Source organism: Kribbella sp. NPDC056861 (assembly GCF_040687575.1).
In the GTDB taxonomy this organism is placed as follows: Bacteria; Actinomycetota; Actinomycetes; order Propionibacteriales; family Kribbellaceae; genus Kribbella.
The window spans coordinates 27663-82776 of record NZ_JBFBNQ010000007.1; the positions used below are offsets into that span (position 1 = coordinate 27663).

Genomic DNA, 55114 nt, shown 5'->3' on the forward strand with positions numbered 1-55114 from the left:
GTGGGTGGTGGCCCGCGGTGGGTGGTGGCCCGCGGTGGGTGGTGGCCCGCGGTGGGTGGTGGCCCGCGGTGGGTGGTGGCCCGCGGTGGGTGGTGGCCCGCGGTGGGTGGTGGGCACACCGTGCTTCCCGCAACCCATCTGATGGCGAGGTGACGCCCAGCGTCACGAGCCCGAAGCGAGAGGGCCGCCCCTTCGGCTTGGGAGCTGAAGGGGCGGCGCGGGTCGATCAACTGCGGGCAGCCGCCAAGATCTTGCGCCAGACCTTGCGATACGACTCCAGGCCGTCTTCGGCCAACGGACCAGTGGGCCCAGCGGTGATGGAGACTCGCTCGGGGATGGTGCCCCAGACCGGGATGCCTTCGTCGGCGTACTGCTGCATGGCTTCCTGGTAGCTGCGCGTGTAGGTGCGCGCCGAGCAGATCACCAGACCGACCGGGATCTCCTTGGGGACCAGTTCCAGGACTGCTTTGACTCGGGGGGTTTCGACGCCGCCGATACGGGTGGGGATGACCACCATCCGGGCTCGTTCGAGGGCCTTGTTGAGGAGGCGTTCGTGGGATGGGGGCATGTCCACCACCCCGATGCCTTCGGGGGGCACTCGGTCCAGCGCCTTCGTCAGGAGCCGCTCGGTCGGCGCCTCGGCGATCTCGATCCTGGCCAGGTGGGCGTCGTCGGAGTCGGCGATCCAGTCGGCCGCGCTGCCTTGTGGATCGGCGTCGATGAGGGTGGCTGTGCGACGGTTGGAAGATGCCAGCGCGGCCAAATACACCGACGTGGTTGTCTTACCTACCCCGCCCTTCAGTGCAGCTGTCACGATGATCATGGGACCGACGCTACCTGCTTCGACCCAATTTCCGGCGTGTCGTCGGCGTTGCTCGCGTGCCGCGTGATATTTGCTGCAGCCCCGAACAAGCTCAACCGCCCTTCAACCTGTACGCCGAGCGCCTACTGACCGGCTTGCAGGTGAGACACCAACCGGGCGGCCTGTTCCGCGTACTGCGCGGCGAAATCGCCCCCCTCGGGATCGAGCCCGAGCGCCCGCGCGAGCTGCGGGAAGACCACCGGCGCCGCGGAGATCCCGAACAGCGCCAGCGCCGCGTACGCCGGATCGAGGTCGCCCGCGAGCTCACCCTCGGACTGCCGCCGACGAAAGTCCGCGAGCACGCCCTGGAACCGCTCGTACTGCGCGTCCGCGTCGCCCCCGGCGGTGTCGCGATCGACCCCCTCGCGGATCAGCAACCGGAGCAGGTCAGGCTGCTCGATCGCCGCGCGAGCGTAGGCGCCGACCACCTCGCCGAGTGTCCCCGCGCCGTCGGTGACGGCCGGTTCGCCGGCTCGCCAGCGATCGGCGACGGCTCGGTACAGACCTTCCTTGCCGCCGAAGTAGTACGAGATCAGCTGCTTGTTCACCCCGGCGCGGTCGGCGATCGCGCTCACCCGGGCACCGCTGAAACCGAGCGCGCCGAACTCGATCACGGCAGCGTCGAGCAACTGTTGCCTGGTCCGCTCCGCGTCGCGCTGCCGCTCATCGGGTCCTGGTGATCTCCGCACGGTCGTCACTCTAACTGAACCATCCGCCGTGCTAACTTAATCATCCAGGCGGATGACTAAGCAAGACAGGTAGATGATTGGAGTACAGGATGAAGGTCGCAATCATCGGAGCCGGGATCGGCGGGCTGGCGCTGGCCCAGGGTCTGCAGCAGGCGGGCGTCGAGGTACGGCTGTACGAGCGGGACCCGTCGCCGGCCTTCCGTCGGCAGGGGTTCCGGATCCATCTCAGCGAGGTCGGCGAGCAGGCACTCGCGGCTGTGCTCCCGGAGAAGGTTCACCGTCGGGTGATCGAGACCTCGACGCATCCGGGTGACCTGGTCGCGGGATTCGACCCGCAACTCAACCAGCAGTTCGCGCAGACCTTCCAGGTCGGCGGTCCGGACTCCATCAGCTCGATCGACCGGTACGCGTTCCGCCGGGCGATGATGACCGGACTGGACGGAGTACTTGCCTTTGGCAAAGAGTTCATGTCGTACCGGGCCGACGAGAAGGTCGAGATCCGGTTCGCCGACGGCACGAGCGAGACCGCCGATGTGCTGGTCGCGGCGGATGGAGTCGGTTCGCGGGTTCGGGCGCAGTTGCTGCCTGAGTTCGAGGTGCACGACAGCGGAGTTCGGTGCATCTACGGGAAGATTCCGCTGACCGATGCTGTCCGGGCGGTGACGCCGCCGGAGTTCCTGCGTGGTTTCTGCTTCGTGAGCGACGGGGTCGGGGCCGGCGCTGCGTTCGCTCCGGTGTTGTTCCGTACGCCGCCGGCGGAGTACGGCGACTACTTGATGGCCGTTCTGACTGGCACTCAGGAGCAGTTGGGTCGGAGCGACGACGAGCTGTTCAGCATGCCGCTGGAGCAGCTGTGGAGTCTGGTGATCAAGCAGGTCGCGGACTGGAGTCCGGCGGTCCGTGAGTTGGTTGATGCTGCGGACGCGTCGGCTGCCTTTCCGATCACTTTGCGGACCTGTACTTCGGTGCTGCCGTGGCCCGACGGGCCGGTCGTCCTGCTGGGTGATGCAGCCCATCCGATGCTCCCCTCAGCCGGCGCCGGGGCCAACACCGCACTGTGGGATGCCGCGCGGCTCACCGAAGCGCTAACCACGCACCGAGAGCTGGCGGCGTACCGGGAGGAAATGCTGACCCACGGAATGGCGGCGGTGACCGAATCGCTGGAGAACGGGAGGCGGATGTTCGACCTCGGTAAGTTCTGAGGATGGTGAATCTCGAGTTCGATCCGGCGGTTCGGGAGTCGGTCTCCGCGGATGCCGGGCGCTACCGCAGGCAGGTCCCGCAGGCCGTTGTCCGGCCGGAGTCGGCGACCGACGTCCAGGAGATCGTCCGGTTCTGCGCGCGGCACGAGATCCCGGTGGCAGCGCGCGGACTCGCCAACACCACGCACGGCCAGGGCCTGGTCGACGGCGTACTGATCGACATGCGCTCGTTGAACACCATCCACGAGATCGGCGCCGATCGGGCCACCGCGGACGCTGGCGTCGACTGGTTGCAGCTGACCAACGCGGCGCACGCGAAAGGCCTGACGCCGCCCGCGTTGACCGGGTTTCTCGGACTCACGCTCGGCGGCACGTTGTCGCTCGGTGGCGTCCCGCCGGCCATCCAGTCCGGGGCTCAGGTCGACAGCGTGATCGAGCTCGAGGTGGTCACCGGGACCGGCGAGATCACAACCTGTTCAGCGGACCGGAACAGCGAGCTGTTCGAGGCGGTACTCGGCGGGCTGGGGCAGTTCGGGATCATCACCAAGGCGACCGTGCGGCTCGGCGCCGCGCCGGAGAAGGTCACGGGGTACGAGCTGGCCTATCCGGAGATCGCCGATTTCTTCCACGACTTCAGGACCCTGCTCCAGCGGGCCGAGATCAGCGAGATCTACGGCGACTGGTGGCGGCCGGGTGAGCAGGGCGAGGTCCAGCACCTCAGCGCGTTCACCTTCCACTCCACCGAGCAGCCACCCGACGACCAGCACGTACTCCGAGGCCTCACGCCGAGTGCCGCAGAGACGAGTGCCGTAGAGATCAGCCACGCCGACTTCCTCCCGCACGTCGCGCGGATCGACGTCGCCGTGGACGAGCTGAACAACTCCCTCGACTGGGGAAACCTGGCAAAGCCCTGGTTCACCGTCTGGCTCCCCGAGGAGACCGTCGAGCACTACGTCACCGAGGTGGTCCGCGAGTTGACCCCGAAGGATGTCGGCACCGGCGGCTTCGTCCTGCTCTACGCCCACCGCAGAACCAAGCTCACCCGGCCGTCGCTCCGCCTGCCCGCCGGCGACGGCGAGTGGGTCTACCTGTTCACCCTGATGACGGCCGGCCCGCCCAGCGCGGAGTTCGCCGACGAGATGCTGGCCCGGAACCGCCGCTTGTACGACCGCGCCCGCGCGGCCGGCGGCACGCGGTACCCGATCGAATCGGTCGCCTTCACCCCGGACGACTGGGCGGACCACTACGGCGACCGCTGGCCGCAGCTCCAGGCCCTGAAACAGAAGATCGACCCGGGCGGCATCCTCACGCCCGGGCCGAACGTCTTCTAGCGGTTACTTACCGAGCCAGGCGTCGACCTTGGACTGGTTGTCCTTGACCCACTTCTCGGCGGCCGCGTCCGGGGTCAGCTTGTCCTCGGCGATGTACTTCGCGACCACGTTCTGGTCGTCGTTGGTCCAGCTGAACTTCTTCACCAGCTCGTACGCCGGGCTGCCCGAGTCGGCGAACTTCTTCGAGACGATCTTGTCCAGGTCGTACGCCGGGTAGTCGCAGGCCACCTTCTCCGGCGCCGCGTCGCAGCCGGCCGCGTAGGCGGGCAGGTCGACCTTGACCAGCTTCAGCTCGTTGAAGAACCACTGCGGCTCGTAGAAGTACCCGATCACCGGCTTCTTGTTCTTCTCCGCGTCCCGGAAGGCCTGGATCAGCGCCGTCTCCGAGCCCGCGTAGACGACCTTGTAGTCCAGCTTCAGGTTCTTCACCAGCGCCTCGTCGTTGGTGACGAACGACGGGTCGCCGTCGAGCAACTGGCCCTTGCCGCCGGACTCCGACGTCTTGAACAAGGCAGCGTTCTTGTTCAGGTTCTTCCAGTCCTTCAGCTCCGGCTTCTCGGCCGCGAGCCACGGCGGCAGGTACCAGCCGATGACGCCCTTGTTGCCGGACGGGCCGACCACCACGGCGACCTTCTGGTCGGTGACGTACTTCTTCTTCAGGTCCTCGTGACCCCAGTTCTCCAGCACCGCGTCGACCTCGCCGGTGCCGAAGCCCTGCCAGGAGATCTCCTCCTTGAGGTTCTTCTTCACCACCTTGCAGCCGAGTTCCTTAGTCGCCACGTACGCGACCACGGCCGCGTTCGCCTCGTACCCGACCCACGGGCTGACGGCCAGGTTGAAGGTGCCGCACTCCTTGCCACTGCTGCTGCCACCGGCCGGCTTCTCGGCGTCGCCGACCTTCGCGCCGCCACAAGCAGTCAGGGCCAGGGCCACAGCGGTCAGAACTCCAGCAGTACGGAGCCTCTTGGTCACCACAGGTTGTCTCCTCTAGATGATCCCTTGTACTTCCGGGTGCGCGCGGCCGCGGCCTGCGTGATCCGGTCCAGCATCACGCCGAGCAGCACGATGGCCAGCCCGGCGGCAAGTCCCTTGCCGTACAGCTCACTCTGCGCGAAGCCCGCGGCGACGTCGTACCCGAGGGCGCCGGCGCCGACGAGTCCGCCGACCACGACCATCGACAGCACGTAGATCAGCCCCTGGTTGATCGCCAGCGTGATGGCCCGCCGGGCGACCGGGAGCTGCACCTTGCTGATCACCTGCCAGGTGCTGGAGCCGACCGAGTTGGCCGCCTCGACGGTCGCGACCGGCACCGCTCTGATGCCGTCGGCAACGATCTTGGTGGTGACCGGTACGGCGAACACCACCGCTGCCGCGATCGCGGTGAACCGGCTGGTCCCGAACAACGCCAGGAACGGCACGAGGTACACGAACGGCGGCATCGTCTGGCCGGCGTCCAGCACCGGCCGGAGCCAGCTGTCGGCGCGATGGTTGCGCCCGGTCCACACGCCGAGCACGAGCCCGACGGCGACGACCACGACAGTCGCCAGCAGCGTCGACGCCAGCGTCACCATGCTGTCGTGCCAGACACCCGTGGCGACCAGCAAACCAAGACAAACAGCAGCCGGTACTGCGCCCCGCCAACTCCCGAGCAGCCCGGCCAGCGCCACGATCACCACGGCGACCAGCCACCACGGCGACTCGGTCAGCAGCGCCTCGAGTGGGTTGAGAACGCCCTTGGTCACCGCATCGCGTACGCCGTACGTGAAGCCGCCGAAGACGTCCTGCACCCAGGTGGTCACGTCGGTCGCCGCGACGGCGATCTTCGAGCCGATGTTCGCGCCGGTCGGGAACTCGGCGGCCCACAGGTAGGTGCGCGAGAACCAGACGGCCACCAACGCGGCCACGGCGCCGGCGCCGAGCAGCACCTTGCGCCGCAGGCTCGCAGTACGCCAGGGACGGTCGCCGGCGGCGGTGGTCACCCGGTCGAGCACGATCGCCAGCACGACGATCGCCAGGCCGGCGTTGAACGCGACCCCGACATCGAGCGTCTGGAGCGCCTTCAGAACGGTCTGGCCGAGACCAGGAGCGTCGATCAGCGCGGCGACGGTGACCATCGAGAGCGCGGCCATGATCGTCTGGTTGATCCCGACCACGACCGTGCTGCGCGACATCGGCAGCAGCACCTTCAGCAACGTCTGGCCGCCGGACGAGCCGAGCGAACGGGCCGCCTCGACACTCTCCCGCGGCACCGAGCGGATCGCGTGCGCGGTCAGCCGGATCACCGGCGGGGAGGCGTAGATCAGGGTCGCGATCGTCGCCGCGGCCGGACCGATCGCGAAGAACAAGGTGAGCGGCGCGAGGTACACGAAGGTCGGCAGCGTCTGCATCAGGTCGAGGATCAGCGTCGCAACCTTGAAGACCCGATTCGACAACCCCGCCCAGATGCCGAGCGGGATGCCGACCAGCAGCGCGAGCAACACGGCCGCGATGGTCAGCGAGAGCGTGTCCATGCTCTGCTGCCACAGCCCCTGCAGACCGAGGAAGGTCAGGCCGGCCGCGGTCAGCACCGCGACCTTCCAGTTACCGAAGGCCCAGGCCAGGTACGCCGCGACGGCGACCACGCCGAGCCAGCCGACCACCGGTACCGGCCGCCCGTACGACGGTTGCGCGATGACCGCCTGCAGCAGGATGACGAGCTGGTCGACGGCGACCCGGATCGCGTCCAGGAAGGCGTTGCCGCCGCCCAGGAAGTCGCGCTGGTCGGTCAGCCAGCGGTGCAGCCCGGTGGTCTCCTGGCCGCCGAGGGCGAGCGTGTTGATGCCCTTCAGCACGAACCAGGCGGCGACCCAGACGACCAGCAGGACGCCGACGATCACCCCACGGCGCGGTTTGCGGACCAGGATCTCGATGTTGCCGGTGATGGACGCCATGTCAGGGACGCACGGGGGAAGGCGAGGCGACCCGGTCCGCGACGACGGCGAGGATCTCCTCGTCGCCGATCACGCCGAGCAACTGACCGTCGGCCACGACCTTCACCGGGTGCGGCGACTCCAGCACCTGCCGGGTCGCCTCCCGGACCAGGACGTCCGGGCCGAGCTCGAGATTGGCCAGCTCTTCGCCGTCCCGCGGCTGCCGGACGATCCAGCGCAGGGTGAGCACGTCGGCCCGCGGGATGTCCCGGACGAAGTCGCGGACGTAGTCGTCCGCCGGCGCTCCGACCAGCTCGTCGCCGGTACCGAGCTGGATCGCCTCGCCGTCGCGCATCAGCAGGATCCGGTCGCCGAGCTTGAGCGCCTCGTTCAGGTCGTGGGTGATGAAGACCATCGTCTTGCCGACCTCTTGGTGCAGCCGGACCACCTCGGTCTGCATCTCGCGCCGGATCAGCGGGTCGAGCGCGGAGAACGGCTCGTCGAAGAGCAGCACGTCCGGGTCGCAGGCGAGCGCGCGGGCCAGGCCGACCCGCTGCTGCATGCCGCCGGAGAGCTGCTCGGGGTACATGTTCTCGTGACCGCGTAGGCCGACCAGGTCGATGACCTCCTGGGCGCGGCGCTTGCGGTCCGGCTTGCTCTCGCCGCGGACCTCGAGGCCGTAGGAGACGTTGTCGATCACCTTGCGGTGCGGGAGCAGGCCGAAGTGCTGGAACACCATCGAGAACTTGCTCCGGCGCAGCGTCCGGAGCCGCTTCTCGTCGGCGGCGCGCAGGTCCTCACCCTCGAAGAAGATGCTGCCCGCGGTCGGCTCGATCAGCCGGGTCAGGCAGCGCACCAGGGTCGACTTGCCGGAGCCCGACAGGCCCATCACCACGAACACCTCGCCCGGAGCGACGTTGAAGCTCAGGTCGCGGACGGCCGCCGTACAGCCGGTCCGGTCGAGCAACTGGGCGCGGCTGAGCGCCGCGAGCTCCGGTCGGCGGGGCACCCGGGCAGCCTTCGGCCCGAACACCTTCCACAAACCCTGGATCGACAGCAGTGCCTCGCTGTCCTGCAAGTCGGGGTACTCGAGCTGAGCGGTCACAATGGTTCACCCTCGCATCCCGGCCACCGGGTTCGTCGTGAACCGCCGACAATATCGAAACGATAGGTCCCGACTTCCCCCGCGGGTGTCTGATGGATCAAGCTTTACCAGGTCTTACCCCGCACCGACCGCCCCGAAAGCCCGCCGCCGCATCGGTTAGGTCACACCTGTCAGGGCTGGTACGGCGGCGCTTCGCCCCACCCCCAGTGCGGGACGGGGGCTTGTGGGGGCGGTGTGGCGCCCGGCTGGGAGTTGGCCAGCGCGAGGCGGGTGCCCCACTCGACGTACGCGACGAAGGCCGAGCGGAACTCCGGGTCGTCGGGCAGCCCGGCCGGGTCGGCACTCGCGGCGATCAGGGCGGCCCAGCGGGAGCGCTGTTCCTCCGTGAGGCCAAGATTCAGGTGGTGGGCGAGCATCGCGGGGTACCCGCCCAGCTCGTCGGTGTAGCGGCTCGGGCCGCCGAACACCTCGCCCAGCCAGAGGGCGACGTGCTCACGGTGCTGGTCGCTCATCTGCGCGAAGACCGGCGCCAGGATCGGGTCCTCCAGCACCTTGTCGTAGAACACCTCGGTCAGCCGGAGAAACGCCTCCGCACCGCCCGCCCACTCATACACCGTCGGGGTCGTCGTCATGTAATCATGTAATCAGACGACTAGGGTCCCTGTCAGCGCCTGGGCGATCTGCAAATGGTCGGGGTCGATCTCGTCTTCTTCGCCGTCTTCCAGGTCCCAGAGGACGTTCTGGAGGATCCGGACCAGGGTCCAGCCGATCGCGCGTTCGCGGTCCAGGCCGGTGACCTCGATCATCAGGTCGAAGCGTTGCCGGATGGCGCGTTGCAGGTCGCCGGTGCCGAGCAGGTCGTCCCAGCGGTTGTGGAGGACTTGGAACACCTCGAAGCCTGGGTGGCCGGCGAGGGGTTTGGGGTCGATCACCAGCCAGGGGGCGCGGCGGCCGGCCATCACGTTGTCGTAGTGCAGGTCCCAGTGGAGGAGGCGGTCGCCTGGCTCTTGGGCCAGCTCGGCGGCCAGCGCGGCGTACCGGCGTACGAAGGACTGCTGGGTGGGGTCGGCAAGCCGCGGGATGAGGGATGGCGCAGCGTCCAGCATCTCGGCCACGACGTCGGACAACCGCCGTACCGTCGGAGGAGCCGGTACTTCGTTGAGCCGGCGCAGCAATCCGGCCAGGATGCGGGTCGCCTCGGTGTCGTCGGCGACATCGCTGAGCGAGCGGGGCTCCAGGCGCTCGAGCAGGATCGTGGCGGTCGCCGGGTCGTCCTCAAGCACCTCCACCACTGCGTCGCGGGGCCAGCTCCGGAGCGCGAGCGCCTCGGCCGCGTTCTCCTCGTTGGTGGGCTGGAGCTTCAGCATCGCCGGGCTGCCGTCGGCGCGGACGACCGGCAGGATCACCGAGGCCATCCCGTGCAACGGTCTGCCGTCCAGGCTCAGCTTCCAGCGATCGAGGTACTGCGCTGCCAGTGCGGGCGCGGCCTGAAGCCAGGGGAGTTCGTCGGAGAGGGTCTTGAAAAGCGGTGCCGGTACTTCGAACAGGGCGGTCATCGCCGGCAACATTAGTTGTCAGCCGGGCGATGTGCTTGGGTTTTGCGGTGAGCTCCCAACTGACCCAGCGGATCCGGCGGACGCGAGTGATCGTGGCGATGCTCTACCTCGGCGTCCCGTTGCTGTTTCTGGCCCTGACGCTCCGGATCAGCGCGCAGGCCGACACCTTCGCGTGGTGGGCCGTGCTGGTGCCGTTGGCGTTGCTGGCGCTGGGGTGGGTGTGGTGGAGGGGCGGCCGGCTCACCCCGGATCGCTGGAGCGGGACCGGGATGATGGTCGGTGGAATCGCCGCGCTGGCCACGGTGCTGCTGGTGAATCAGCTGGACGTGCCAGGTGTGCTCTATCGGGTGGCCGCTGTGGGGTTCGGCGTCGTCGGGTGGCTCGGGGGCCGGTACGGCGCGCACACGCTGCTCCAGCCGCCGATTGCCGAGCTTGCCGATACGCAGTACGAGCTGAGTTACCGGATGCGCGGGCTGACCAGGTTGCGGCTCGTCATCGGGGCGGACTCGGTGAGCTTGCGAGAGAAGGTCCGGGTCAAGGCGGCCCATGGGGAAGACAGTTGGTCGACCGACTCCACGACGTTCCCCTTGGCGGCCGTCACCGGGGTGCACGTGGTGGACCTGTCGGGAGCTGAGCGGCTGCGCTATCCGGTCAGTTTGACGTTGCCGCCGGCTGGCACGCCTGGCCCTGCGCTCATTCTGCAAGCTCAGGGCCAGGACTGGGTGCTGCCGCAGAACCAGGCCGCCGCGGTCGCGGAGATCCTTCAGCGCCGGATCGCTACTGCTCGCACCCGCTAGTCACGCCGGCCGGACCCGCCGACGGCCTGGGCGGCGGCGGACCCGCCGACGGCCTGGGCGGCGGCGGCTGGCCGGCGCCCATGAGTGCGGCTAGCCGCGGAGCTCGGCCGGGCGCTCCGGGCTGGCTGCGGCCAGACCCTTGCGGAGGCCGTCGATGTCGGGGTCGGTGCCGTAGACCGGCGTACCGGGCTGTTGGCGCCAGGACTCGTCGAGGGTGCCTGCGTCGACCGCGTCGAAGCCGAGCTGCTCGACCAGCTGCAGGACCTTGTCCTTCGCCGCCTGGTCGTCGCCCGCGACCGGCAGCGCGATCCGGCCGGGCTGGCCAGCGGGTACGCCGTTCTCGAGCAGGTGCTGGGCCTGGATGTTGTTGAACGCCTTGATGACCGGCCGGCCGAGCTGCTCGGCGACCCAGGAACTCTCGGTCAGGCCGTCGTCCTCGATCGCGCCGATCCGGCCGTCGCGCTGCGGGTAGTAGTTGCCGGTGTCAACAACCACATAGCCGTCGGCGGCGCGGTCGAACAGACCGCTCGGCAGCACCGGCACCGCCTTCTCCGGGATCGTCACGACGACGAGCTCGGCGCCGTCGGCGGCCTGACTCACGTCGACCGGCGTCGCGCCCGTCTCCGCCGCGAGGTCACGCAGCGTCTCCGGTCCGCGGGAGTTCGCCACCGAGACGTCATGACCGAGCGCCGACAGCCGCCGGGTCAGGGTGCCGCCGATGTTGCCACTGCCGATGATGCCGATCTTCACGTCTGCTCCTTTGAAGTTGTCCCCCACAGGCGACAACACCGGAGCAGCCGTGAATCATCCGGCGGGCAACTAGTTGCCTGCGGCCTCGCGCTCCTTGCGGACCGTCTCGGCCTTCTCCGCCTGCCAGCCGTCCTCGTTCTTGCCGAGTCGCCAGTAGCCGGACAGCGAGACCTGGTCGCGCGCGAGGCCACGCTCGCCGAAGAGGTGCTTGCGCAACCGCAGTACGAAGCCTGCTTCGCCGTGCACGAAGACCTGGACGCCGTCGGGGAAGTCCAGCGCCTCGACCGCCTTGACCAGGCCGTCGCCGCGGTCGCCGGTGCCGCCCGCGCGGTGCAGGTAGGTCAGCTCGAGCTCGCCGGCGGTGCTGAACTTCTGCTCCTCGGTCTCGTCCTCGACCTCGACGAACGCCTTGGCCTTCGCTCCGGCCGGGAGGCCCTCGATCGCGGCGCCGATCGCCGGCAGCGCGCTCTCGTCACCGACCAGCAGGTGCCAGGCGGAGGTCTCTTCCGGCTTGTAGGCACCGCCCGGACCGGTGAACCAGACCTTGTCGCCAGGCTGAGCCGATGCGGCCCACGGACCAGCGACGCCCTCGTCGCCGTGGTGAACGAAGTCGATCGTCAGCTCCTTGGCCGCCTCGTCCCAGTTGCGGACGGTGTAGGTCCGCATCGTGGGCCAGTGCTCGGACGGGAACTGCTCGCGGACCTGGCCCATGTCGAGCGGTTCGGGGTACTCCACGCCTGACTTCAGGAAGAGCAGCTTGACGTAGTGGTCGGTGGTGCCGTTGTCGACGAAGTCGTCGGAGCTCAGCACCACCCTGATCATGTGCGGGGTGACGCGCTCGGTCCGGCGGACGACCGCCAGCTTTGCTCGGCGGTTACGGGGTGCGGGGGTGCTCACGCGACCACGGTCCTCTCGACCTCGGGCGGAATGGGTTAGGCATACCTAAGTTAGGCTAACCCACCCCACCCAAATCCGGTCAGTTGCCGCGGATCACGAAGCTCTTGCTGACTCCCGCCTGGTACCGGCCGCAGGTCGGCAGGGCGACGCGGTACCGGAGATTCCCGGCGTACGGCGGCTGGGCCCTGAGCGTGAACCGCCCGCTGGCCCGGACCGAGCCGCTGCTCACCATCCGCCACTGGGTCGCGCCGTAGAGCCGCTGCAGATCGACCTGGCAGCGGTAGCTCCGGCCGGCCACCGAGCCGTTGACCTCGACGACCATGCCGACCTCGACGCTGGTCATTCTCGGCGCGGCCGCGACGATGCCGGGCCGGAGTGGCGTGAAGTGCAGACTCCGGACATCGACGTACCGGCCGCGGATCCGGACGCAGTGGTTCACGTCGCCGCCCACTCCGGCGAAGTTCGTCACCAGGATTCCGGCCGTTGTCGTGTACTTCGAGCCGGCGTCGTACTCGGCGCAGAGGTTGTCCCGCACCACCTGCAACAGAATCCGGGTGCCGTACGGTCTGCCGGTCGCGGAGTCGTAGATCGCCGCCTTGAGCTGGTACGCCGCGCCGAACGGCACCACCCGCGGGATCACCGCGACGCCGAGCTTCGGCAGGTGGACGCCGGTGATCGCGATGCTCGGTCCGTCGAACGGCGTCGGGCTGGGCATACTGCCGTCGGAGTCGTCGTAATTGGTGGTTCTGCCGACACCGGTGACCTTGAAGGTTCCGTTGGCGGTCGAGGGGACGTTCAGGCTGCCCGTCCAGGTGCCGTTGCGGACCGTGCCGGCGGTCCGCGACAGGTCGCCCGCGACGATCAGGTCGATCGGTCCGATGCCGCCGGTGCGCTTCAGCGTCACGAAGAGCGGCATCCTCACGGTCCAGGGGTCGTCGGAGGCGTAGCCGGCCTTGACCGTGATCGGTACGGCGACCGTGTTCATTCCCGAGACTGCGACGGCGGAACGACCCAACGTGACTGCTGTGATCGTCAACCAGGGCTCGGGTTCGGCTGTGGCCGGCAAGGTGATCGTCGTCGAGCCGATTACTGCCAACGCGGCGATCAGCACGCGGAGCTTGCCCATCAGATCCCCCTGATCGCGAAGGTGGCGCTGAGACCTGCCTGGAAGCGGCCGCAGGTTGGGAAGGAGACGCGGTAGGCGAGGTTGCCGACGTACGGGGGCTGGGCTTTGAGGGTGAACCGGCCGCTGGTGCGGACCGAGCTCGCGCTCACGCCGCGCCACTGCGATGCGCCGTACAAGCGCTGGAGGGTGACGCCGCAACCGGCCGGGGCACCCCGTACCGAGCCGTTGACGTCGACGATCGCGCCGACTCGTGCGCTCGTCGCTGCGGGTGTTGCCGCCACGATGCCCGGCCGCGCCGGGGTGAGCGTGAGGGTGAGCTTGTCGAAGGCGCCGTTGCGGAGCCGGACGCAGTTCGGGACGTCGGCCAGGCCGCCTTGGTAGGCCTTCTGGGCGATCCCCGCGGTGTCGGTGAGGTCGAATGCGGTCAGGTCCATCTGGCGGCACCAGGCGGTGGTGGCAACGAACCGGAGCGGGATCTTTGTGCCATAAGGCTTTCCGGTCGCTGAGTCGGTCACGGCTGCCCGGACGGTGAAGCCGGAGCCGAACGGAACGGTGCGGGGAATCACCTGGGCGGTGATTTTCGGCAGGTGTACGCCGGTGACCGCCAGGCTCGGGCCGTCGAACGGGGTCGGGTCGCTCGGGCCCGGTCGCCAGTAGGGGCCGGTGCGTACGCCGGACACCTTGAAGGTGCCGTTGGCGGTGGACGGTACGTCGAGGGTGCCGAGCCATTCGCCGTTCTGCACGGTGCCGGAGGACAGCTCGAGGTCGGTGGTTGCCATCGTGAGGAGCTGGCCGCTGCCGGCTGTGCGCTGCAGGACGACGACCAGCGTCGTACTGGGGGCGGTGGTCGAGTTGTAGGCGGCCTTCACTCGCACCGGTACAGCGACGGTGTTGAGGCCGGAGACGGCTACTGCTGTGCGGCCCAGCGTGACGCTGGTGACGGTCAGGTTGGGGTCCGGAGCCGCCTGGGCCGGGGGCGCCACCATGATCACGGCCAAGGCCGCGACCAGCGCTTTGGCCAGCATCAGACGCCTCTGATGACGAAGCTCTTGCTGACTCCAGCCTGGTATTGGTAGCAGGCCGCGAAGTACACCCGGTAGACCACGTTCCCGGCGTACGGCGGCTGGGCCAGGACGGTGAACCGGCCGCTCTGCCGGACCAGGTCCTGACTCACGCCACGCCACTGGCTCGCGCCGTACAGGCGCTGGAGGACGACGGGGCAGTTCGACGGGGCGCCGGCGACGCTGCCGTTCACGGGGACGATCGTGCCGACCTTCGCGCTGGTCTTCGACGGCGTCGCGCCGACGATGCCCGGCCGGAGCGGGGAGAAGCCGAGGCCCAGGGTGTCGAAGAACTTGCCGCGGACCCGGACGCAGTTCACCCATTCGGCCGCGGACGCGGGGAACGGCGTGATCAGGATGCCGGCCGTGTTGGTGTATCCCGTACTGCCGTCGTACTCGGCGCAGAGGTTGTCGTAGACGACCTGGAGCAGGATCCGGGAGCCGTAGGGCTTGCCGGTCGCCGAGTCGTAGATCGCGGCCTTCACCTGGTAAGCCGAACCGAACGGCACCACCCGCGGGATCACCGAGACCCCGAGCTTCGGCTGATGGAGGCCGGTGACCGTGATGCTCGGGCCGTCGAACGGCGTCTCGGAGGTCATGCTGCCGTCCGAGCCGTCGAGCGTGAAGCCGGGGATCACGCCGAAAACCTTGAACGTCCCGTTAGCTGTTGACGGCACCTCTACCGTGCCCGTCCAGGTGCCGTTCTTGAGCGTTCCGTCCGTGCGGGTCAGGTGGCCCGCGACCATCAGCCGGACATAGCCGACGCCGCCGGTGCGCTTCAGGAACACATTCAGCAAAGTGTTGTTGTCCGCCGGGTCGTCGGAGTTGTAACCGGCTTTGATGGTGACCGGCACCGCCACCTTGTTAAGCCCGGAAACGGCGACCGCCGATCGGCCCAGTGTCACTGCCGTCACGGTCAGTTTCGGATCCGGCGACTGCGCCGTCTGCGCCGCCTGGGGCGACGCGGTGGCAGTCGGAGCCGCCACCAGCATCGCCGTGATTCCCACCAGCGCGACCATTCCGGCGCGCAACCGCCCCACCCCTGTGTTCATTTCCGCAGGATGGCACGCAATCGCGACAATTGCCATTCATGAATAGCAAAGAAATTCCCTGGAATTTATCGCAACTTTCGCACGTGTTGGTGCATCAAGAGTTCCAAGGGGTGCTGGACACTGGGCCGGGTGAACAAACGATGGATGCTGGCGTTGCCGCTGCTGTTGCTGCTCGGCTGCCAGCCGGACGCCGGTGCGCCCAGCGCGGACAGCGGACTGGTCTGGTCGGACGAGTTCGAGGCCGACGAGCTCGACCTGACCGACTGGAATGTTGCTAAGGGCAACCGTGAGTTCGATGGCTGGGGCAACGAAGAGCTGCAGTACTACCAGGACGAGAACCTGGCGCTCGGCGACGGCCATCTGACGATCACCGCCCGGAAGGCCGACCCGGGCGAGGCGCTGCCCTGTTTCGACGGCAAGAGCTGCGGCTACACCTCGGGCCGGATCACCACCGAGGGCAAGGTCACGCTGGAGAACGGTCGGATCGAGGCCCGGATGAAGGTGCCGGCCGGCGCAGGCCTGTGGCCCGCCTTCTGGCTGCTCGGCTCCGGCGCCGACGAGTGGCCGGCCGGCGGTGAGATCGACGCGATGGAGTGGGTCGGCACCGAACCCACCGAGGTCTACGGCACCATCCACGGCCCCGGCTACTCCGACGACGCCGGCCTCCAGGGCTCCACCACCACCTCGGCTCCACTGAGCGACGACTTCCACCTCTTCGCCGTCGAGAAACGCCCCAACCACATCCAGTGGTTCCTGGACGGCAAGAAGTTCTTCGAAGCCACCCCGGCGTCCCTCCCACCGAGCAGACAATGGGTCTTCGAACGCCCCTTCTACGCCCTCCTCAACCTGGCAGTAGGCGGCACCTGGCCCGGCGCCCCCACCCCAGCCACCCAGTTCCCCGCCACCCTCACCGTCGACTACCTACGCATCTACAAGTAGCCGGGGTTGTTGACGTCGGCTGTCGCGATCCCCAGATCACGACAGGCCGCCAGGAGCACGTGCCACCCAAGTCACTCACCGTTTCGCCTGTCCGGGACGGGATCGGCGCCGGGCGCCGCCGGCGTCCTGATGGTCTCCGTTCTGATCGGCACCAGCTGGGCGATCGGCTTGCCGTAGCGGGTGATCGTGATGGTTTTGCCACGTTCCACTTCGGCGAGGTAAAGGCTGAGGTTGTCGCGTAGTTCCTGAATGCCGATCTTCACCCGATCTCCATCGTTAGCTGTTGGTTCAGCGTATGGAGGGGCCGTCGTGCCAGGGGAGGGCAGATCGACGGGCAGCCTCGGGCAGGTCAGGTGGCGAAGACGTCGTCGTCGTTGGCGAAGGCTTTGAATTCGAGGGCGTTGCCGGCTGGGTCGTAAAGGAACATGGTCCATTGCTCGCCGGGTTGGCCTTCGAAGCGGAGGTAGGGCTCGATGACGAAGGGGGTGTTGGCGGCGCGGAAGCGGTCGGCGAGGGTGTGGAAGTCGGGGATCTCGAGGATCAGGCCGAAGTGTGGGACGGGGACGTCGTGGCCGTCGACCGGGTTGTGGACGGCTTGTGGGCGGGTGGGGGCCAGGTGGGTCACGAACTGGTGGCCGCGGAGGTTCCAGTCGATCCAGGTGTCGGAGCTGCGGCCTTGCTCGCAGCCGATCACGGAGCCGTAGAACTCCGCGGCGGCGGCGAGGTCGTCGACCGGCATGGCCAGGTGGAAGCGTGGGACTGAAGGGCTCATACCTTCAACCTACGGGTCACGGCCAGATCGAGCTGACCCACTCGGGGTGATCGATGAACGGGTTCCGGTTGTGCTGCCAGGTGTCGAAGATGACCTGGTTGCGGCGCTTCTCGAACGCGTCCGGCGGGTCGGCCGCGCTCCACGCCTTCAGGACCGTCAGTTTGCCGATCGCCGGCGCGGAGCCGTTGCCGACCGAGTTGTTCGGCTCCAGGTTCGGCCAGCCGTCGCCGCCCTCGTAGCGGACCGCCATGTAGAGGATCATCCGCGCCACATCACCCCGTACTGCGGGACGCGGCGAGAACGAGTCGCTGTCGGCGGCGCAGCCCGAGCACTCGGCGACCGCTGAGCCGCCGTTGTCGAAGTCGAGGTTGCCGCGGGCCGAGTTGACCGACACGTCCTCGGGGCGCAGGTGGTGTACGTCGGTACCGGGGCCGGTCGCGGTGCCGAAGTCGCCGTGCGACTTGGCCCAGACGTGCTCGCGGTTCCAGTCGTTCACGCCGCCGCCGTTGGTGGTCTTGCTCTGCGAGCGGCCGGAGTACAGCAGGATCACGTTGTTGGCGTTGGCCGGATCCTGGTCGGTGTCCTTCAGCGCGTTCCAGACCTGGTCGTAGGTCAGCTTGGTCTGGTTCGAGATGATCGTGTGCAGCGCGGCCTTCAGCGCCGCGCCCGTCTTGCCGGCTGCCGGTGCGTAGTAGTCAGCCGGGTCCGGGTCCGGCGGGTCTCCCGGGTCGGTGCCGCCGCCACCGCCGAACGCGGTCGGGTCCTTGAGTCCCGCGTGCGGCGTGAAGTACGGCGTGAGCGTGCCGGTGACGCTGATCTTCGTGCCGAGCAAGGCCGGCTTCGACTTCAACCCGTACTGCGAGCGGAAGGCGCTCGGGATCTGCACGTAGAGCATCGACGCCGTGCTGGTCTGCGAAGCCGAGTCGGCCAGGGCGAGCGCGGTGTCACCGGTGAAGTTGCTCCGGATCACCGTGTTCGCGGCTGTGGGCTGGCCGACGACGTAGCCCTCGACCGTGCCGACGGATCCGTTCTGTTGCTGGATCGCGGCGCTGACCGTGAGATTGGCCGTGGTCGCGGCGGTCGAGGGGTTGATGCCGAAGGCGAGCAACGCCATCAGCACGCCGACCACCAGCGCGGGACGTAGGGCACGAAGAGTAGGCACGGCAATCTCCCAGGGGCGGTTGGGAACTACTGCATCGCTGGACAGTCTGCCCCGGCTGGCGGCCTTTGAACGTCAAAGCTCGGCAAAGCTTGTCCGACAATCCGGCAAACCAGAACCAACAGCAGGGGAAGAGGTGACCGGCTGGCTAACTACTTCAGCGTGACCGGCCAGGGGCCGCCGGGGAGGTCGTCCCAGATTCCTGCGTGCTGAGAGATGGTGTGCGCTCCGTACAGCTGGTAGCTGCCATAACCCAGTGGCTGTTCGGAGGAAGGCGGGTCGCACCGCTGGATGTTGACCATCGACGAGAAGGAGTGACTCTCGTCAGGTTGGAGCACCAGCTCGACAGCACTGCCGTCCAAGATGGTGGGCTGGCTGGCGACCTTCCCGTTCTCGTCGGCCAGGTAGAGAACCGTGGACGGCGCGGCGGTGAGCTTGATCGACTTCTTCGTGGTGTTGGTGAGCACTGTCGTCACCTTCGCCGCCCAACCACCGGAATTGCCGACGAGGACCGATTGGGTCACCGTCAGCCTGAGCGGCGAGTCGACCTGCGACCGGCCGATCGCCGGTTGTCCACAGGTTGGCCCACGACCGATGGACTCCTCGGCCGAGGGGCTGGCGGCTACCTGAGGCTTACTCTCACCAGGCTGTACGCCGTACGCGATGGCGCCGATCGCGACCGCGGCGACCAATCCGCTTGCCACGCTGAGGGTTGCCCGGCGCCGGCGGCGGTGCTGGATCCTCGGGACCAGGGCGCGCTCGGCGAGGTCGACTGTCTCGCTGCCGTCGGCGGCCGCTTGGAGCAGGTTCTTGAGTTCGCTCGACGTCATCGCATGCTCTCCTCGGTCACGCCGAGCTGGGCGGCCAGCTTGGCTCTCGCGTCGGCCAGGTGGCGTTTGACGGTGCCTTCGGCGCAGCCGAGTTGTTCACCGATGTCGGGGACGGTGCGGTCTTCGTAGTAGCGCAGTACCACGCAGGCGCGTTGTTTCGGCGACAGTGTCGCGAGCGCCTGCCGGACCTCGTCGGCGAGCAGCATGCGCTCGTCGTTGGGCGGCGGGGGCAGCTCCACCAGCAGGTGCCGGTTGCTGCGCCACAGCTTGTCGCGGCGGCGGCCGTCGAGGTACTGGTTGAGCATGGCGCGCCTGACGTAGCCCTCGAGCTGTTCGACGTCGCCGCCGATCCGCAGTCGGCTGAAGACCCGCAGCAGCGCGTCCTGGACGAGGTCGCCCGCTGCGGCCGTGTCACCTGTCAGTAGATAGGCGTACGACCGCAGCGAGGCGCCACGTGCCGCGAGCAACTCGTTGAACGCGTGTTCCCAGTCAGCCATTGGCACCGTCCGTAGGTTTCCCTGTCAGTCATCATGACGAAGAGGGGTCCCACAACGTTGGGGGCCGGGGCGAAGAAGTCTGGGACAGGTCAGCAGAACCAGCCGGACTGGACCCAGCCCCACTTGTTGACGTTGCCCCAGGCAGCGCCTTCGGCCCACTGGCCACTGGCCGAGTAGCGCGACAGGTTGAAGTGCTCACCGCGGTACAGGGTGCCGATCAGCTGTCCGGAGGCGGTGTCCCGGACGTACAGGTCGTCGGCGCAGACGGTCTTGAGGGTGGCGGCCGAGGCGGTCTGGGTGACCGCGAGCGGGGTGATCACGGCGGCGATGGCGACGACGGTGGTCGCCAGGGTGCGAGTCTTCATCGAAAGGCCTTTCGGATCAGTAGGAGATGCAGTCCTTGCGCATGAAGCCCCACTTGTCGCCGCCGTGCCACAGCACGTTGGCGGAGTAGCCGCCGGAGACGATGTAACGGACACCCATCCAGGTGCCGGCGGGCAGTTCCTTGATCGGGTTGAGGTGACCAGTGCCAGCTGAGTAGTTGCCGAACAGCGTGGCGGTGTTGCAGGTGATCCGGGCGGACAGCATCGGCACCCACGGGTCGGTGAGGGTGCCGGTACCGCGCTGCGTCGTGGCAGACGGGCCGTCGGGGTTGACGTCGACCGCGTGGGCCTGGGTGGCGGGCGCCAGCAGCGCGAGCGTGGCGAAGGGGAGGGCAAGCACAGCGGCGGTACGGCGTACGCGCCGTCGAGCCGCGACCGGCGGTAACGAGATCGGGGCGGAGTCAGTCATCGGGAGAATTCCTTCCGAACGAGGGGCTTGACTCGTCAAGAATCTCCGCCTGGACGGCCCGCCGACGATCCCCGTCGGTGCTCCTCCGTGCAGACCTGGTGCGATCCCGTGCAGCCGGGACGGGTCAGCGGCGGAAGTCGCGCGGAGTCGCGCCGGTCGCCGCCGTGAAGATCCGGGAGAAGTGCGAGCGGCTGCGGAAGCCACAGGCGCGGGCGATCCGCTCCACACCCCAGTCCGCCTTGGAGGGGTCGCGCAGCATCGCGCGGGCGCGTTCGAGTCGCATCAGGCGCAACCGTTCGCCGATAGCCGCCTCGCCTTCGAACAGCAGGTACAGCCGACGGCGTGACATGTTCAGCGCCGCTGCCACGTCCTGCGCGGTGAGCGTCTCGTCGTGCAGGTGCGCCGCCAGGTGGTCGAGCACCTGCTGGCGACGGGCCGGGACGGTGTCGGCCTGATCTGCCTCGTCGCCGGCGGCAGTACGCAGTACTAGTTCGGCGACGCCCAGCAGGTAGGGCTCGATCGCGGAGGCGTCGAGTTGGGACGCGGGCGCCAACACATGCTGAGCAGCTGACCGCAGTACTGCGCCGGCGGCATCGGGCAGCGGCAGTGGGGCGAACATCGACTTGCGCAAGGTCGATACGTCGTACGAGAGCCGGGCGATCGGCACGTTCAGCATGACCACGTCATGGCGGCGCAGGTGGATGTGAGCGCACGGCTCGTCGGCGCCCTGGATCAGCAGGGTCTGCTGGGAGAAGGTCGTGGTCGCGCCGCGCGCCTGGACCAGCCGGTCGTCGCCACCGTGCATGACCATCTGCAGCATCTCGTCCGGACCGTTGGCCGCAGTGGCGGGCGAGACCACGCTGCGCATCGGATCGAGAATGCCGCGGGTGATGCTGGTGGTCCCGGCCTGGGCCGCGGTGAAGTCGGCGTGGAAGCCGGTCGGCCGGGCACTCACCGGGCTGATGCCGATCGGGTAGAGCGCGTCGCTGAGCAGCGCCTGCCAGACCTCGAACTGCGAGTCCGCCTCGACCCCGGCGGTGGTCAACCTGGTGCGGACCATCGGTTCTCCCGGCTCGGACCAGGGTGGTCGGAATTGAGTCGGTGGGGCGGGAGCGCATGCGCTCGTCCGCCCCACCTAGGTGTACAGGCCCCCATCAGCTCGCGGCGGCTGCCGCGGGCTGCTTGCCCATCCACCAGTGAGGCGCTACTGGCGGGCAGCACCTCACCGTCGAGTGAGAGAAGGGCCCGGAAGCCTTTCTCCGACGATGGCGTGGTGCGGACGCCGCTACGGACCGTACTCAGTCCGGAACTGAATGTCCATGGGTCGTGAGGGCCGTCTCACGCTACTGACCGGTCACTGTTTCAGCAGCTGATCGTGTCCGCGTGAGTGGCGCCGGAGGAGCGGTAGGAGTTCACCCGCGCGTTGGCGGTCGCCGGCGACAGTACTTCGTTCTTCGCGTAGTAGACCCAGTCCGCCGACTGCACGTAGGCGCTGGTGCCGCCGGTGTGCTTCTCCAGGTCGATGAACCACTGGTTGTAGTTCAGCGTCATCGGGCGCCGCGGATAGACCGAGTGGCCGGCACCGTCGGTGGTGTGGTCGGCGACCAGGCTGCCGTCGATGTAGTACTTCACGTGGCCGCTGCCGACGGTGGCGACCAGCGTGTGCCAGCCCGCGTGACTGAAGGGGCGCGAGGCGCTGATCCGCCAGCCGTCGAACGGGTCGGCCTGGTAGGTGTTCCAGCTGGTCAGGAAGTTGATCGGGCCGGTCTCACCCCAACCGCCGTTCGGCAGGTACTCCGAGATGTCGAGCTCGCTGTAGGTCGGCTCCCAGTCGTAGTCCAGCGGCGAGATCGTGTAGAAGGTCTGGTTGACCCGGTCGCCGTCGGCGCCGCTCACCGGGGTGTCGCTGAACTTGAAGCGGGTCGCGTAGGTGCCCTCGAAGAACCGCAGGTCCTTCTGCTGGACCTGCGAGTGCGAGGTGCCGCCGGGGGTGCCGTTGGTCGCGGCGCGCAGCTGCAGCGACTTCTGGCCGTCCACGGTCGGGAAGGTGACGTTGCTCGCCGCCCAGGTCGCGCCGCCGACACCGGGACCGCCGGCGTTGGTCCGGACCTGCCACTTGTGGCCGGTGAAGTTGGGGTCGGTGCGGGAGCTGTAGTTGAAGTCGTCGAAGAACGCGCCACAGGCAGCCATCTTCTCGGGGGCGGGGCGAGCGCTGGCCGTCGTACCGGCGCCGGTCGCGGCCAGCGCGGCCAGAACTACCGCAGTCGCGGTGGCGCGGAGCTTGCGTGAACGAGTCATGGGGTTACACACCTTCGTCTCGGGGCGGAGATCTGATTAGTAAAATGGTCTATCCAAGTGGTCAAGTCAAGGCCTTGGTACGGAATGATCACGCTCTCACTGGTCCAACCACTGGTAAAGATTGCTAGAGTTGCCCGATGAGAAGGACCGAGGCCAGGGATCGCCTGTTGCGTTTGATCGAGCTGCGCAACCCAGGTGAGCCGCTGCCGTCCGAACGCACCCTGAGCGAGTCGCTCGGGGTCTCGCGCCCGACGCTGCGGGCGGCACTGGACGATCTGGCCCGCGACGGCCTGGTCGTCCGCGAGCACGGCCGCGGCACCTTCACCAGCTCACGCAAGATCCACCAGGCGCTCGAGCCCACCGCGGAGGGCGACTTCTCGGTGCCGCCGGCCGAGGGCACGCCCTGGCAGAGCCGGCTGATCAGCCTCGACGTCGAGCCGGCCGGCGCGCGGCTCGGGCAGCGGCTGGAGATCTCGCCGGGCGACCAACTCGTCTCGGTGGTCCGGCTACGGCTGGTCGACGGCGCTCCGATGTGTATCGAGCGGATCCGGATCCCGGCCGCGTTCGTGCCGGGGATCGCCGGCCGGGACTTCGAGATCGGCTCGCTCTACGGGCTGCTGAAGTCGCGGTACGGGGTGGCCGCGAAGGACGCAGTACAGACGACTGAGCCGACGGTGACGGATGCGCAGGAGGCGGCGCTGCTCGGCGTACCGCTGCATTCGCCGGCGCTGCTGTTCGAGCGCACCACCCGGAACGCGGACCGCGCCGTGATCGAGTACACCCGCTCCATCTACAGGGGCGATCGGTACCGGATCACGACGCGGTTGACGTTCAGCGAGGACTAACCCTTCACGGCTCCGGCCGCGACGCCGGTCGTCACGCGTCCCTGCAGGACCAGGAAGATCAGCAGTACGGGCAGCATGAACAGGGTCGCGGCGGCCATCGTCGCACCCCAGTCCGTGCCGAAGGTGTTGCTGAACGACGAGAGCCAGACCGGCAGCGTGCGCTGGTCCTGGTTCTTGATGATCAGCAGGTTGGCGAAGGCGAACTCGTTCCAGGCCGTGATGAAGCCGAACAACGAGGTGGAGAGCAGTCCGGGCGCGAGCAGCGGGAAGACGATCCGCCGGAACGCCTGGAACTGGTTGCAGCCGTCGACCTGGGCTGCTTCCTCGAGCTCGACCGGGATGCCCTTCAGGAAGCCGCGCAGCGTCACGATCGTGAACGGCAGCGTCATCATGAAGTAGATCAGCGTCAGCATCGGCAGCTTGTCCAGCATGTCCGTGTCGCGGGCGATCACGTACATCGGGATCAGCAGCGCCTCCCATGGCGTCATCTGGGCGATGAACACCATCAGGATGAACGCCTGCCGGCCCTTCCACTTCATCCGGCCGACCGCGTAGGCGGCCAGGCAGGCGACCACCAGCGACATCAGCACGGCGCTGATCGCGACCAGGCCGCTGTTGCGCCAGAAGGTCCAGAAGCCGTCCGCGTGCACCGCGGTACTGAAGTGCGTGAAGGTGACGTGGGTCGGCAGGAACGAGGGGGTCTCGGCCTGGATCTCCTTGGTCGGCTTGAACGCGGTCAGCACCATCCAGTAGACGGGGAAGACCGAGAACGCCAGCACCACCAGGGCGACCAGGTTGAGCGAGATCTTGCGGCTGAGGCGGGTTCTCACAGTTCGCCCTCCTCCTTGAACATCTGCCGGAAGTAGGCCAGCAGGACCACGGCCAGGATCAGCACGGTGACCATCGAGATGGCCGCGCCCAGGTCGTAGCGGTTCAGCGACTGGGCGATCTGATAGGCGTAGACGGGCAGCGTCAGGGTGGCGTTGCCCGGACCGCCCTGGCTGATCGCCCAGATCTGGACGAAGCACTTGAAGACCCAGATCACCTCCAGGCACAGGATCAGCCCGAACATCGGCCGCAGGATCGGGAAGGTGATCAGGACGAAGGTCTTGACCGAGCCGGCGCCGTCGATCTGGGCCGACTCGCTCAGCTCCTTCGGCACCGTCGTCATCGCGGCGTACAGGGTCAGCGCGGCGAACGGCACCGACTGCCAGACGATCAGGAAGACGATGATCGCGAACGTCGAGTTGCCGTCGGCGAACCAGGCCTTGCCGTCGAACTGCTCGAAGCCGAGCGCGACCAGGATCCAGTTCACCACTCCGAGCTGGGACTGGAACAGCCACTGGAAGACGGTGGTCGCGGCGATCACCGGGATCGCCCAGGCGACCACCAGGCCGGCCATCACGGCGAACCGCATCCACTTGCCCAGGGCACCGATCAGCAGGGCGACCAGGGTGGCCAGCACCATGATCAGGGTGACGTTGATGGCGGTGAAGGCGAAGGTCCGGCCGACCACGCCCCAGAACATGTCGTCGGACAGGATCTGCCGGTAGTTGTCGAGGCCGACGAACTCGGCGCCGCCGCGGATCAGCTGGCCGATGCCGAACTTCTGCACCGAGATCAGCAGGTTGCGGACCAGCGGGTAAGCCAGCAGGTACGCCGTGCCGACGATGGTCGGCGCGACCAGGAGGTAGGGGAGAACTCTGGCCCACAGGGGTCGCCCCCGCCGGGCCGGGACCGGTGTGCCGGTCCCGGGGGCGGGGGCTGCTGTGGTGGTCTCAGCTTCAGCCACAGCCATAGTTCTACTTGGTGTTCAGGGCCTGGGTGATGATCTCGTCGGCAGCCTTCGCCGCAGCGGCCGGGTCACCGCCGGTCAGCACCTTGGTCTGGTACTCCTTGATCGGGTTCTTCGCCTCGACCGCGGCCCAGTTCGGGGAGTTCGGGGTGGCCTTGCCGTTGGCGGCGCCGGCCGCCATCGCCGCGACGCCCTCGTCCGAGCCGACCGACGAGGCCAGGCTGGTCCGGTTCGGGACGTACTTCATCGTCTTGGCCAGGTCGGTCTGCCACTTCTCGCCGGCCAGCTCCTTGATGAAGGTGTACGCCGCGTCCTGGTCGGCCGAGGCCTCCGGGATGATCAGGTCGGAGCCGCCGGTGAAGACGGCGCCCGGCTTGTCGGCGGACTTGCCCGGGATCGGGAAGAAGCCCAGCTTGTCCTTGAGCGCCGGGTTCGCCTGGGCGATCAGCTCGGCAGCACCCGGAACGGCGATCATCTGCGCGACCTTGCCCTGCGCGAAGACGTCGGTCTGGGTCGGCTTGGCCTCGTCGGAGTCCTTCGGGCCCTTGCCGAGCGCCTGGATCTGCTTGTAGAAGTCCATCCCCTTGAGTGCCTCGGGGGAGGACAGGCCGCCCTTCCACTGCTCGCCGTCCTTGACCGCGAGGTCGCCGCCCTCGTCCCAGATGAAGCCGGACAGCACGTAGAAGTTCTGGCCGGGCAGGTAGATGCCCTGGTTGCCGCCGGTGTTCAGCTTGGCGGTCGTGGCCAGCCACTCCTCGCGGGTCTTCGGCGGGGTCACCTTGGCGGCGGCGAAGAGGTCCTTGCGGTAGACGACGACCCGGTTCGCGGCGTAGTACGGGATGCCGAACTGCTTGCCCTCGTACAGGCCCGGGCCGGCCAGGCCCTCGATCCAGTCGTCACCCTTGAGGTCGGACTTCTTGTCGGTCAGGTCCTTGACGCCACCGCTGGCCGAGTACTGCGCGACCTGGGTGTTGCCGACCTCGATCACGTCCGGCGCGTCCTTGCTGGCCAGCGCGCCGATGATCTTCGGGCCGATCCCGTTCCATTCCTGGATCTGGACGTTGGCCTTGATCTCCGGGTGGTCGGCGGCGAAGCCCGCCTCGAACCGCTTCAGGAAGTCGTCGGAGACGCTGCCCTTCATCAGCCAGACATCGATCGTCTTCGGACCGGCGTCGGCCGCGGCGTCTTTCTTGTCGTCCGAGCTGCCACACGCGGCGAGCGCGGTCAGGGATAGCGCCGCGACTGCGGCGACGGCAAGGGAGCGGAACTTCATCGGATCCCACCTCTGGCGAAGTAGCCGGATCGGCCTCCGGCTGACTGGTATGAACCTGTCGTTCAGTGGCGTAGAGAATTGCCCAGGATCCGCTGAGGCGTCAATAGTTCAGGAGGGTCCGTTACTAAGTTGTGTTTGCGCTCTCTCGCGGCAACCTCGCCGAAACCTGCTGTTTTCGAGCGCTTGTTGCATTTTGCGTTGCAAAATACGCAATAGACCACTTCGGAGGCTGGTAAGTCGTTGACCGGACCAGTTGACCTGGCAGGCAACGTCCTACCAGCCTCACGGCGGTCAGAGCGCGCCGACGTACTGACTGACGTGGTACGCCGAGGTGGTCGGCCCGTCGTGGGTCCACTTCGACACCATCAGGTGCAGCTCGTTGGCGCCCGAGCCCGACCAGGGGTGGATGAATCCGCCGTACAGGCCGGGCTCCTGGGGGTAGGTGATCTGAACCTTCTCGTTGCTCCAGCCGGTGTCCGGGCCGTAGGCCCAGCGGGTGACGATGTTGCCGGTGGCGCAGTTCAGGTAGGACATCGCCCAGATGCCGTTGCTCAGCCGGCGCACGGACGGCTCGCCGAAACGGCCGGTCAGCACCGGGGTGCACGGGCGGCCCCACCCCCAGTTGGTGCCGTTCCAGCCGAAGCCCTCGTACAGCTCGGGGTTGAACAACTTGTCCCAGCGGACCCGGCGCAGCATCATCGGGCCGTCCTGGCGACCGGCCCGGACCGAGTGGATGTAGACGTAGTCGCCCATCCGGGTCATCGTCCACATCTGGAACGGGTCCTTGTTGTCAGCGCTGTTGAACCACTTCAGATTGGTACGCACGAAGTCGTTCCCGTTGTCGGTGAACGCCAGCCCGGCGTACCGGGACTTCCACAGCGGACCGTTCGGGCTGACCACGTCCCAGTTCTCGATGCTCATGTAGGACACCAGTTGCCGGCCCGTCTCGGGGAAGCTGATCCCGTCGTTCGGGATCACCGACACCTCCCAGAGGCCGTCGATACCGATCCCGTTGTGACCGTTGTGCATGATCTCCGGCGCGCGACTGTTGCCGACGGCCCGCGCCGCGCTGTCGAAGACGATGCCGCCCGCCGCGCCGGGATGGACGGCCGAGCGCAGCATCACCGGCGAGCGCCAGTCGTTGTTCTGCGTCTCCGGCCATGGGTTGTTGAAGGTGTCGCCGAACAGGTAGCCGATCGAGCCGTTCTCCAGCACGTAAGGGATACCGAGATCGGTACCGGCCACCTGCCAGCGGCTGTTGGTGTCGAGATCGGCCCCGGTGACGCGCTTGCGCCAAGTGGCGGCCTCGGCGCCGGTTGGTGCGATCAGGCCGGGGACCACGGCTGCGCCGACTCCGGCTGCCGCAACGCTTCCGATGAATGTCCGTCGTTTCATGAGCTGACCTTCCAGACGTTGGGGCGGTGGCGGCTAGAGCGTTCCGGCGTACTGGCTGACGTGGTACGCCGTACTGGCGCCGTTCGGGCCGCGGGTCCACTTGGAGACCATCAGGTGCAACCCGTTGGCGGCCTTGGTCGACCAGGGGTGGATGAACCCGCCGTACAGGGACGGCTCCTGGGCGAAGGTGACCTGGATCTTCTCGTTGGTCCAGGCCTGGTCCGGGCCGGCCGCGGTGCGGGTGACGATGTTGCCGGTGGCGCAGTTCAGGTAGGCCATCGCCCAGGTGCCGTCGCTGAGCCGGCGGACCGACGGCTCACCGAAGCGGCCGTTGAGGATCGGCGTGCACGGGCGGCCCCAGCCCCAGTTGCTGCCGTTCCAGCCCCAGCCTTCGTACAGCTCGGGGTTGAACAGCTTGTCCCAGCGGACCCGGCGCAGCATCATCGGGCCGTCCTGGCGGCCGGAGCGGACCGAGAAGACGTAGACGTAATCGCCCTGGCGTTGCATGGTCCACATCTGGAACGGGTCCTTGTTGTCGCCGCTGTTGAACCACTTCAAGTTGGTGCGGACGAAGTCGTTGCCGTTGTCGGTGAACGCGAGTCCGGCGTACCGGGACTTCCACTGCGGGCCGTTCGGGCCGGCCGAGTTCCAGTTCTCGATGCTCATGTAGGAGACCAGCTGGCGGCCGGTCTCGGGGAAGCTGATGCCGTCGTTCGGGATCACCGTGACCTCCCAGAGGCCGTCGATGCCGATGCCGTTGTGACCGTTGTGCATGATCTCGGGGGCCCGGCTGTTGCCGACAGCCCGGGCCGCGCTGTCGAAGACGATGCCGCCGGCCGCGCCCGGGTGGACCGCTGAGCGGAGCATCACCGGGGAGCGCCAGTCGTTGTTCTGCTGCTCGGGCCAGGGGGTGTTGAAGGTGTCGCCGAAGAGGTAGCCGATCGAGCCGTTCTCAAGGACATAGGGGATGCCCAGGTCAGTGCCGGCCACCCGCCAACGGCTGTTGGTGTCGAGGTCGGCGCCGGTCAGGCGCTTCTTGTACGTGGCGGCCTGCGCTGTCGCGGGGGCGATCAGGCTCGGCGCCGCGGCGGCGCCGACTCCGGCCGCCGCGATGCTGCCGAGGAATGTGCGTCGTTTCATCAGGATTCGGCCTTCCAGACGTCGTGGGGCGGTGACGACGTGTCACTGGTCGGTTACGAATCTCGCAGACGATCCGGATTCGGGCCAGAGCTATTCGACGGTGGTCGAAAATCGATTTCCCACCACGGCTGAGGCGACCGCCGCGTCGGTCGCGCCGATCCCGGTCAGGTCGGCGATCGAGTGCGAGAGCGCGCGGTTGGTGTCGGCCAGGATGGTGCCGACAGAGACGTCGGCGTCGGCGTCGATGACACCAGCCCGTACTGCGTTGCCGAAGTCGCCATGGTGGAGGCACTGGGCGTGGTCGTCGGTGGCGACCAAGGCGTTCTCGAACAGCTCGACCGGGAGTTCGTGCTTGCCGGGCATATCGGTGCCGACGCCGGTGACGTGGACGGCATTGCGGAAGGCCTCGGCAGGGAGCGGGTTTCGCGCGGCTGTGGTGGTGATGACGCAGAGCGCACCCGCCTCCAGCGCATCTGGGCGTGCGTCGAGTCCCTCGGCCTCGAAGGCTTGGCAGAGGCGCGCGGCCGCATCCGGTCGGCGACCCCAGACGTGCACCCGGGTGATCGGGCGGAGTTTGCTCAGCCAGAGCACTTGGAGCAGGGCTTGCTCGCCGGTTCCCAGGACGGCGACCTCATCGACCTCGGGTGGCGTCAGAGCGTGCGTGATCAGGGCGCCCGCGGCCGCAGTACGCCAGGAGGTGAGCATGCCTTCGTCGGAGAGCACCGCAGCCGGTACGCCGGTGGTCGCATCGACGACCAGGATCAGCCCGTTGTTGACCGAGGCGAACGTGCTGGCGATCTTCACCGCGAAATAAGGGGATCCGGCGACATGACCGGCCTTTACATGGCAGTCGCCGGCATGGTCGGGGAACTCGAGCAGCATCGGCGGCGGCACCGCAGTACGGGCTTCGGCGTGTGCGATCAGCGCCTCTCGGACGGCCGTGAAGATCACCTCGGGCGTGGCGATCGCGGTGATCTCGGCCAACCCGATCACTGGCAGCGTCATCGGCGTTTCTCCAACCAGGTGGTCCACTGCTCCAGGGCTTCTTCGGGCGCGAGCCGGCCGACGCCGACGCGGAACCGGTCCTGCGGGGTCTCGGTCAACTCGGAGCGGTAGATGCTCGACGGCAGCAGCAGGACGCCGGCCTGCTCGACCAGTTCCGTGCACATCGCCTCGACGCCGTCCGCGCCGAGATAGCGCGGATAGGCAACACAACCGCCTTGTGGCCGGGCGAAGTCGAAGAGATCCGGATACCGGCCGAAGAAGTCCTCGAACAGCGGCAGGTTGGTCGCGACGATGCCGCGGTTGCGGTCGAGCAGTTGGTCGCGAGCGCGCAGGCCGATCAGCGCGAGGATCTCGCTCGGCGCGGAGTTGCAGATCGAGGTGTAGTGCTTGGCCCGCTCCAGCTTGTCGAGCAGCGCACGGTTGCGGCAGGCGATCCAGCCGATCCGCAGGCCAGGCAGGCCGTACGCCTTCGACATCACATTCAGCGAGAGTGCTCGCGCCGACAGATCAGCCGCCTGCGGCAACGACGGGCGGTCGAGCTCGAGACCGCGATACACCTCGTCGCTGAACAACGTGATGCCCCGCTCGTCGCACAACCGCACCAACCGCTGCCACTCGGCAAGCTCCGGTACTGCGCCGGTCGGGTTGTTCGGGAAGTTGACCGAGACCAGCTTGGTGTTCGGCCGGAGTGCCCGCTCGACCGCGTCGACGTCGAGCATCCAGTTGCTCTCGGCAACCAATGCGACGCCGGTGACCTCGCAGAGCGACAGCGGGATCGTCTCGGCCGCCTGGTAGTTCGGGGTCAGCACGACCGCGTGATCGCCGGGTGAGAGCAACGCGTGCATCGCCAGGTAGATCGCCTCCTCGGCGCCGGCGAAACACATCACGTCTTCGGGCTCGACACCGTCGTACGTACCGGCGATCTCCTCCCGCAGTGCGGGCAGACCGCGCGTCTCGGTGTAGCCGAGGGCGAGCGTGTCCCAGCGCCGACGGCCGTCCTCGTCGGCGAGCTCCAGCAGCTCGGACACCGCGATCGTCTGCGCGTCCGAGGCGGTCAGGTGGTAGCGGGCGCTGAACTCCCAGCGCGAGAAGTAGGTCTCCAGCTTGAAGTCAGGAAGGGTCGGCATCGATCGGCTCCTTACGGGCCTGGGCGATCAGCTGATAGAGCGCCGAGCGGGAAACCTGGAGCGCCCGCGCGACAGTCGGTACTGCGCGGCGCTGGCTGAGCACCCCTGCCTTGTCCAGCTGCACGAGCAGCTCCAGCCGGTCTTCCTTGGTCAACTGGTCGACGGCTACTTGCCGCTCGCGCACGTAGTCGGCGACCAGTTCGTTGAGCGTCTCGGACCAGTCGTGCTCGAACAGCACGCGCGGCTGACCGACGACCGGCGCGGCGAAGGCCGCCAGGACTCTGCTCGCCGTCTCGAAGGCGGTCCGGTCGACGTTGATGCACAGCACGACATCCGGCTCACCGTTGTCGTCACGGAGTACGGCGCTGACGCTGGAGAGCCGCCGGCCGTCGGCGAGGGACTTGGGGTAGGGCCCGTAGACGTCGGGACCGGTGGCCGACAGTTCCTCGAGCTCACCGAGCAGCGACGGGTCGCCGACCGCGCGGTCGGCGAACGCGCTCCAGATGCCGATCACCTCGTCCTTCACCGGGTCGTGCAGGACCACCTCGGCGTGCGGGGAGAGCAGGCGCGCGATGGCATCACAGACCGGAGCCAGACGATGGGGCATGCCTGGACATTACGTCCAGATTAGACAACCTGTCCAGGAGTGGCGTCTTGGCGCTGCGCGTGCCGGAGGCCGGTGAGGAGGAGGCCGATGCTGATCACGCCGACGATCGCGTAGGTGAGCTTGCCGCCGATGCCGTCCCAGGTGGTGTGCAGCGCGACTGCGACGGCGTACAGACCTAGGAAGCCGAGGAATCGACGGCTGGTCGGCTGGACGACGAAGCGCCAGAGGCCCCAGCAGGTGATGCCGGTCCAGGACGCGTGTCCGGCGGGCGACAGCAGCCCGCGGATGAACAGCGACTGCTCGGCCGCCCCCACGTTGCCGCCCGACTGCAGGAGCGCGACGAAGGCGTACCCCATCGTCTCCAGTACGGCGAAACCTGTGCCGACCGCGACGCCGATGATGATGCCGCTGCCGATCGAGCGCCGGTACCGGTGGCCGAAGAAGACCACCAGGACGGCCGGCACAACCAGCTTGGCCGCCTCCTCGATCAGGCCGACCCCGAGCATCGGGAGCGCCCCGAGCTTGCGCATCGCGTCGTACTCGAGCAGGCCGGCCACCACCACCCCGACGACGCCACCGAACAGCAGCGAGCCGCCCAGCGTCGGCCCGTCGATCAGCCACCGACCCGACCGGCCGGCCGCGAACATGACGAACGTGAGCGGTACGACGAGCGCACCGAGCAGGATCATCGTCGGGAAGAGATTGGGGTTGCCGGTGTCGGTCAGGACGGCCAGCACGGCCAGATAGAGCCCGCCGCCGATCAAGAACGTCCCGACCCAGGCCCACCTGCGCACCAGCTGCTGTGCCGTCATACGCAGATTGTTGCAAGCAGTTACCTTTAGTGAGGAGAGGGAACGCCGATGAAGATCGCTTGGTGCTTGCCGCTGCTGCTACTGGCTGCCGGCTGTGGTGCTGACCAGCAGCCTCAGCAGCAACCCACTGTCACGGTCACTGCTCCTGCGAGCACTCCTACCGCTGCCCCGACCTCGACGGTGGCGCCGCCGCCGTCCAAGCCGCCCACTCCGCCGCAGGAGTCGCGGAGCGCCGTAGTACCGGCTGTGGTGGGGGTCAACCACCAGTTGGCGCAGGACATGATGCAAGCGGCCGGCTTCTTCTACCTGACCGAGGAGGACGCCACCGGTCAGGGGCGGTTGCTGGTCAACGACCGCAACTGGGTGGTCGTCACCCAGTCGCCGGCGGCCGGCACCACCGCCGCGGTCGACTCCAAGATCGTGCTCCGGTCGAAGAAGATCGGCGAGTAGCGCGCTGTTCGCCCGGAATTCAGCGCCGTGGCGCGGTTGCGCCATGTCGCAGCTACGGCAGCGATGGACAGGGCGCGACCGCGGGTTCCGGTTGCAGACTCACTCGTTAGAGGTGCCCTGCCCCCCAGCCTCTCGAAGAGGAGATCCTGCCCATGTCCTCCCCAGTCCCTGTGCCGTCAAGGAAGGCTGCCGCCACCCTCGCGGCCGTCCTTGCGCTCAGCGTCGCCGCGGTGATCCCGGCCGGCGCCACACCGCCACCCACCAGTCCACCCACCACGCCACGCGCGACCGGCGGCGTACCGGCGAAGGCTTCGGTCGTCACCCTGATCACCGGTGACGTCGTCGAGGTCACCGACGCCGGCGGCGGCAAGAAGGCGGCTGCCGTCCGTCCGGCCCCCGGCCGCGAGCGGATCGCCTTCCACACCATCGAGGTCGACGGCGGCCTGCGGGTGCTGCCGAGCGACGCCGTGCCGTACATCTCGACCGGTGTCCTGGACGCCGACCTCTTCGACGTCGACGAACTGATCGCCGATGGCTTCGGCGACTCGGCCGGGACTACCCTCCCCCTCATCATCCGGTACTCCGATCCGTCCGCCGCGCGGGCGCAGGCCCTGACCGGTACGACCACCACGCGCACCCTCGACTCGATCGGCGCCACCGCGGTCAAGGCGGCCAAGGGCGAGCTGCCCGCGCTGTGGAAGTCGCTCGAGCCGACCAGGAACGCTCGCGCGCTGAGCCGGGGCATCGCGAAGATCTGGCTGGACGGCCGGGTGCACCCGGTGCTCGACAAGAGCGTGCCGCAGATCGGCGCCCCCGCCGCGTGGCAGGCCGGGTTCGAAGGCAGCGGCATCAAGGTGGCCGTCCTGGACACCGGTGTCGACGCCGAGCACCCCGACCTCAAGGGCAAGGTCAAGGAGGCCAAGGACTTCTCCGACAGCCCGACCGGCCCGGCTGACCACTTCGGCCACGGCACCCACGTCGCGGCGACCATCGCGGGCACCGGCGCGGGCGCAGGAGGCACTCGCAAGGGCGTCGCGCCCAAGGCCGACCTGCTGATCGGCAAGGTGCTCGGCGACGACGGCTACGGCTACGACTCCGGCATCATCGCCGGGATGGAGTGGGCCGCGGAGCAGGGCGCGCGGGTCGTCAACATGAGCCTCGGCGGCGGCCCGACCGACGGTTCCGACCCGCTCAGCCAGGCGCTCGACCGGATCACCGCTGCCTCCGGCACGCTCTTTGTGGTTGCTGCAGGCAACGATGGCGCCGACCAGTCCGTCGGGGCTCCCGGTACGGCGCCGTCCGCGCTGACCGTCGGCGCCGTCGACCGCAACGACCAGTTGGCCGACTTCTCCAGCCGCGGACCACGACTCGGCGACGACGGCCTGAAGCCCGAGATCACCGCGCCCGGCGTCGACATTGTCGCGGCCCGCGCGGCCGGTACGGCGATGGGCCAGCCGATCGACGACCTCTACACCGCAGCCTCCGGTACGTCGATGGCGACGCCGCACGTGGCCGGATCGGCCGCCCTGCTCGCCCAGGCGCACCCGGACTGGAAGGCCGACCGGATCAAGGACGCGCTGGTCAGCACCGCCAAGACCAACCTGGACCTGAGCGTCTACGCCCAGGGCTCCGGCCGGGTAGATGTCGCCCGCGCCGTGGCGCAGAAGGTCTACGCGACCGCGACGGCCGACTTCGGTCTGGTCAGCGCGGGCTCGACCAAGACGGTCACCTACAAGAACGACTCCGCGGCCGCGGTCACGTTGACCCTCTCGGTCAACGTGACCAACCTGGACACGAAGCAGCCCGAGACCGACGCGTACACGGTGCCGGGCACCGTCACCGTGCCGGCCGGCGGCAGCGTCGACGTACCGGTGGCCCTGGACCCGGCCAAGCTCACCCGCGGCCTGTTCAGCGGCTGGATCGTCGCCACCGGCCCGAACGGGCTGGTGACGCACACCGCGGTCGGCACCCTGAAGGCCGGACCGAAGCACAAGGTGACGATCCGGGCCGTCGACCGCGACGGCAAGCCGACCGGCGTACCGGTGGTCAGCCTGTTCGGCGACAACTCCCGGTCGGACGTGCTCGGCTGGCTCGACGACGGCGAGACCGCCACCGTCGAGCTGGAGGAAGGCAACTACCTGGTGCACGGGCTGGTCGAGGACTACAACGTCCAGGACGAGAAGGTGAGCCTGTTCACCGACCCGAACATCTCCGTCACCAAGGACATGGAGCTCGTCATCGACGCCCGCAAGGCGGCGCCGATCACGATCACCACGCCCAAGCCGTCCGAGCAGCAGGCGGTGCTGAGCTACTACGTGCACCGGGTCTACCCGAACGGCCGCAGCATCAGCCACGGCGTCATGCACTTCAGCACCGTCAAGCAGGTGCTGGTGACCAGCACCAAGCCGGTCGCCGAAGGCACCTTCGAGTTCTCGTCCCGCTGGCAGTTGGCCGCGCCGCTGGTGCAGACCTCCATCCCCGGCATCAGTGGGCCGCTGGACATCAACTTGTTGCACCACTCGCCGTCGTACGAGGGCAAGAAGAGGTTCCCGCTGGTTGCGGGCGGTCCGGACCTCAAGGGCGTCAAGGGCGCGATCGCTGTGCTCGACTCCAGCGAGGACGGCTGGGGCAACGGCAGTGAGCAGGAGCAGATTGCCGCGGCCGCCAAGGCGGGTGCAGCGGGCGTCATCCTGGTCCGCCCGGCCGGCTGGTCGGCATGGACCGTCTGGACGCCCGTCGGCGACCGGGAGCCGATCCCGGCGATGGTGACCGGCAGCAACGACGGCGAGAAGCTCCTGAACCGGATCCGTCAGGGCAAGGCCACTGTCGACCTGACGCTGACCACCTCGAGCCCCTACCTGTACGACGTCCAGCAGGTGTCGAGCAGCTTCATCCCGAAGAAGATCGACTACAAAGTGACCACTGCCAACAGTGCGCGGGTCAACACGTCGTACGCCGACAACGGTGGCTTCAACTGGGCGAAGGAGCAGCGGTTCGGCTGGCGTCCGTGGCAGGAGTTCTCCTGGAACGACGCGCAGCGGACCATCGAGACCCCCAAGGCTCGGGAGGAGTGGGTCACCACCGGCGACTCGCTCTGGCAGCACCGGGTGCACCACCTCTACCCGTGGAACGAGATGGGCCCGCTGATCGGCGGCCTGACCTCGTTGCCGCGGACCTACAAGCCGGGGACGTCCAGCGAGACCTGGTTCGGTCCGGTCGTCCGGCCGGCCGCCGCGCCTGGGATCGTCTCCACCCGCACCGGCGATCGTCTGTCGCTGCGTGTGCCGGCGTTCGTCGATGCCGACGGCCACTACACGGTCGGCGAGACCACCTCTTCGTCCGCGGTGCTGAGCCGCAACGGCGCTGTGGTGGCGGAGCTGCCGGACGCGTGGGAGGACGTCATCACGAGTGGCGCCGACGCGGCGTACAAGCTGGAGCTGGCGACCGAGCGGAAGGACACGGAGGGCGAGTGGAACTGGGGCACCAGCGCTCGCACTGTCTGGGACTTCCGGTCCAAGCAGGCTCCGGCGGACAAGGCTGTTGCGCTGCCGCTGCTGCAGGTCGGGTACGACGTACCGGCTGACCTGACCGGACGGGTGGCTGCTCGGCCGCATGTGATCGGGTTCAGCGTTCGTCAGCAGGCTGGTGCGCCGGCTGCCCGGTCCACCTCACTGCAGGCGTCGGTGTCCTTCGACGAGGGCAAGACGTGGCGCCGGATCATCACTGTCGGCGCTCTGGGTCGCTACGTTGCCGTAGTACCGGCGGGTAAGGGGACTGTGTCGCTGAAGGTCGTCGCTGGTGACAGTGCCGGCAACAAGGTGACCCAGACCGTCATCCGGGCCTACGGGCTCAAGTAGGTGACCGCTGTAGCCGGGACTCCCTCACGGGTCCCGGCTACAGCCATTTCCGGCGGGCTGCCTGGAAGGCCAGGCCTGTGCGGGTGTCGACGCCTGCGAGCGCCATCATCCGGTCGAGGCGGCGCTGGACCGTACGGCGGCTGATGCCGAGCTGGGACGCGATGGACTTGTCCGGGACGCCTGCGACGAGCAGGGACAACAGGAAGCGCTCGTTGTCGTCCAGACCCTCCGGGTCCTGCGCCTCGGCGGACTGGAGCTTCACCGGGGTCGCCGCCTCCCACTGGCTCTCGAACAGAGCGAGTAGTGCGTCCAGTAGCTGGCCCCGGCCGATCACCGCGGCCGTCGGCTCACCAATGCCCGCCTCCTCGTCCCGAACGAGCGGACAGACCGCAGTAGCCCGGTCGACGATCGCCAGTCGCACGGGGAGCGTCGGCAGCGTCCGTGCCTCCTCACCCCAGCTCACGCCTTCGGCGATGGTGTCGAGCTCGCCGGGCGTCTCCAGGAGCGCCCGTTCGTAGATGGCCCGGTAGCGGACGCCGCGGCTGAGCGCGCCGTACTCCTCGGTGTTCTCCGCGCCGGCCATCGCCAGCGGGTTCGCACGGCAGAACCAGAGGATCTCCGAGCGCGCCGACTCCTGCAGGTCGCGCAGCCGGTCGCGCAGCGGGGCCGCGCCGACGATCACCTCGACCAGGTGGTGCGCGTCCCGGCGGCTGGCGCTGAGCCGGAACTCCTCGCTCAGCGACGCCACCGTCTTGCGGGCCGACTCGAGCGACTCCTGCCGCCGTAACAACGTTGTACCGAGCGCAACGTCAGGCGGCAGCGCACGAAAGACCGGGTCGTCGCCGGGCTGCGCCGTGACCGTGACCAGGCCCTTCGCCTGCAGCCGCTGCAGCACCTCGATCGCCTCCGGCTGCGGCAACCGGGCGACCTCGGCCAACTCCGCCGACCGCGCGACCGACAGCCCGACCAGCAGCCGGTATGCCTGCTCCTCGTCGGCGTCCAGCAGCGATCCGTCGTGCATCCAGCCCACCTCCTCGAAAACTCCACCCAATCGTGGCACCGAACTGCCGTCACGAAATCCAGCCTCCGCCGTCACTACCGGTGAAAGACGCAATCGCGGACCTCCCGCCCGAGCCGCCATCGAGAGAGATCACCATGAACTGGACGGACTACGCCGGCCTCGTCGGCCTGGTTACTGCCGCGGTACTGGCCGGCTGGACGCTGCTGGGCACCAACACCACCACGCCGCATCGCGGAACGCCACGACATCTGGGAAATCCGGGGCACCGCTTCGGCTCCGGCCGGCACCGGGCCCAAGGTCAACGGCTGCTGACCCGGCTGAAGGCCCGCTGACTGAACCCTCCGCGGACTACGCTCATGGGAGCGCTCTCAAGCCTGTTGGAGGGGTCCATGCCTGAGATCCGGCCGTACCGGCCGAGCGATCGGGACGCTGTCGCCGACATCTGCGTCCGCACCGCCGACAACGGCGGTGACTCCCGATCGCTCTACCCGGACCTCGACCTGATGCCGAGCATCTTCGCGCTCCCGTACGTCGTCCTGGAGCCGGAGTTCGCGTTCGTGCTGGCCGACGATGCCGACCACCCGGTCGGCTACATCCTCGGCACCGCCGACACGCCGACCTTCGCCCGGCGCTTCCGCACGGAATGGCTACCGGGCCTACTCGAGCGCTACCCAGCGCCGACCGATCCACCCGGTACGCCGACCGAACTGATGATCAGCTTGATGCACGACCCGGAGCGCCTTGTGATCCCCGAGGTGGCGGCCTATCCCGCCCACCTCCACATCGACCTGCTCCCGCAGTACCAGCGGGCCGGCCACGGGCGTGCCCTGATGGACACGCTCCTGGCCGCCCTCGCCGCAGCCGGCATACCGGCCATTCACCTGACCATGCTGACGTCGAACACCCCGGCCCGAGCCTTCTACGACCGCCTGGGCTTCCACCACATCCCGGTCCCCGACGTCGACGTGGTGACGTACCTGGGGCGCAGTACTCAGTGAGGCCAGGGCAGCATCCGAAGGCAACCCTTGGGATCCGAGCTGCCTGACTCGCCGGTCTCGATCACCTTGGTACCGGTGGGGTCGGCCAGGCAGGTCCGTTGGGAGACGCGGTTCCTGGACGTCAGGTAGACGAGCTTCCCAGCTGCGTCGTACCCGCGGGTGTCGTAGCGGGTGTCTCCCCGGTCGCCGAATCCACTGCGCCCACCCGGCACCGGCCCTTTGCCCGGCAACGGTGCGAACCAGTAGCCCTGGCGCAGGATCGCCTGCACCGGCTCCTGGCCGGGCAGCTCGACGACCACCTTGACGACCGGCTGGGTGTAGCGGCCGACGGACGGCAGCACTGTCTCCACGAGCGAGTACAGGTAGGGGAAGTCGTCGTAGCTGGTCGTCCCTCTGCCCTGTGCGTCCCACCCACAGACGTGCAGGTTCGGCACGCCCTGGAGGATCAGCCAGGTCTTCATCGCCGTCTGCGGTACGTCGGTGAACTCGAACCCGTCGAGCACCTTGACCTTCTCCGTGGTGCTCCGGGGGTACTGGCTCACGCATTCCTGCTTCCGCTCGGCCACCTCGGCGGCAGTGAGATCGCGGACCGGGTACTTCGCTGCCTCCGGGGTGGTCGTGGGGGCGGTCGGGGCCGGCGGCGCGTCGTCGTGCAGCGCCGGCAGGCCCACCAGGAGACCACCGGCAGTGACCAGTACCGCTGCCGCCGCAATGAGCGGTACGGCGTACTGGCGTCGGCGGGGCTTGTCATCGAAGGCGGCTTCGTGCTCGACGATCGCCGCGAGCTCGGCGGCTTGCCGCTCCAGCACGTGCGGCGGAAGTTCCTGCTGTGGGGGATGCGTCGTCATGGCCGGCTCTCCAACGGCTCGTACGGGGCGAGGTTCAGCTCGCGAAGACGTTTGCGGGCCCGCGACAGCCGGGATCTCAGCGTGCCCAGCGGAATGTCGAGCGCGATCGCGGCCGCCTGCTGATCGAGGCCGGCCCAGACGCAGATCTCGACGATCTCGCGCTCGTGTCTGGGCAGCTTGGCGGTCGCGGCGCGGGCCTGCTGCAACTGCCGCCGGTCGTCGAGCCGCTCGATCACTCCGTCCGCGTGGTCCGGTTCGTCGGTGGCCGTCAGGTTGGCGGCGGTCAGCGCACGCTGGTAGCTCCGCTTCGAGCGCCACTCGTTGCGGGCGGTGTAGTCGGCGGTCCGCAACAACCACGGCAGCGCCGAGTCGTTGTGCAGGACGATCTCGCTCCGCCGCCGCCACGCCTGCAGGAAGACCGCCGAGGTCAGGTCCTGCGCGTCGCTCCACGATCCGGTCCGGCGGTACAGGAAGTTGTAGATCGCGCCGGCGTGCCGGCGGTACACGTCGGCGAAGGCCTCACCGTCACCGGCCGCCGCGCGCTCCCACAGGACCCGGTCCGTACTCGTCATGGTCATCCGATCCTGACCCCTCACAGGGCCGGATCGGGTGCTGGTCGTGTCATTGAGGATTCCTTCCGCTGGCCGGTCCGCACACCTACTTCTGTCTGCGGAGCCGGCGGCGTTGCCGAAGCAACCCTCGAGCGGTGCTGCTGCTAGCTGATGGTGTGGTTGGTGGAGCGGGGGTCGCCGGTGATCCGGCGGGCGGCGTAGATGTCGCCCTTGGTCGCGGTCTTGCGCCAGGGGCGGGCCTTGGTGAGGGCGGTGGCGTACGCCGGGTCGTCGCGGTCGATCGTGGCGATGGTCAGCTCCTCGGGAGCGGTGACCGTGGCGACGTAGGTGCCGTCGGGGGCGATCAGGCCGGACGGCATCAGGTCGGCGGTCTGGGCCGGGAGCGACATCGCGACCCAGTAGTTGTTGATCGCGGCGTGGGCGCGGGCCTTGACCTCGAAGATCGAGTCCACCGGGTACGCCGAGAGCAGCAGGCACTCGACGCCGAGGCGCTCGTAGTGGCCGAACAGCTGGGGGAAGTTGATCTCGATGCAGATCGCGCAGCCGAACCGGTAGCCGTCCACGTCGAAGACGATCGGCTCGAAACCGGGGCTGAAGAAGCGGGTGACCTCGGTGTTGGACAGGTACTGCTTGTCGTACCGGTCGACGATCCTGCCCTGGTCGGAGATCACGTAGAGGCTGTTGTGCGGCCGGTTCGGCGGCGTCAGCGGGTGGGCCGAGCCGAGCACCACCCAGAGCTTCAGCTTCTCCGCGAGCTTCTTGATCTTCTCCAGCTCGTCGGCGACCACGGCGAAGTCCACCTCGGACCAGTCCTGGACCTGCTCCTTCGGATACCCCGACAGCTGGCCCTCCGGGAACTGGATCAGCCGCGCCTTCCCGGCGGCGGCGGACTTCATCAGCTCCCGGACCTTGGCCCCGTTCTCGGCCGCGTCCTTGGTGATGGTCGGTTCGGCAACAGCAATACGAATCCCCGTCATCGCCCCACGGTCCCATCCCGCGCCGACAATCACACCCGGACTCGGCGAGCGTCACACAGCTGTCAGGATTGTCGGACCCGGCCGACAGGATGGGTCCATGAGCTGGTCCGCCGTCCACGACCTCCGCCTCCGCGCCCGGTACGCCGAAGTCCGCGACCTGGCCGAGTGGTCCGACTGGATGCCCTTCGAAGCCGCCATCCCGAGTGCTCCTCGCGAGCCCGGCGTCTACCTCCTCCGCGAGCCCGTCACCGCCATCATCCGGTACGTCGGAATGGCCGGCGAGCGCGCCTCAGCCGGCCGCCCCCAAGGCCTTTACGGCCGCCTCAAGATCTACAGCAACGGCCGCGGCGCCATCAGCGGCTTCGGCGAAGAAGCCCTCGACCGCGCCCTCGCCGATCCCGTCTGGCTGGAGCAGCAACTCCAGGACCTCCGCGCCCACGGCCCGAAGACCGCCCAGGACTGGGCCCGCGAAGCCGTCCTCCGCCTCGACCTCGAAGTCGCCTGGTCGGTCACCCCGGACACCCACGACGCCCGCTACCTGGAGACCCAGGTCCACACCCTGCTCCAGACCACCGGACTCTGGAACCGCTGACCGGTCAGCAGCTGAGGGCTAGATCACAGCCACGCCCGGGCCGGAAAACAAAAACTCCCGGCCAGTTTCCTGACCGGGAGTCAAAGTGCGCGAGGGGGGAGTTGAACCCCCACACCCTTTCGGGCACACGGACCTGAACCGTGCGCGTCTGCCTATTCCGCCACTCGCGCGCTTGGTCACTGAGAGCCAGAAAACTGCTAACTGCGACCGAGAGAAAACACTAGCACGGCCTCAGGCAGACTCTGACATTGCGGGTTCGGTCGAACCTCCCGATACGATCGATCGTCGTACCCAGTGTGTCCACCGCGCACCGGTGGACACGGGGTACGGCGAGCCTCTTGAAGGTGCCGTACGGCAAGCACGATCGTTGGGTCCACCCGACGACCGAACCGTGGAGGAGGACGCGTGCGACCGCTGCAGCGCTTCGAGCGACGCCTCGAGGGAATCGTGAGTGGAGTCTTCGCGCGCGCATTCAAGGGCGACGTGGAGCCGATCGAGCTGGCCGCGGCCCTCAAGCGCGAGATCGACAACACCGCCCGGATCCTGTCCAGGGACCGCCGGCTGGTGCCGAACCACTTCACCATCGAGCTCGGGCCGGGGGACTTCGAGCGGCTGAACGCCTACGGGCGGACGCTCAACCACGAGCTCGCGAACGAACTGCGCGACCACGCAGACATCCAGCGCTACACCTTCTCCGGACCGATCGAGATCGAGTTGACCCAGGAAGACGAGCTGCCGACCGGCAAGTTCCGCGTCGTCAGCGCCACCGTCGGCAACCAGCAGCGGCCGCCGCAGCCCCAGCAACCGCAGCCGTCGTACCAGCCGGCCCCCGACCCGAACGCGACCGTGCTGCAGAACGCACCGGTGCAACCGCCGCCCGGCCCGCCGCCGGTCCGCCGCGGCCACCCGCAGGTGATGCTCGAGGTGAACGGCCGGCGCCGCCCGATCAACCCGCCCGGCGTGGTGCTCGGCCGGGGCACCGACGCCGACATCCAGATCAACGATCCGGGCGTCTCCCGGCGGCATGCGGAGATCCGGTTGATGCCGGAGGGCCCCGGAGGTGTCAAGGTGGTCCTGGTCGACCTGGGGTCCACCAACGGCACCCTGGTCAACGGACGCCGGGCCGCCGAGGCCGAACTGACCGACGGATCGACCGTGAGGATCGGGAACACCACCATGACGCTGCGCCTAGCGGACGAGCCGATCGCCCAGCCGCCGAGCAGCGGGTGGTGACTGGACTTCCATGTCGGAACTGACTCTCACCCTGATCAAACTGGGGTTCCTGGCCCTGTTGTGGATGTTCGTCCTGGCGGTGCTGTCCGTGATCAGGTCCGACCTGTTCGGCGCCAAGGTGGACGCCCGCGCGATCGCGCCGGCCTCGTCACCGCAGCCCAACGGCCGGACCCCGAAACCGGCCAAGCCGTCCAAGAAGCGCAAGGGCCTGCCCGGCTCGGTCACCATCGCCGACGGCCCGCAGGCCGGCGTCGGCGCGACCCTGGTCGAGGAGCCGGTCGTGATCGGCCGCGGCTCGGACTGCCAGATCCGCCTCGACGACGACTACTCCTCCACCCGGCACTCCCGCGTCTTCCTGTCCGAGGGTGAGTGGTGGGTCGAGGACCTGGGCTCCACCAACGGCACGTACCTCGACGGCCAGCGGGTGACCCGTCCCGTTCCGGCAGAGATCGGCGGTTCCATCCGGATCGGTCGTACGACGCTGAACATCGCGAAGTAGGCGCCGGTCATGACGTTATCGCTCGACTACGCCGCACTGTCCGATGTCGGACGGGTGCGCCGCAACAACGAGGACTCCGCGTACGCCGGTCCGCACCTGCTGCTGCTCGCCGACGGGATGGGCGGCGCCGCGGCCGGTGAGGTCGCCAGTGCCGCGGCCGTCCAGGTGATCCGTCGCCTGGACAAGCCCGGGATCGAGGGCCCCGACATGATGGAGGCGCTCGCCGGCGCCGTCCACCGGGCCAACGAGCGGCTCTCCGAGTTGGTCGAGGAGGACCCGGAGCGCGAGGGCATGGGCTCGACCGTGACCGCGCTGCTCTTCGACGGTCAGCAGCTCGGCCTGGCCCACCTCGGCGACTCACGTGCCTACCGGATGCGCGACGGGCTGCTCTACCAGCTCAGCCACGACCACACGTTCGTCCAGTCACTGGTGGACGAGGGCCGGATCTCCAAGGAAGAGGCCTTCACCCACCCGCACCGAAACCTGATCCTGCGCGTCCTCGACGGCCGGCCGGACTCCGACCCGGACCTGGAGATGCTCGACGTCCAGGCCGGCGACCGGCTGATGCTGTGCAGCGACGGCCTGCCCGACTACGTCAGCGACCAGGTGATCGCCACCGCGATGTCCGACGGTACGCCGGACTCCGTCGTGGTCGACCTGATCACCCAGGCGCTCGAAGCGGGCTCCAACGACAACGTCACCTGTGTGGTGGCCGACGTGGTCGAGACGGACCCTGCCAGCGGCAGCCAGCCGCAGCTGGTCGGCGCCGCGGCCGAGCTCGCCCAAGGCAGCACCGGCCCGGCCACGTCGAGCATGCGCGCTGTCGGCGAAGGCAGCGGGTCAGGAGGCGGCGGTACTGCGGACCTCGACCCCGAGGAGCTCCGCTACGCCCCGCAGGCCCCCAAGCGCTTCCTGTGGCTGCGGCGTCTCGCAGTACTGGTGGTGGTGCTCGGGCTGATCGGCGGAGGCGGCTGGTTCGCCTACAGCTGGACCCAGAAGCAGTACTACGTCGGCACCGACGGTGACTACGTCGCGATCTACAAGGGCGTCGACCAGGTCCTCCCTGGAGTCAACCTGTCCTCCCTGTACGAGAAGCAGGCGCTGCAGGTCGACAAGCTGCCGACGTACAACCGCGAGCAGGTCGAGGGCACCATCCAGGCCGACGACCTGGCCGCGGCCCGGCAGATCATCAGCGAGCTGGAGCGCGCCGCCGCCGAGTGCGCGGCCCAGCCGAACACCAAGCCGACCGCCACTCCGAAGCCGAGTACTCCGGTCTCGACGCCGCCCAAGCCGCCGGCGACCACGCCTGTCTCGACACCGGCGACCACGCCGAGCAGCACGCCGAGCAACGGCGCGGTCAACCCCGACGACTGTGACGGCGTCAAATGAGTATCGCTTCGACCTCCGTCATCCAGATCATCCCGCGCACCCGGCGCGGGGTGGAGCTGATGCTGCTCATCGTGGCGATCGGCGTCTCGGTCGGCGCCTACGTCAACATCGGCCTGACCGTGCAGGACAAGGTCCCGGCCAGCACCGGGTACTACGCGGCCGGGATCGGCCTGCTCGCCCTGATCGCGCACCTGGCGCTGCGCTACCGCGCGCCGTACGCCGACCCGGTGCTGCTGCCGTGCGCGGTGCTGCTGAACGGCCTCGGCGTCGCGATGATCCACCGGATCGACCTCGGCCTGGCCGACGGCCGGATCGCCAAGGGCCTGGAGCCCAAGGCGGCCGCCGCGCCGCAGCAGATCACCTGGACCGCGGTCGGGGTGATCCTGTTCCTGGTCGTCATCCTGCTGATCCGCGACCACCGCCGGCTACAGGCGCTGACCTACACCGCCGGACTGGCCGGTCTCGTCCTGCTGATCCTGCCGCTGATCCCCGGCCTCGGCGTGAACATCAACGGCGCCCGGATCTGGATCCGCGCCGCCGGCATGTCGTTCCAGCCCGGTGAGTTCGCGAAGCTGTGCCTGGTCATCTTCTTCGCCGGTTACCTGGTGGTGAAGCGGGATGTGCTGACGCTGGCCGGGCACCGGTTCCTCGGGCTCGATCTGCCCCGGGCCCGCGACCTCGGACCGATCGGGATCGCCTGGGTGGCCAGCCTCGGCGTGCTGGTGTTCGAGAACGACCTCGGTACCTCGCTGCTGTTCTTCGGCCTGTTCCTGTTCCTGCTGTACGTCGCCACCGAGCGGGCCGGCTGGCTGATCATCGGCGGCCTGCTGTTCGCCGGCGGCGGCGTCTTCGCGTACACCGCCTTCGGGCACGTGCAACGGCGGATCGACGACTGGCAGGACCCGTTCTCGATCGACGGCGGCCAGATCGCCCTCGGTCTGATGGGCCAGGCCTGGGGCGGGGTGCTCGGCCGTGGTCTCGGTCAGGGCCGCCCGGACCTGACCCTCTACGCGAACAGCGACATGATCATCTCCTCGTTCGCCGAGGAGTTGGGGCTGACCGGGCTGATCGCGATCATCCTGGTCTACACGCTGATCATCGAGCGTGGCCTGCGGACCGCGCTGGGCTGCCGGGACATCTTCGGCAAGCTGATCGCGACCGGTCTGGCGATGTCGTTCGCGCTCCAGGTGTTCGTGATCATCGGCGGCGTCACCGGGCTGATCCCGCTGACCGGTCTGGCCACGCCGTTCATGGCCCTGGGCGGTACGTCGCTGGTCGCCAACTGGGCGATCGTGGCGCTGCTGCTGCGGATCAGCGACCAGGCCCGCCGGCCGCAGACCCCTGCGGCGCCGGTCTCCGACGAAACGATCGCGATTGCGGTGCAGAAGGCATGAACTCAGCCATCCGAAAGCTGGCCGTGGCCGCGATCGTCCTGATGCTCGCGCTGATGGCCAACTCCACCTACCTGCAGGCCTTCCGGTCCAGTGAGCTGAACGGCCGCAACGACAACCGGCGGGTCCGGGACCAGCAGTTCTCGGTCGACCGCGGCCCGATCCTGATCGGCAACACTCCGATCGTGGACAGCAAGGAAACCAACGACCAGTACAAGTACCAGCGCACCTACTCCAACGGTCCGCTGTACGCGCCGGTGACCGGCTTCTACTCGTTCCAGTTCGGCCGCGGCGGGATCGAACTGAACCAGAACAGCGAGCTGAACGGGTTCAACCCGTCGCTGGCGTTCCGGCGGATCGTCGACGTGATCACCAACCGGCCGCAGCAGGGCGCGAGCGTCACGCTGACGCTGAACGCGGCGGCCCAGCAGGCGGCGTACAGCGCGCTGGGCAGCAAGAAGGGCGCGGTGGTCGCGCTCGATCCGAAGACCGGCAAGGTGCTGGCCCTGGTCAGCCGGCCGTCGTACGACCCGAACCTGCTCGCCTCGCACGACCTGGGCAAGGCCAGCGACGCCTGGAAGACGCTGAACGGCAGCGACGACAAGCCGATGCTGAACCGGGCGATCAAGGAGCTCTACCCGCCGGGTTCGACCTTCAAGCTGGTCACCTCCGCGGCCGCGCTGGCCAGCGGGAAGTTCACGCCCTCGACGGCGGTGAACTCGCCGGCCTCGCTGCCGCTGCCGCAGACCACCACCCCGCTGGTGAACGAGAACGGCCAGAACTGCGGTGGCAGCAACAACGCGACCCTGACGGTGGCGCTGCGGTACTCCTGCAACACCGCCTTCGGCACCATCGGCCTGGCCCTCGGGCCGGACGCGCTGCGCGAGCAGGCCGAGAAGTTCGGCTTCGGCGAGCGGCAGCTGCCCGAGCTCGGCGCGGTCGCCAGCCAGTTCCCCGGCGACCCGAACGAGCCGCAGACCGCGCAGTCCGCGATCGGCCAGTTCGACGTCCGGGCCACCCCGCTGCAGATGGCGATGGTGGCGGCCGGGATCGCCAACAAGGGCGAGGTGATGAAGCCGTACCTGGTCCAGAACGTCCGGACCGCCGACCTGAAGACGGTCTCGGAGACGAAGCCGGAGTCGCTGCACCAGGCGGTCAGCTCCGAGGTCGCCGCCCAGCTGACCGCGATGATGGTCGACGTCGTGAACAACGGCACCGGCAAGCCGGGCCGGATCGACGGCATCCAGGTGGCGGGCAAGACGGGGACCGCCCAGACGGCCAAGGACCGGCCGCCGTTCGCCTGGTTCACCGCCTTCGCGCCGGCCGACAACCCACAGATCGCGGTGGCGGTGATGATCGAGGACGCGAACGTCGCGCGCAACGACATCGCCGGCGGAACCCTGGCGGCCCCGGTCGCCAAGAAGGTGATGGAAGCGATGCTCGACCGGTGATGACGACGAGATACCAACCGGTGACAGAGCGTCCCGCCGACGGGCGCCGGTGGATGGTCCGGGCTACCGTGGGCACTTTGAGTGAGATTTGGCCGAGTTCGATCCGCGCAGTTTGGAAGGCAGAGTAATGACATCGCAGGCACGTCTCGTCGGCGGTCGCTACGAAGAAGGCGAACCGCTCGGTCGAGGGGGGATGGCAGAGGTCCGCAAGGGCGTCGACAACCGTCTGGGCCGTACGGTCGCGATCAAGCGGCTGCGGGTCGATCTGGCCAGCGACTCCACCTTCCAGGCCAGATTCCGGCGGGAGGCCCAGTCGGCCGCCTCGCTGAACCACCCGACGATCGTCTCGGTCTACGACACCGGCGAAGAACCCGACCCGAACGGTTCCGGCGTCACCATCCCGTACATCGTGATGGAGTACGTGGCCGGCAAGACGCTGCGGGACCTGATCCGCGAGGGCCGCAAGATCATGCCGGAGCGGGCGCTGGAGATGACGTCCGGCGTGCTCGAGGCGCTCGACTACAGCCACCGGGCCGGCATCGTGCACCGCGACATCAAGCCCGGCAACGTGATGCTGACCCCGAAGGGTCAGGTCAAGGTGATGGACTTCGGCATCGCCCGGGCGATCGCGGACACCACCTCGGACATGACCCAGACCGCCGCGGTGATCGGCACCGCGCAGTACCTGTCGCCCGAGCAGGCCCGCGGCGAGACCGTGGATGCCCGCTCCGACCTGTACTCGACCGGCTGCCTGCTCTACGAACTGCTGGTCGGCCGGCCGCCGTTCGTCGGTGAGTCACCGGTGTCGGTGGCCTACCAGCACGTCCGCGAGGAGCCGGTACCGCCGTCCTCGTTCGACCCGGACATCCCGCCGGAGGTCGACGCCGTCGTCCTGAAGGCGCTGACCAAGAACCGCGAGCACCGGTACCAGAGCGCCAACGAGATGCGCCAGGACATCCACCGGGTGCTGGCCGGTCAGCAGGTGACCGCGCCGATGGCGGCCGTCGCCGAGACCCGCTCGATGGCGCCGACCCAGGTCGCGCCGGCTGCCGCCGCCACCCAGGCGTACCAGCCGCAGTCCAACGATCTGCTCCCTCCTGACAACGGCAACGACGACCTGGCGCAGGACTCTCGCTCGCGGCGCAACCGCGGCCTGGCGTACTTCCTGCTCGGTCTGGCGATCGTGGCGATCGCCGTCGGCGCCTACGCGATCATCACGAGCATGAACGACAAGGACACCGCCGGTGGGGGCGACCCGAGCACCAGCAACACGCCGGTCGTCACCCAGGTCGACGTGCCGAAGGTGGAGGGGCTTCCGCTGCAGGAGGCGACCTCTCTGCTCGCCGCCCAGGGACTCACGATCAAGCCGAGCTACCAGACCAGCACCACGGTCGGTAAGAGCACGATCATCAGCCAGGACCCGGCCTCCGGCACCAAGGTGGACAAGAACACCGCCGTCACCGTGGTGGTCTCCTCCGGCCGCGCCGAGCCGACCGCCTTCTCGGTGCCGGACGTGCTGAACAAGTCCGAGGCCGAGGCGAAGAAGCTGCTGCAGAACTCGCCCGGTGAGTTCAAGGTCTCCTCGAACTCCAAGGAGGTCGACAACGAGGCGCCCAAGGGCACCGTGGTGGCGATCGACCCGGGTCCGGACCAGCAATACCCGAAGGGCCAGAGGTTCACCCTGACCATCTCGACCGGGCAGGTCGAGGTGCCGGTGCCGGACGTCACCACGCTGAGCAAGGCCGACGCCGAGCAGCAACTCAAGGCGCTGGGGCTGACCGTCGGCTTCGTCAACGACGACACCAACCCGACCGCTCCCGAGGGCACCGTGACCAAGCAGAGCGTCAAGGACGGCACGAAGGTCAAGGAGGGCACCAAGGTGATCCTCTCGATCGCCACCAAGCGCACCGAGCCCACCCCGACCCCGACTCCGACACCGACCGACACCCCGATCATCGGTGGCGGCGGAAACGGCGAAGAGGGCGACGGCTGACCAGGCCGCACCTGACCTGACCGATGAAAGGGCCGCTGGAGCACCTGCTCCGGCGGCCCTTCTCGTTGTCTCGCTCAGGCGACGCTTCGCCTTCTCCGGGTCTAGCTGACGACCGGAGCCATCCCGGCGGAGCGCTCGACGGCGCCCAGGTCGCCGCACATCTCCAGCCAGTTGGCGAGCATCCGGTGGCCGCCCTCGGTCAGCACCGACTCGGGGTGGAACTGCACGCCCTCGACCGGCAGGTCGCGGTGCCGGGCGGCCATGATCACGCCGGCCTCGGTCCGCGCGGTCACCTGCAGAGTGTCCGGCACGCTGTCCTGGGCGATCGCGAGCGAGTGGTACCGGGTCGCGGTGAACGGGGACGGCAGCCCGGCCAGTACGCCGGCGCCCTCGTGGAACACCTCGCTGGTCTTGCCGTGCAGCAACTCGTCCGCGCGGCCGACCACGCCGCCGTACGCGACGCCGATCGCCTGCAGGCCGAGGCAGACGCCGAAGATCGGCACCTCGCCACCCTTTTGCTTGACGATCTCGACGCAGGCGCCGGCTTCTTCCGGCGTACCGGGGCCGGGGGAGAGCAGCACCCCGTCGTACTCCGAGACCTGGTCGGGGGTGACCTCGTCGTTGCGCAGCACGGTGGTGTCGGCCTGCAACTGCTGCAGGTACTGCACGAGGTTGTAGACGAAGGAGTCGTAGTTGTCGACGACGAGGATCCGCGGCATGCGGACCATTGTCACAGACCGGCCGAGGCTCCGGACCCCGGTCAGCGCCCGGTGACGGAGGGGCTGGCGGTCGGGGTCTTCTCGAAGCCGGGCACGGTCGCGCTCTGCAGCTCCAGGGTGCCCTCGTAGGCAGGCATCGCGATCGAGGCGTCGTTCTTGACCTCGTAGCCGAGCTGGAACCGGACCACGTAGTCCTGCAGGTTCTCGATGTACTTCGAGTCGTCCAGCGCGCGCTGCAGCTTCTGCCGGTCGCCGATCGCGGTGATCTTGTACGGCGGCAGGTAGGGCACGCCGTGCAGGACGACCGAGTTGCCGACGCACTTGATCCCGGTGGTGGAGATCACCCGGTGGTTCTGGATCGAGACGGCGTCGGCGCCGCCGGCCCAGAGCGCGTTCACCACCGCCTGGATGTCCTGCTGGTGGATCACCAGCCAGTCGGCGTCCACGTCCGGGTTGTCCTTGACCACCTCGGGCGGGGCGTCCTTGAGCGTGACGGTGAGGCCCGGCCCGGTGACCGGAACGGTGCCGACCTGGTTGGACAGGTCCTTCAGCTGCTTGGCCAGCTTGGGCTCGATCGAACCCTGCTGGGTCTGCAACTTCTCGATGTCCTGGCTCAGCGCGGCGTGCTGGCGGGTCAGACCGGCGCTGCGCCGACTCTGTTCCTCCACCAGGCCCGCGAGCGTAGTGTTACGACTGGGACGCAGATCGGTACCGCGGGCGTTCGTCGCGCTGGTGGCGAACAACAGGCCGGCGCACAGCAACGCGACCGGCGCACTTGCGCGCCAGAGCGAAAAACGCCGCAGCTTGCTCACCCGTGATCCCCTTGCTCTCGTCTGCACTACGCTAACCGAGGCCAGAGCTAGCTTATGTGCCCCCAGCAGTGATCCTGTCAGGTGTCCGTAACGAGGAGTCGAGTCGTGCCCGAGTCGAGCAGTCGCAAAACCAAGAAGTCGTCCGCCGAGAAGGTCAAGGTGGAGAAGACTCCGAAGAAGCCGCGTACCACCAGCCGGGTGTGGGTCGCCCCGGTGATGCTGGGCTGCTGGCTGCTCGGCCTGATCTGGCTGGTCGTCTTCTACGTCGCCGGTCAGAACATCCCGGTGATGAAGGACCTGAACAACTGGAACCTGCTGATCGGGATGGGCCTGATCGCCGTCGGCTTCGTCGTCTCCACCCAGTGGATCTAGCGGTTCGCTGACGTTTCCCCCGCGGCCCACAGTCGGCGATCGGGCGCAACCGGCTGGGTCCGCGGGGACCGCGAGGCTGTAGTTATCCACATGGGTATCCCCAGGTGTGCACAGCTTTCAGGGGATTTCTCCCCAGGTTTTCCACGGGGCGAGGGACGAATCGGGGCAAAAATCGCCCAAATCTGTGGATAAATAAGGTTTGATCACCGTTTTATCCACAGCTGGGGAGCACGGTCCCCAGTCGGGCCGCGAAGTCCTGGGGAAACTCGTGGGCCAGGCCCGGGATCCGGTCCACGGTGAGCCCGAGGGCGGACAACCGCGGCTCCGCGGTGTCCACAACCTCCAGCAGCTCGTCCGCGGTCCCGATCAGGATGCTCGCCGGTGACAACGCCTGCTGTGCCTTGTCCGGCAGAGCCCGCAGCGCCGGAGCCAGTACCACGACGCCGGCCGCCGGCTCCGGGTCGGCCTCGACGGCCCAGTTGAGCGCCGCTCGCCCACCGGCCGAGAAGCCGGCCGCGATCAGCGGGAGATCCCGGAGCTGCTCCGGAAGGTGGCTGAGCGCCCGGGCGATGTCCTTCGCCGACTCCGCTGGATCCGGCCAGGTCCGGTACATCGGGGACATCAGCTGCGAGGACTCGACGCAGACCAGGGCGTAGCCGAGGTCGAGCACAGCCGCCCAGTCGCGCATCGCATGCCCCGCCCGCTGCCCGGCCCCGTGCAGGGCCACCACGACACCACAAGGATTTTCAGAGTAGGAAATCAGCGGCGGATCCTCCGCCGTGACCTTGCGAGCGCGGGACAGCTCCACCACCGCCTGAAAAGCCGGTAGATACTGCAGCGCCGCCAGATCGTCGTCCTCGGTGAGGATGCCCTCCTCCCACCAAGCTCCAGCAGCGCTGGCCTCCTGCAGCGCGACCAGCGCCTTCGTGGACTCTCCGATCGATCCCAGCAGACAGGCACGCAGATGGGCGAGCTCCGCCGTCCAGGGCGCCAGGTCGGCGCCGGCCGAGTCCAGCAGATCCAGCGCGACCTGCTGCAGGCCCTCGTCGTACAGCGCGCTCACGCGGTCGGTCAGGTGGTCGTAGCGGTCCTCAGAAGTCTCCACAGCACTGATCTTGGCATATATGTAGACGTCTACGTAGAGATGTGCGTATAGTTCTACGTAGGAGGAGATACATCATGCCGAACAAGACGATCTACGTTTCCGACGACGACCTGGCCCTCTACAAGCGGGCCCAGGAACTGGCCGGAAACCTGTCCCAAGCGATCTCGACCGCGCTGCGCCGCTACGTCGAGATGGAGGAAGGCCGGCTCGAGGGCTTCGAGGAGATCACCGTCCGGGTCGGGCGGGGCGCGGGCCGCAAACAGCGGTTCTCCGGCGTCCTGCTGGCCGAGGGCGGCCGCTCCAACAAGAACGGCTACGAGGCCTTCAAGGTCTATCGCAGCCGGACCGGCAAGTTCGTCCTGTACGCCGACCGCAGTCAGCAGTACAGCAATCTCAGCACCGTCGACGGGGTCGAGCAGGAGCCCACCGGCTGGCGGAGCTGGATCGGCAGCTTCAGCGCCAACCAGACCTGGAGCATGGCCCAGGGCGAGGCGACGCTGCACGTGGTGGAGACGGTGGCAGAGCTCCGGGAGCTGATCCCGGAGGACCTCTACACCCTGGTCGAGGACGCGGCCGACCAACCGGCCGTGGAGGACCTCGACATCTAACCCCTTCGACCCCCTGACCAACTGAACACCTGATCCCCCGTACGGCGGCCCACCCACAGCCGGCCGGCTGGATCCGCACGCCCTGAATCTCCTCCTTCCACCCTTCCAAGCCACCTGGGTCAGGTTTCCCCTGCCCGAAAACAAGCGAGGACCCATGAACAGCTCAACCCCGGCCATCGACGTGCTCGGACTGCGCAAGTCCTACGGCGACAAGCTCGTACTCGACGGCATCGACCTGAACGTTGCCCAAGGCACCATCTTTGCCCTGCTCGGCCCGAACGGCGCAGGCAAGACCACCGCGGTGCAGATCCTGTCCACCCTGGTCACCGCCGACGCCGGCCGGATCCGGGTCGCCGGGCACGACCTGCACAGCGAGCCCGACGCGGTCCGCGCCGCGATCGGGGTGACCGGCCAGTTCTCGGCGGTCGACGGCCTGCTGACCGGTGCGGAGAACCTGATCATGATGGCCGACCTGCACCACCTCGGCCGGGTGGAGGGACGCCGCCGGGCGGCCGAGCTGCTGGAGCAGTTCGACCTGGTCGAGGCCGGCAAGAAGCTGGCGATGACGTACTCCGGCGGCATGAAGCGCCGGCTCGACCTGGCGATGACGCTGGTCGGCAGCCCGCGGATCATCTTCCTGGACGAACCGACCACCGGGCTCGACCCGCGCAGCCGGCACCAGATGTGGCAGGTCACCCGGAACCTGGTCGCCAGCGGCGTGACCGTGCTGCTCACCACGCAGTACCTGGAGGAGGCCGACGAGCTCGCCGACCAGATCGCAGTACTGGATCACGGGAAGTTCGTTGCCGAAGGCACTCCGGAGCAGCTGAAACGGCTGGTACCGGGTAGGCACATCCGGCTCAGGTTCAACGCGCCGGACCAGTTCACCCTGGCTACCCGGACCCTGCCGACGGCCGCGCCGGACGAAGACGCGCTGGTGCTGCAGGTGCCGAGCGACGGCAGCGTGCAGTCGCTGCGCGCTCTGCTCGCCCGGCTCGACGACGCCTCCCTCGAAGTGGACGAACTGACCGTCCACACCCCTGACCTGGACGACGTGTTCTTCGCCGTCACCGGCCAGCCCACCACCACCGACGCGAACACCGACCAGAAAGTGACGAGCAAATGAGCACCGTGCTGCAGCAGACCAAGCAGACCACGCAGACCAAGTCCTTCCCGCTGGCCGACACCGCGACGATGCTGCGTCGCCAACTCCGGCACGCGATGCGGTACCCCGCTCTCTCGCTCGGCGCGATCGGGATGCCGGTGGTGATGCTGCTGCTGTTCGGCGTGGTCTTCGGCAAGACCTTCTCGGCCGGCCTCGGCGGCGGCAACGGCTTCGAGTACATCGACTTCCTCACCCCGGGCCTGCTGCTGATGTCGATCGCGTCCGGGATCATGTCGCCCGCGATCGGCGCCGCCACCGACATGACCGAAGGCATCGTCGCCCGCTTCCGGACGATGGCGATCTTCCGTCCCGCCGTCCTCACCGGCCATGTGCTGGCCAACACGATCATCACCGTCGTCAGCCTGGCGCTGGTGATCGGCTTCGCGATGCTGATCGGCTTTCGCCCGAACGCCTCACTGGTGGACTGGCTGCTGACCGC

57 protein-coding genes and 1 tRNA gene (1 of these 58 running past the window's edge) are annotated in these 55114 nt (G+C 68.3%); 20 read left to right on the forward strand and 38 right to left on the reverse strand.

All coding sequences use genetic code 11. The features are described from left to right. Positions 1–226: 226 nt before the first annotated feature. Both AB0P21_RS31750 and AB0P21_RS31755 read right to left on the reverse strand, forming a co-directional pair. Positions 227–823, reverse strand: coding sequence for a ParA family protein (locus tag AB0P21_RS31750; protein ID WP_363701331.1), 597 nt, complete (start codon positions 821–823; stop codon positions 227–229). A 122-nt stretch (positions 824–945) separates the two neighbouring features. Further along, positions 946–1551 carry a TetR family transcriptional regulator gene (locus AB0P21_RS31755; protein WP_363701333.1) on the reverse strand — a complete coding sequence of 202 codons (606 nt, stop codon included), beginning with the start codon at positions 1549–1551 and terminating at the stop codon, positions 946–948. Between the two features lie 89 nt (positions 1552–1640). On the opposite strand from AB0P21_RS31755, the gene AB0P21_RS31760 reads away from it, so the two are divergent. Next, positions 1641–2753: an NAD(P)/FAD-dependent oxidoreductase gene (locus tag AB0P21_RS31760; protein ID WP_363701335.1), complete on the forward strand. Its 1113-nt coding sequence runs from the start codon at positions 1641–1643 to the stop codon at positions 2751–2753. 2 nt (positions 2754–2755) lie between these two features. Then, positions 2756–4084: an FAD-binding protein gene (locus tag AB0P21_RS31765; protein WP_363701337.1), complete on the forward strand. Its 1329-nt coding sequence runs from the start codon at positions 2756–2758 to the stop codon at positions 4082–4084. Between the two features lie 3 nt (positions 4085–4087). Here the strand turns inward: AB0P21_RS31765 and AB0P21_RS31770 are convergent, their stop codons facing one another. From AB0P21_RS31770 to AB0P21_RS31790, 5 genes are all read right to left on the reverse strand, one after another. Then, positions 4088–5056: an ABC transporter substrate-binding protein gene (locus AB0P21_RS31770; RefSeq protein WP_363701339.1), complete on the reverse strand. Its 969-nt coding sequence runs from the start codon at positions 5054–5056 to the stop codon at positions 4088–4090. Then, positions 5053–7014 carry an ABC transporter permease subunit gene (locus AB0P21_RS31775; RefSeq protein ID WP_363701341.1) on the reverse strand — a complete coding sequence of 654 codons (1962 nt, stop codon included), beginning with the start codon at positions 7012–7014 and terminating at the stop codon, positions 5053–5055. Before AB0P21_RS31775 ends, AB0P21_RS31770 begins: the two co-directional genes overlap by 4 nt. A gap of 1 nt (position 7015) precedes the next feature. After that, a complete protein-coding gene (locus tag AB0P21_RS31780) occupies positions 7016–8098 on the reverse strand; it encodes a glycine betaine/L-proline ABC transporter ATP-binding protein (protein ID WP_363701343.1) in 1083 nt (360 codons plus the stop codon). Positions 8099–8268: 170 nt separating this feature from the next. After that, positions 8269–8730 (reverse strand): group II truncated hemoglobin, encoded by a 462-nt coding sequence (locus AB0P21_RS31785; protein ID WP_363701345.1) that lies wholly within the window; start codon positions 8728–8730, stop codon positions 8269–8271. Between the two features lie 12 nt (positions 8731–8742). Continuing rightward, on the reverse strand, positions 8743–9654 hold the full coding sequence (locus AB0P21_RS31790) for an aminoglycoside phosphotransferase family protein (protein WP_363701347.1): 912 nt from the start codon (positions 9652–9654) through the stop codon (positions 8743–8745). A 47-nt stretch (positions 9655–9701) separates the two neighbouring features. Here AB0P21_RS31790 and AB0P21_RS31795 point away from each other — a divergent pair, with 47 nt between their 5' ends. Beyond that, the gene (locus AB0P21_RS31795) at positions 9702–10451 is read left to right on the forward strand and encodes a hypothetical protein (RefSeq protein WP_363701349.1); all 750 of its coding nucleotides are present in this window, start codon (positions 9702–9704) and stop codon (positions 10449–10451) included. 90 nt (positions 10452–10541) lie between these two features. On the opposite strand, the gene AB0P21_RS31800 is transcribed toward AB0P21_RS31795, so the two are convergent. The 5 genes from AB0P21_RS31800 to AB0P21_RS31820 all read right to left on the reverse strand — a co-directional run bounded on the left by AB0P21_RS31800 (position 10542) and on the right by AB0P21_RS31820 (position 15337). Beyond that, a complete protein-coding gene (locus AB0P21_RS31800) occupies positions 10542–11201 on the reverse strand; it encodes an NAD(P)-binding domain-containing protein (protein WP_363701351.1) in 660 nt (219 codons plus the stop codon). A 69-nt stretch (positions 11202–11270) separates the two neighbouring features. Further along, a complete protein-coding gene (locus AB0P21_RS31805) occupies positions 11271–12098 on the reverse strand; it encodes a siderophore-interacting protein (protein WP_363701353.1) in 828 nt (275 codons plus the stop codon). 79 nt (positions 12099–12177) lie between these two features. Continuing rightward, positions 12178–13224, reverse strand: a complete 1047-nt coding sequence (locus tag AB0P21_RS31810) for a hypothetical protein (protein ID WP_363701355.1) — start codon at positions 13222–13224, stop codon at positions 12178–12180. Then, positions 13224–14249, reverse strand: coding sequence for a hypothetical protein (locus tag AB0P21_RS31815; RefSeq protein WP_363701357.1), 1026 nt, complete (start codon positions 14247–14249; stop codon positions 13224–13226). Before AB0P21_RS31815 ends, AB0P21_RS31810 begins: the two co-directional genes overlap by 1 nt. After that, positions 14249–15337, reverse strand: a complete 1089-nt coding sequence (locus AB0P21_RS31820) for a hypothetical protein (protein WP_363701359.1) — start codon at positions 15335–15337, stop codon at positions 14249–14251. Before AB0P21_RS31820 ends, AB0P21_RS31815 begins: the two co-directional genes overlap by 1 nt. 129 nt (positions 15338–15466) lie before the next feature. Here AB0P21_RS31820 and AB0P21_RS31825 point away from each other — a divergent pair, with 129 nt between their 5' ends. Continuing rightward, positions 15467–16276 (forward strand): glycoside hydrolase family 16 protein, encoded by an 810-nt coding sequence (locus AB0P21_RS31825; protein ID WP_363701361.1) that lies wholly within the window; start codon positions 15467–15469, stop codon positions 16274–16276. Positions 16277–16347: 71 nt separating this feature from the next. Here AB0P21_RS31825 and AB0P21_RS31830 read toward each other — a convergent pair whose 3' ends face one another. The 9 genes from AB0P21_RS31830 to AB0P21_RS31870 form a co-directional block, all read right to left on the reverse strand. Then, positions 16348–16539 (reverse strand): type II toxin-antitoxin system prevent-host-death family antitoxin, encoded by a 192-nt coding sequence (locus AB0P21_RS31830; protein WP_363701363.1) that lies wholly within the window; start codon positions 16537–16539, stop codon positions 16348–16350. 86 nt (positions 16540–16625) lie between these two features. Further along, positions 16626–17048: a VOC family protein gene (locus AB0P21_RS31835; protein WP_363701365.1), complete on the reverse strand. Its 423-nt coding sequence runs from the start codon at positions 17046–17048 to the stop codon at positions 16626–16628. Between the two features lie 16 nt (positions 17049–17064). Beyond that, a complete protein-coding gene (locus AB0P21_RS31840) occupies positions 17065–18210 on the reverse strand; it encodes an endonuclease (protein WP_363701367.1) in 1146 nt (381 codons plus the stop codon). A gap of 149 nt (positions 18211–18359) precedes the next feature. Further along, on the reverse strand, positions 18360–19037 hold the full coding sequence (locus tag AB0P21_RS31845) for a hypothetical protein (RefSeq protein WP_363701369.1): 678 nt from the start codon (positions 19035–19037) through the stop codon (positions 18360–18362). Then, positions 19034–19534: a SigE family RNA polymerase sigma factor gene (locus AB0P21_RS31850; protein ID WP_363701371.1), complete on the reverse strand. Its 501-nt coding sequence runs from the start codon at positions 19532–19534 to the stop codon at positions 19034–19036. Before AB0P21_RS31850 ends, AB0P21_RS31845 begins: the two co-directional genes overlap by 4 nt. Before the next feature lie 89 nt (positions 19535–19623). Then, positions 19624–19899: a hypothetical protein gene (locus tag AB0P21_RS31855; protein ID WP_363701372.1), complete on the reverse strand. Its 276-nt coding sequence runs from the start codon at positions 19897–19899 to the stop codon at positions 19624–19626. Positions 19900–19915: 16 nt separating this feature from the next. Continuing rightward, positions 19916–20326, reverse strand: coding sequence for a hypothetical protein (locus AB0P21_RS31860; protein WP_363701374.1), 411 nt, complete (start codon positions 20324–20326; stop codon positions 19916–19918). 124 nt (positions 20327–20450) lie between these two features. Next, positions 20451–21386: a helix-turn-helix transcriptional regulator gene (locus tag AB0P21_RS31865; protein WP_363701376.1), complete on the reverse strand. Its 936-nt coding sequence runs from the start codon at positions 21384–21386 to the stop codon at positions 20451–20453. Between the two features lie 302 nt (positions 21387–21688). Further along, complete coding sequence (locus AB0P21_RS31870; RefSeq protein ID WP_363701378.1) at positions 21689–22624, reverse strand: glycoside hydrolase family 16 protein; 936 nt, start codon at positions 22622–22624, stop codon at positions 21689–21691. A 137-nt stretch (positions 22625–22761) separates the two neighbouring features. Between AB0P21_RS31870 and AB0P21_RS31875 the strand changes: the two genes are divergently transcribed. Next, positions 22762–23469 (forward strand): GntR family transcriptional regulator, encoded by a 708-nt coding sequence (locus AB0P21_RS31875; RefSeq protein WP_363701380.1) that lies wholly within the window; start codon positions 22762–22764, stop codon positions 23467–23469. Here the strand turns inward: AB0P21_RS31875 and AB0P21_RS31880 are convergent. The 9 genes from AB0P21_RS31880 to AB0P21_RS31920 all read right to left on the reverse strand — a co-directional run bounded on the left by AB0P21_RS31880 (position 23466) and on the right by AB0P21_RS31920 (position 32623). Beyond that, positions 23466–24299: a carbohydrate ABC transporter permease gene (locus tag AB0P21_RS31880; protein WP_363701382.1), complete on the reverse strand. Its 834-nt coding sequence runs from the start codon at positions 24297–24299 to the stop codon at positions 23466–23468. The two genes, AB0P21_RS31875 and AB0P21_RS31880, sit on opposite strands and share 4 nt — an antisense overlap. Continuing rightward, positions 24296–25267 carry a sugar ABC transporter permease gene (locus tag AB0P21_RS31885; protein ID WP_363701384.1) on the reverse strand — a complete coding sequence of 324 codons (972 nt, stop codon included), beginning with the start codon at positions 25265–25267 and terminating at the stop codon, positions 24296–24298. The genes AB0P21_RS31880 and AB0P21_RS31885 overlap by 4 nt, the downstream gene beginning before the upstream one ends. Positions 25268–25271: 4 nt before the next feature. After that, positions 25272–26537 carry an extracellular solute-binding protein gene (locus AB0P21_RS31890; protein ID WP_363701386.1) on the reverse strand — a complete coding sequence of 422 codons (1266 nt, stop codon included), beginning with the start codon at positions 26535–26537 and terminating at the stop codon, positions 25272–25274. A 291-nt stretch (positions 26538–26828) separates the two neighbouring features. Beyond that, on the reverse strand, positions 26829–27932 hold the full coding sequence (locus tag AB0P21_RS31895; protein WP_363701388.1) for a DUF4185 domain-containing protein: 1104 nt from the start codon (positions 27930–27932) through the stop codon (positions 26829–26831). 33 nt (positions 27933–27965) lie between these two features. Then, a complete protein-coding gene (locus AB0P21_RS31900) occupies positions 27966–29072 on the reverse strand; it encodes a DUF4185 domain-containing protein (RefSeq protein WP_363701390.1) in 1107 nt (368 codons plus the stop codon). A 90-nt stretch (positions 29073–29162) separates the two neighbouring features. Beyond that, complete coding sequence (locus tag AB0P21_RS31905; RefSeq protein WP_363701392.1) at positions 29163–30077, reverse strand: hypothetical protein; 915 nt, start codon at positions 30075–30077, stop codon at positions 29163–29165. Then, positions 30074–31204 carry an aminotransferase class I/II-fold pyridoxal phosphate-dependent enzyme gene (locus tag AB0P21_RS31910; protein WP_363701394.1) on the reverse strand — a complete coding sequence of 377 codons (1131 nt, stop codon included), beginning with the start codon at positions 31202–31204 and terminating at the stop codon, positions 30074–30076. The genes AB0P21_RS31905 and AB0P21_RS31910 overlap by 4 nt, the downstream gene beginning before the upstream one ends. Beyond that, the gene (locus tag AB0P21_RS31915; RefSeq protein WP_363701396.1) at positions 31188–31811 is read right to left on the reverse strand and encodes a PAS domain-containing protein; all 624 of its coding nucleotides are present in this window, start codon (positions 31809–31811) and stop codon (positions 31188–31190) included. The genes AB0P21_RS31910 and AB0P21_RS31915 overlap by 17 nt, the downstream gene beginning before the upstream one ends. 20 nt (positions 31812–31831) lie before the next feature. Beyond that, complete coding sequence (locus tag AB0P21_RS31920) at positions 31832–32623, reverse strand: PrsW family intramembrane metalloprotease (protein WP_363701398.1); 792 nt, start codon at positions 32621–32623, stop codon at positions 31832–31834. A 48-nt stretch (positions 32624–32671) separates the two neighbouring features. Between AB0P21_RS31920 and AB0P21_RS31925 the strand changes: the two genes are divergently transcribed. Continuing rightward, complete coding sequence (locus AB0P21_RS31925) at positions 32672–33073, forward strand: PASTA domain-containing protein (protein ID WP_363701399.1); 402 nt, start codon at positions 32672–32674, stop codon at positions 33071–33073. A 152-nt stretch (positions 33074–33225) separates the two neighbouring features. Beyond that, positions 33226–36930: a S8 family serine peptidase gene (locus AB0P21_RS31930; protein ID WP_363701401.1), complete on the forward strand. Its 3705-nt coding sequence runs from the start codon at positions 33226–33228 to the stop codon at positions 36928–36930. A 37-nt stretch (positions 36931–36967) separates the two neighbouring features. Here AB0P21_RS31930 and AB0P21_RS31935 read toward each other — a convergent pair whose 3' ends face one another. Then, positions 36968–37951, reverse strand: coding sequence for a helix-turn-helix domain-containing protein (locus AB0P21_RS31935; protein WP_363701403.1), 984 nt, complete (start codon positions 37949–37951; stop codon positions 36968–36970). A gap of 134 nt (positions 37952–38085) precedes the next feature. On the opposite strand from AB0P21_RS31935, the gene AB0P21_RS31940 reads away from it, so the two are divergent. Beyond that, positions 38086–38283 carry a hypothetical protein gene (locus tag AB0P21_RS31940; RefSeq protein WP_363701405.1) on the forward strand — a complete coding sequence of 66 codons (198 nt, stop codon included), beginning with the start codon at positions 38086–38088 and terminating at the stop codon, positions 38281–38283. Positions 38284–38340: 57 nt separating this feature from the next. Then, entirely contained in the window at positions 38341–38949 is a 609-nt protein-coding gene (locus AB0P21_RS31945; protein WP_363701407.1) for a GNAT family N-acetyltransferase, read from the forward strand. On the opposite strand, the gene AB0P21_RS31950 is transcribed toward AB0P21_RS31945, so the two are convergent. The 3 genes from AB0P21_RS31950 to AB0P21_RS31960 form a co-directional block, all read right to left on the reverse strand. Continuing rightward, positions 38943–39797 (reverse strand): hypothetical protein, encoded by an 855-nt coding sequence (locus AB0P21_RS31950; protein ID WP_363701409.1) that lies wholly within the window; start codon positions 39795–39797, stop codon positions 38943–38945. The two genes, AB0P21_RS31945 and AB0P21_RS31950, sit on opposite strands and share 7 nt — an antisense overlap. Further along, complete coding sequence (locus AB0P21_RS31955) at positions 39794–40369, reverse strand: sigma-70 family RNA polymerase sigma factor (protein ID WP_363701411.1); 576 nt, start codon at positions 40367–40369, stop codon at positions 39794–39796. The genes AB0P21_RS31950 and AB0P21_RS31955 overlap by 4 nt, the downstream gene beginning before the upstream one ends. Positions 40370–40512: 143 nt before the next feature. Beyond that, entirely contained in the window at positions 40513–41346 is an 834-nt protein-coding gene (locus tag AB0P21_RS31960; protein WP_363701413.1) for a carbon-nitrogen hydrolase family protein, read from the reverse strand. 97 nt (positions 41347–41443) lie between these two features. Between AB0P21_RS31960 and AB0P21_RS31965 the strand changes: the two genes are divergently transcribed. Then, a complete protein-coding gene (locus AB0P21_RS31965) occupies positions 41444–41938 on the forward strand; it encodes a hypothetical protein (protein ID WP_363701415.1) in 495 nt (164 codons plus the stop codon). An 86-nt stretch (positions 41939–42024) separates the two neighbouring features. Here the strand turns inward: AB0P21_RS31965 and AB0P21_RS31970 are convergent. Then, positions 42025–42108, reverse strand: a tRNA-Leu gene (locus AB0P21_RS31970). Between the two features lie 235 nt (positions 42109–42343). Here AB0P21_RS31970 and AB0P21_RS31975 point away from each other — a divergent pair. From AB0P21_RS31975 to pknB, 6 genes are all read left to right on the forward strand, one after another. Next, positions 42344–43171 (forward strand): DUF3662 and FHA domain-containing protein, encoded by an 828-nt coding sequence (locus AB0P21_RS31975; RefSeq protein WP_363701417.1) that lies wholly within the window; start codon positions 42344–42346, stop codon positions 43169–43171. Positions 43172–43181: 10 nt separating this feature from the next. After that, positions 43182–43670 carry an FHA domain-containing protein gene (locus AB0P21_RS31980; protein ID WP_363701419.1) on the forward strand — a complete coding sequence of 163 codons (489 nt, stop codon included), beginning with the start codon at positions 43182–43184 and terminating at the stop codon, positions 43668–43670. A 9-nt stretch (positions 43671–43679) separates the two neighbouring features. Beyond that, positions 43680–45059 (forward strand): protein phosphatase 2C domain-containing protein, encoded by a 1380-nt coding sequence (locus AB0P21_RS31985; protein ID WP_363701421.1) that lies wholly within the window; start codon positions 43680–43682, stop codon positions 45057–45059. Continuing rightward, positions 45056–46453: an FtsW/RodA/SpoVE family cell cycle protein gene (locus AB0P21_RS31990; RefSeq protein ID WP_363701423.1), complete on the forward strand. Its 1398-nt coding sequence runs from the start codon at positions 45056–45058 to the stop codon at positions 46451–46453. Before AB0P21_RS31985 ends, AB0P21_RS31990 begins: the two co-directional genes overlap by 4 nt. Next, entirely contained in the window at positions 46450–47901 is a 1452-nt protein-coding gene (locus AB0P21_RS31995; RefSeq protein WP_363701425.1) for a penicillin-binding transpeptidase domain-containing protein, read from the forward strand. Before AB0P21_RS31990 ends, AB0P21_RS31995 begins: the two co-directional genes overlap by 4 nt. Before the next feature lie 127 nt (positions 47902–48028). After that, a complete protein-coding gene (pknB, locus tag AB0P21_RS32000) occupies positions 48029–49894 on the forward strand; it encodes a Stk1 family PASTA domain-containing Ser/Thr kinase (protein ID WP_363701427.1) in 1866 nt (621 codons plus the stop codon). Positions 49895–49995: 101 nt separating this feature from the next. Here the strand turns inward: pknB and AB0P21_RS32005 are convergent, their stop codons facing one another. After that, on the reverse strand, positions 49996–50613 hold the full coding sequence (locus AB0P21_RS32005; protein ID WP_363701429.1) for an aminodeoxychorismate/anthranilate synthase component II: 618 nt from the start codon (positions 50611–50613) through the stop codon (positions 49996–49998). A gap of 41 nt (positions 50614–50654) precedes the next feature. After that, positions 50655–51425 (reverse strand): DUF881 domain-containing protein, encoded by a 771-nt coding sequence (locus AB0P21_RS32010; protein ID WP_363701431.1) that lies wholly within the window; start codon positions 51423–51425, stop codon positions 50655–50657. A 105-nt stretch (positions 51426–51530) separates the two neighbouring features. On the opposite strand from AB0P21_RS32010, the gene AB0P21_RS32015 reads away from it, so the two are divergent. Next, a complete protein-coding gene (locus tag AB0P21_RS32015) occupies positions 51531–51797 on the forward strand; it encodes a cell division protein CrgA (RefSeq protein WP_363701433.1) in 267 nt (88 codons plus the stop codon). A gap of 211 nt (positions 51798–52008) precedes the next feature. On the opposite strand, the gene AB0P21_RS32020 is transcribed toward AB0P21_RS32015, so the two are convergent. Then, positions 52009–52902 (reverse strand): alpha/beta hydrolase, encoded by an 894-nt coding sequence (locus AB0P21_RS32020; protein ID WP_363701435.1) that lies wholly within the window; start codon positions 52900–52902, stop codon positions 52009–52011. 74 nt (positions 52903–52976) lie between these two features. Here AB0P21_RS32020 and AB0P21_RS32025 point away from each other — a divergent pair, with 74 nt between their 5' ends. From AB0P21_RS32025 to AB0P21_RS32035, 3 genes are all read left to right on the forward strand, one after another. Continuing rightward, positions 52977–53510, forward strand: coding sequence for an EXLDI protein (locus tag AB0P21_RS32025; RefSeq protein WP_363701437.1), 534 nt, complete (start codon positions 52977–52979; stop codon positions 53508–53510). A gap of 154 nt (positions 53511–53664) precedes the next feature. Beyond that, positions 53665–54636, forward strand: a complete 972-nt coding sequence (locus AB0P21_RS32030) for an ATP-binding cassette domain-containing protein (RefSeq protein ID WP_363701439.1) — start codon at positions 53665–53667, stop codon at positions 54634–54636. Beyond that, positions 54633–55114, forward strand: the 5' portion of a protein-coding gene (locus AB0P21_RS32035; protein ID WP_363701441.1) for an ABC transporter permease. Its footprint extends 343 nt past the window's final position; 482 of the gene's 825 nt are visible here — the first part of the coding sequence; its start codon is at positions 54633–54635; the stop codon falls past the right edge of the window. The genes AB0P21_RS32030 and AB0P21_RS32035 overlap by 4 nt, the downstream gene beginning before the upstream one ends.

What these genes read in the sequence shown, in the direction of transcription:
- AB0P21_RS31890 (WP_363701386.1), bottom strand. Translation starts at nt 26,537, where the DNA reads ATGAAGTTCCGCTCCCTTGCCGTCGCCGCAGTCGCGGCGCTATCCCTG.
- AB0P21_RS31855 (WP_363701372.1), bottom strand. Translation starts at nt 19,899, where the DNA reads ATGAAGACTCGCACCCTGGCGACCACCGTCGTCGCCATCGCCGCCGTG.
- AB0P21_RS31940 (WP_363701405.1), top strand. Translation starts at nt 38,086, where the DNA reads ATGAACTGGACGGACTACGCCGGCCTCGTCGGCCTGGTTACTGCCGCG.
- AB0P21_RS31950 (WP_363701409.1), bottom strand. Translation starts at nt 39,797, where the DNA reads ATGACGACGCATCCCCCACAGCAGGAACTTCCGCCGCACGTGCTGGAG.
- AB0P21_RS31920 (WP_363701398.1), bottom strand. Translation starts at nt 32,623, where the DNA reads ATGACGGCACAGCAGCTGGTGCGCAGGTGGGCCTGGGTCGGGACGTTC.
- AB0P21_RS31905 (WP_363701392.1), bottom strand. Translation starts at nt 30,077, where the DNA reads ATGACGCTGCCAGTGATCGGGTTGGCCGAGATCACCGCGATCGCCACG.
- AB0P21_RS31900 (WP_363701390.1), bottom strand. Translation starts at nt 29,072, where the DNA reads ATGAAACGACGCACATTCCTCGGCAGCATCGCGGCGGCCGGAGTCGGC.
- AB0P21_RS31895 (WP_363701388.1), bottom strand. Translation starts at nt 27,932, where the DNA reads ATGAAACGACGGACATTCATCGGAAGCGTTGCGGCAGCCGGAGTCGGC.
- AB0P21_RS31790 (WP_363701347.1), bottom strand. Translation starts at nt 9,654, where the DNA reads ATGACCGCCCTGTTCGAAGTACCGGCACCGCTTTTCAAGACCCTCTCC.
- AB0P21_RS31985 (WP_363701421.1), top strand. Translation starts at nt 43,680, where the DNA reads ATGACGTTATCGCTCGACTACGCCGCACTGTCCGATGTCGGACGGGTG.
- AB0P21_RS31935 (WP_363701403.1), bottom strand. Translation starts at nt 37,951, where the DNA reads ATGCACGACGGATCGCTGCTGGACGCCGACGAGGAGCAGGCATACCGG.
- pknB (WP_363701427.1), top strand. Translation starts at nt 48,029, where the DNA reads ATGACATCGCAGGCACGTCTCGTCGGCGGTCGCTACGAAGAAGGCGAA.
- AB0P21_RS31995 (WP_363701425.1), top strand. Translation starts at nt 46,450, where the DNA reads ATGAACTCAGCCATCCGAAAGCTGGCCGTGGCCGCGATCGTCCTGATG.
- AB0P21_RS31835 (WP_363701365.1), bottom strand. Translation starts at nt 17,048, where the DNA reads ATGAGCCCTTCAGTCCCACGCTTCCACCTGGCCATGCCGGTCGACGAC.
- AB0P21_RS31785 (WP_363701345.1), bottom strand. Translation starts at nt 8,730, where the DNA reads ATGACGACGACCCCGACGGTGTATGAGTGGGCGGGCGGTGCGGAGGCG.
- AB0P21_RS31925 (WP_363701399.1), top strand. Translation starts at nt 32,672, where the DNA reads ATGAAGATCGCTTGGTGCTTGCCGCTGCTGCTACTGGCTGCCGGCTGT.
- AB0P21_RS31810 (WP_363701355.1), bottom strand. Translation starts at nt 13,224, where the DNA reads ATGGGCAAGCTCCGCGTGCTGATCGCCGCGTTGGCAGTAATCGGCTCG.
- AB0P21_RS31860 (WP_363701374.1), bottom strand. Translation starts at nt 20,326, where the DNA reads ATGACTGACTCCGCCCCGATCTCGTTACCGCCGGTCGCGGCTCGACGG.
- AB0P21_RS31875 (WP_363701380.1), top strand. Translation starts at nt 22,762, where the DNA reads ATGAGAAGGACCGAGGCCAGGGATCGCCTGTTGCGTTTGATCGAGCTG.
- AB0P21_RS32005 (WP_363701429.1), bottom strand. Translation starts at nt 50,613, where the DNA reads ATGCCGCGGATCCTCGTCGTCGACAACTACGACTCCTTCGTCTACAAC.
- AB0P21_RS31820 (WP_363701359.1), bottom strand. Translation starts at nt 15,337, where the DNA reads ATGAACACAGGGGTGGGGCGGTTGCGCGCCGGAATGGTCGCGCTGGTG.
- AB0P21_RS31850 (WP_363701371.1), bottom strand. Translation starts at nt 19,534, where the DNA reads ATGGCTGACTGGGAACACGCGTTCAACGAGTTGCTCGCGGCACGTGGC.
- AB0P21_RS31955 (WP_363701411.1), bottom strand. Translation starts at nt 40,369, where the DNA reads ATGACGAGTACGGACCGGGTCCTGTGGGAGCGCGCGGCGGCCGGTGAC.
- AB0P21_RS31930 (WP_363701401.1), top strand. Translation starts at nt 33,226, where the DNA reads ATGTCCTCCCCAGTCCCTGTGCCGTCAAGGAAGGCTGCCGCCACCCTC.
- AB0P21_RS31910 (WP_363701394.1), bottom strand. Translation starts at nt 31,204, where the DNA reads ATGCCGACCCTTCCTGACTTCAAGCTGGAGACCTACTTCTCGCGCTGG.
- AB0P21_RS31965 (WP_363701415.1), top strand. Translation starts at nt 41,444, where the DNA reads ATGAGCTGGTCCGCCGTCCACGACCTCCGCCTCCGCGCCCGGTACGCC.
- AB0P21_RS32030 (WP_363701439.1), top strand. Translation starts at nt 53,665, where the DNA reads ATGAACAGCTCAACCCCGGCCATCGACGTGCTCGGACTGCGCAAGTCC.
- AB0P21_RS31815 (WP_363701357.1), bottom strand. Translation starts at nt 14,249, where the DNA reads ATGCTGGCCAAAGCGCTGGTCGCGGCCTTGGCCGTGATCATGGTGGCG.
- AB0P21_RS31945 (WP_363701407.1), top strand. Translation starts at nt 38,341, where the DNA reads ATGCCTGAGATCCGGCCGTACCGGCCGAGCGATCGGGACGCTGTCGCC.
- AB0P21_RS31870 (WP_363701378.1), bottom strand. Translation starts at nt 22,624, where the DNA reads ATGACTCGTTCACGCAAGCTCCGCGCCACCGCGACTGCGGTAGTTCTG.
- AB0P21_RS31980 (WP_363701419.1), top strand. Translation starts at nt 43,182, where the DNA reads ATGTCGGAACTGACTCTCACCCTGATCAAACTGGGGTTCCTGGCCCTG.
- AB0P21_RS31750 (WP_363701331.1), bottom strand. Translation starts at nt 823, where the DNA reads ATGATCATCGTGACAGCTGCACTGAAGGGCGGGGTAGGTAAGACAACC.
- AB0P21_RS31865 (WP_363701376.1), bottom strand. Translation starts at nt 21,386, where the DNA reads ATGGTCCGCACCAGGTTGACCACCGCCGGGGTCGAGGCGGACTCGCAG.
- AB0P21_RS31960 (WP_363701413.1), bottom strand. Translation starts at nt 41,346, where the DNA reads ATGACGGGGATTCGTATTGCTGTTGCCGAACCGACCATCACCAAGGAC.
- AB0P21_RS31915 (WP_363701396.1), bottom strand. Translation starts at nt 31,811, where the DNA reads ATGCCCCATCGTCTGGCTCCGGTCTGTGATGCCATCGCGCGCCTGCTC.
- AB0P21_RS32025 (WP_363701437.1), top strand. Translation starts at nt 52,977, where the DNA reads ATGCCGAACAAGACGATCTACGTTTCCGACGACGACCTGGCCCTCTAC.
- AB0P21_RS31775 (WP_363701341.1), bottom strand. Translation starts at nt 7,014, where the DNA reads ATGGCGTCCATCACCGGCAACATCGAGATCCTGGTCCGCAAACCGCGC.
- AB0P21_RS31990 (WP_363701423.1), top strand. Translation starts at nt 45,056, where the DNA reads ATGAGTATCGCTTCGACCTCCGTCATCCAGATCATCCCGCGCACCCGG.
- AB0P21_RS31845 (WP_363701369.1), bottom strand. Translation starts at nt 19,037, where the DNA reads ATGACGTCGAGCGAACTCAAGAACCTGCTCCAAGCGGCCGCCGACGGC.
- AB0P21_RS31765 (WP_363701337.1), top strand. Translation starts at nt 2,756, where the DNA reads ATGGTGAATCTCGAGTTCGATCCGGCGGTTCGGGAGTCGGTCTCCGCG.
- AB0P21_RS31885 (WP_363701384.1), bottom strand. Translation starts at nt 25,267, where the DNA reads ATGGCTGTGGCTGAAGCTGAGACCACCACAGCAGCCCCCGCCCCCGGG.
- AB0P21_RS31760 (WP_363701335.1), top strand. Translation starts at nt 1,641, where the DNA reads ATGAAGGTCGCAATCATCGGAGCCGGGATCGGCGGGCTGGCGCTGGCC.